Raw genomic sequence first — 52,795 nt, forward strand, 5'->3', positions numbered from 1 at the left:
ACCTCTGCCGGTGCATGATGTCAAGCCAGCACAGGTGCTCCGGGCTTCTTTCAGGCACACCTCCAGGGGGGCGATGAATCGCCGCGCTGGACTTGTTCCAAGCCATTGTCGAGGCGCGAATTATTCACGCTAACCTCTGATTATCGTGTTAATAGAGGAGCTGGAGCCTGTTTGCCCCTATATGTCCAGGCATGGTCTCTGATCCGGCACAACGTGCTGCCGGAACATCGTTCTTGCTGGCGCCGCAGCCATGCAAGACCTGCCGGGAGGGGGCTGCCATCGCATAACGGCCCCTTCCGGAGCGGCAGCCGAAGCATATCAGAAGAAGGAAATCAGGCTTGCGGCGTTGGAGGAACCGGAGGATGCCACATACCTGTCGAGGAGCTTGGAGAGTTTGCCTGCGTCCCTGAAGTCCGAAATCGGCATCCTCTTCTCAAGCTGGGCCTTCTGCTGGTCAACATTCAGCCTGCCGAAGCTGTCAGGGAGGCCGAAGGCCTTCTGCACGACCTCTGCCAGGTTCCTGTCGGCGATGACGTTGTACCAGCTGGAAACCTGTGGAAGCATGCGCTTCGCGTAGATGGCCTTGCGAAGGCTGTCGGAGGTTTCTCCGACGGATTCCTCGAATCGCGACTGGGTGTATCTGGCAACGATGCTTTCCACGAGCTCGCTCTTGCCGATGTTGGGGCCGCCCTGCCCTGCAACATGCAGGCGCCCCTTGGTCGAGGACACTAGGTAAGCGCGCGCCGTGCTGTCAGGATCGGCCTCGAAGCGCAACGCGCCCTCGCCACGCCCCCTGGCATCGGTCAGAACGATCTTCAGCCCGATGAGGCGGGCGGTGATGTCCTCGCGGCCGCCATCGGCCTTCCGGAAGCTGGCCTGGATCTTCTCGGCGATCTCCTGCCGGCTATCGAGCCCCTCGAGGCTGACATCCTCGATGGCGACACCGCCGATGCTTCCGCTCACCGCCCGCAGGCTGCGGCCCGGCATCACCCCCTCGATGTGCAAGGTGACGCTGGACGGCACGGCGGGAATTTCCGGAATGACGATGCCGCCATAGTTCAGATCCTTGGAGATCTGGCGGTACCGGTGATCGGTCATGCGGCCGGCGGTGGAGTTCGCGTCATCGGGGTTGCTTTCGAGCACCTTCCGCATCAGCGCGTCGTAGCCGACCTGGCTGTCCAGGCCATAGGCCTTGAAGACCATGCTCTGGAGCCGGCGATCCGCCAGCAGATCCTTCGCGGTCATCTTGGTCGGCAACTTCTCCCGCAGATAGGCGAGGTCGCGCTGCAGCGAGGCGTCCCTGCTGAAGGCCTTGAAGTCAGAGGGCGCCTTGCCTTGCAGAAGCTTCCAGCCGGCAATACCGGAGGGGATGCCTACCGTGACAGTGTTGATCGTCATGGCTCTACGCTGCGCCTCGCATGGGGATAGCGCCTCAGCCCGCCTTGTGAGGTGCGGACGGCCGCGAGGCCGCGTCGCGGCGGAAGCGTTGCGGCGGCTCCACCTCCAGCAGCGCCGACTCGTAGAGGACAAGCTCGCGCAGCGCCGCCAGGGCGCGGTAGGTGTTGCCCTGCCGCATCTGGTGCTCCGCTTCCTCCAGCAGGTCGCGATGCTCGGCCTTCAGGAAAACATCCTTGAGGCGGTCCACCTTCTCCAGGAAGATGTCGAGGCTGCCCAGGGAGGAATGCGAGTTCAGCAGGACGTTCTGCGCGGCGAAATAGGCGCGGCGCACGGGCGTGCTCGCATCCTCGGGCAACAGCACATCCTTCTCGCGGACGATCTGCGCCCGGGTCTCGACCATCAGATAGGCGCGCCGGTCCCCGTTGGTGACAACGGCGCCGTTGATGAACAATCTCTCGCCCGGGGCCAGCTTGAGGATCAGGGACATCAGCCGGGCTCCAAAGCGGTATCCGGGGCGGTATCCGGGGCCGGGTTCAAGCCGGCCATGACGGCACGGTTGACATCGCAAAGCGCCTGCGGGCTGCGGCGGTCGCGCAGCACGCGGTCGCTCTCGGCCAGCACCCAGTGCGTGAGGGAAAGCAGGCGCGCCTTCATGCCGTCATCCCAGCCATTGTCCTGGCTGGCCAGATCGACGGCGAAGGTCGTCCACACCATGCGGTTCTCGTGGATCGCGCCAGGCAGTGCCGCGGGCCCCGCGCCGGGCCGGTTGGCCTCTTCCAGGAGCGACGTGGCACGTGCCAGCACGCGGTACTCGATGTCACGCGGGTTCTCGGTGCCGCGGATCACCGCGCCGTAAGCCGTGGCCGCGCCTTGCGGACGGTGCAACGGTGCGGGCGGCAGATGGTCTCGCGCAGAGGTCAGCATCGGATTCTTCCTCGGTCACGCGCAGGAGATGCGCCGGCGGTGGCTGGCGGAAGATGCCGCTCGCGCCACGCGGCGGCCTTCATCCACGGTTCCGCCCGGCGCCTTCGAAGGCGGGCGGAGCGAGGCTTGCGCCGCGCTCCTTTCCTGTTAGCGGAAGAGCGACAGGATGCTCTGCGGCGCCTGGTTGGCGATGGAGAGCGCCTGCGTGCCGAGCTGTTCCTGCACCTGCAGCGCCTGCAGGCGGGCCGCCTCCTCGGACATGTCGGCATCGACCATGGCGCCGAGGCCGGTGGTCAGCGTGTCGACCAGCTTGTCCAGGAACTCCTTCTGCATGTCGATGCGGTTGCCTGCCGTGCCGAAGGAAGCGGCCGCGTTCTCGATCGCCGTGCTGGCATCGGCGATCTTGTCCATCAGGACCTGGAAGTCGGTCTTGGAGGAGTTGAAGGACAGCACGTTGTCGGTGGCGCCGCTCGCCGTCAGGACCGACAGCATGCCGCTGTCCGAGACAGCCACATCGAAGGCGTTACCCGCGTCCGCCGTGTTGAGGAAGTGGTCGGTGTTCCACTCCAGGTCGCCGTCTATCGCGCCGCTGGCGTTGGCGCCCGTGCCCAGGAACAGCGCCTTCTGGATGTATTCGGCGATCTGCTTGCCGCTGACATTGGGCGCCATCACATCGGCCGCGGCCAGCGCGATGACATAGGTCTTCGGCTCCGCGGTGGTCTGCGAGCCCTCGTCGATCTTCTGGCCGGTCTTGTAGTCGCCGCCCACCACCTTCAGCTTGTAGGTGACGATCTTGTCCTCATCGGCCACGGCGGTCTGCACCTTGAGGACGAACTCGTCCTCCATCTGCAGCGGGCCATCGGCGAAGGTGACATCCAGGCGGCGGACGCCGCCCGCACGCGTGGAGGTGGGATCGCCCAGCGGATCGGTCCCCCCCGAGCCGGAGGCCGCGGCATAGGTCACCAGATCCGCGGTGCCGAGCGTGCCGGCGTTATCCACCGCGCCCAGGCGGATCGCGGAGTCGCGGTCCTTGGCGCTCAGCGTCATCGTGGTGAGGTCGCCGGTGACGCGGTCGGCGCGCAGCTTGCCGCTGAAGGTCGCATCGCCGTTCAGGTACTCGACCAGCTCCTCGACCGTGCCGACATCCTTGGTGAACTTCACCTGCAGGTCGCGGCTGGTGTTGGTCTCGTCGACATACTTGAAGGTGAGGGTGTTGCCGGCATTGATGTCGAGCGCGCTTGCCAGCGTCACGGTGGTCTTGCTGACGCCGTCGTTCAGCGCGGAGAAGGTCTGGTCGGCGCGCGAGAGCACCGTCAGGTCCTTCAGGCTGGACAGCTCGGAGCCCTCGGCGATCGTCAGGTTCTTTGCCGCGATGTTGCTGAAGACGGCCGTGGCGTTGCCGCCCACCTGGTTCACCGAGGTCAGCACGCGCTGGCCGGCATCGCTGTTCACCAGGTTCACGCCCTTGAAGGCGGCGCTCTGGGCGGTGCTGTCGATCTGCGCCAGCAGCTCGTCGATGTCGGCCTGCACCTGCGCCTTGTCCACCGCCGGGTTGGCGGCGGAGCTGACCTTGGTGCGGATCTCCTTCACCAGATCGGCGATGGTGGTCGCCGCCGCTTCGGCGGTGGAGAGGATGGAGGAGGAGACCGAGAGGTTCTCGCTCACCTGCTTGTAGTTGGCGATATCCGACCGCATGGAGGTGGCCACGGCCCAGGTGGCCGCGTTGTCCTTCGCCGTCGAAACCTTCAGGCCCGTGGAGATGCGGTTTTGCGTCTCCAGCAGGTTCTTCTGAGTCGCCTTGAGCGACTGCAGCGCCGTCATCGCGCCATTGTTGGTGAGGATCGAGCTGACCATGATTGCGCCCTTGCAAGGGTTCCGGTTTTGGGAGCGCCTTCTGACGCGGCTATCGCGGCAATGCGGCCCATCTGGGTGGCAGCGACAGCCATTTTTAGCATTCGCTGGATCAGCGTTGCAAGGCTGATTTGTGCCTCTGGATGTCCAGGAAGATTCCGAAAAAGCGTGACAATATCAGAGGCTTTATGGGCTGATCTTGGCGATTGCGCGACACGTCCTGGAAGGATTTCGCCTTTTATCTGCGGCGGTTCCCGGCAAAGCCAGGCTTCAATGGCGCCACCGTTTTCAGCGGCGGGCGGGATGGGAGCAGGGGCTTCGGCATCCTCTCGCGCATCGTGGCGCTTCGCCCCACGGCAGGCGCGTGGTCTGATCCGGAGAAGGCGGCGCCCCCGATCAGCCATCTCCTGCAAGTCCGCCCCCGGCATCCCGGCATCCCGGCAGGAGGCGGGGGGGCGAGGGGGGATCACGCCGTGCGATCGAGGCTGGCAGCCAGGGTGTGGCGCAGGCGCTTGCGGCGCGGCCCGCCGCCGGGCCCGTAGACGGCGGGGTTTGCGGCTTCGGAAAGGTCCTGGCGCAGCCGTTGCTGGATGCTTTCCAGGGCGCCGATCACGGAGCCCAGCACCAGCGCGTTTTCCTCCGCCGCGCGCATCATCATGCCAACCGCCGATCTTTCCTCGGGCGTCGCGGGCAGGCCGGCGGCGGCCAGGGCGGACAGGGCCTGCCGCTTCTCCTCGATCAGCCGGTGCAACTCCGGCAGCGCCACCTGCCGCGCCGCATGCGCTTCCCGCTCCAGCGCCTGCCGCAGCCGCGCGGCCGCCTGCAACAGCGCGCTCACCGGCCCGGCCCCGGCGCCGCGCGGCTGCCGATCTCGCGCAGGATCGCATCCCCCAGCCCCAAACCCCCCTGGCCCACCAGGGCATTTCCCAGGGCTTCATCCATGAAGCTGTCGAAAGCCTGCGCGCCGGTGCCGCGGCCGCCCAGGCCCTCCCGCGCGCTGGGCCGCGCCGCGCGCAGCAGCTCCGCGGCAAAGCTGCCCTCCAGCTTCTGCGCCAGGCGGCGCAGCTGTGCCGTGCCTGCCCCGCCTGCGGATGTCGGTGCCACAAGCTCCATCGCGAACGAGCCTCCTGCCCATGATTGGCGCGCCAGCGGCACCATCGGACACGACGTTAGCAGCCCATCAGCAAATTTTCGCATAAAACGGCGCGACATCCGGCCTCCAGAAGGGACGGCTCCTGATCTCCAGAAGGAGCCAACCCGTGCTGCGCAAGGCGTGGCCAGAGAGGAAGCGTCGCCATGGAAGAGGAGGAGGCCCCCGGCCCGCCGGATGAGCCCAAGCGGCGCCACCAGCTCCGCCGGCGTGCCCTGGCGGTGGAGTTGCGTGGGGAGTTCGACCGGCGCCTGCTGGCCGGCGAGGAGGTGGGCAGCCTGGCGCGCGCCTTCGGCATCGAGCCCTGGTATGCCCAGCGCCGGGCCAAGCGCGTGCTGAGCCGGGTGCAGAAGGGAGGGGAGGTTTCCCCCTTCCTGTCGTCCTTCCACGAGGTGGAGGACGACATGACGCCGATGCAATATGCCTGCTGCCTGTTGGGCGGCCGGGTCCGGCCGCTGCGCAACGGCTATTACGTCCTGGATGGCTTCCAGGCCGGGCCCAAGGAAGTGACGCGCGCGGCCAACCGCGTGCTGCGCGAGAAGGGGCTGGCGGAGATTCCGTATCCCGGCCTCACCCCCCTGTACCGGTAGCGGAAAGGGCTGGCTGCCGCAGGGACAGCCAGCCGCCTCATGCTGCCGGCCTCAGGCCACCGGCCTGGTGGACAGCAACTGCTCGGGCGTGGCGCGCAGCTCGGTTTCCAGCTCCACCAGCCCCGGCACGCCCTCCTGGGCCAGTTCCTCCACCGCCTCGGCGGCCGCCTGGGTCGCCTGGGCCAGGGAGTGCAGCGCCGCCTCCGCCTCGGCGACCAGCGCGGCGGTGCTGACGGCGGCCGTGGCCAGCACCGTGGCCTCCGCCGCTGCCACGGCTGGCGCCACCGGCAGGGCTTCCGTTCCGCCCGCCCCGGCCATGTCCAGGCCGGACGGCGGCGCGGCGGGAGCGGGCTCCGGTTCGCGCTGCCTGTGCATGCCGCTGACCCGGGCGCCGCGCTCGATGCTGATCTCGTCATAGATCAGCTCCGCATCGACCATGGCGGTGCGCACGATCTCGATCTCGCGGGCGGTCACGCTGCCGCGCAGGGCGCCACAGCTGCGCACCCGCTCCGCCGTGACGCTGCCTTCCACAAGGCCGCCCACCTCGATCAGCAGGATGGGCGCGTGCACGCTGCCGCGCAGCACGCCTTCGACGCGGACCACGCCGCGGCTGCGCAGGCATCCCTCCATCTCGCTGTCGGCCGCCACCAGCATGATGCCGGGGGTATGGCCCGCCGCCGCCGGGCCGGGCCTGGCACGCTCCATCCTCGGCTCCAGCCGCTCCACCATGGCGCGTGCGCTGCCAGCGGGCATGCCGTCCTCGGCGGCGGTTTCCGCGGGCGCCGAAAGGTCGATCCGCTCATAGGTGATGCGCGGCTCCCCGCCGCTGGGCTTGCCGAAGAAGCTCATGTCCAGTCCCGTTCTAGGAGGCCCGGCACAGGTTCACCGTACCGCTCAGGCTTTCTACGATTTTCGCGCAAGAACTTCAACATTTTTCGCAAAGCATGGCGACAAACAGCTCAGCCCTGGCCTGACAGGCGCGCCCCGGCCATGAGCAGCACCTCATCCAGATGCCGCCCCCCGCAAAGGGCACCCGCCAGCGCCGTCAGCCGCAGCGCCTCGGTTGTCAGGCCGGGGCGGCCGATCCGGCGGCCGATCTCGCCCACCGCCCGCTGCATGCCGGCCAGCTCCGGCAGGCCAGGCAACAGGAGCGAAGCCGCCCCTTTCCGCGGCGCCGGCATCAGGCCGCCTGCGGGCCTCAGCGTGAGACCGCCAGGCAGGTGCAGCCGGCCGGCGAGGCGGTCCGCCTGGGCCTCGCGGCAGGTCCTCAGCGCCTCGGCCGGCGCCGCCGTGGTCAGCATCAGCCCGATGGCAAGCCCCATGTCCTCGCTCACCTGGCCGCCCCAGGCGATGGCCTGCGCGCAACTGGCCTCATCCAGGATGCACAGCCCGTCGGGGGCGATCCTGGCGAAGGGATCATCGAGCGCGGGCAGGTAGAAGTCCCGGAACATCTCCAGCGCCGCGAACAGGGCCGCCTGCTCGGCGAGCATGGCCCCCAGATCGTCCAGCGCCGCCAGCCGCCGCCGGCGCAGGGCCGCCAGCTCCGCGGCATCCAGCAGGCCCAGGGGCCAGGCGCAGGCGGGGTCCTCCAGCAGAGGGGCCAGCCGCAGCAGCGGCGCCAGTTGCGTGCCGCCCTCGTCGCGGGGCAGGGTGCCCTGGTCGATCGCCCAGCGCCGCAGCGCCTCGGCGGCGGTTCCAAGGAAGCGCTTGCTGCCGATGCGGACCGTGCAGGCCCGTTTGGCCTCGGCCGCCTGGGCCGCCCAGCCTTGTGCGGCGTCGCGGTCGAGGAAGGCGCCGTGCCGGAAGGCGGCGTCCCCCTGCCCGATCACCACTTGCCAGCTTCCATCCCCCTGGGGACGAAGACACGTTGCCATGCCTTGTTCTCTCGATTTCGTGATCAAGAGACCCTGGCACGGCCTGAAAGGCAAGCGCAGGCATTGCCGCTGTGCCAGAAAGCACGATGGAGCCCCAAAGGGCATGGCTCCGCCGTGTCATCCATTGTATTTCGCAGGATTGTGCAAGCTGTCACACAACCCTGCCGGGCCGCCCTGCGAACGGCCCCGCCAGCCAGGGGCTGGCCACCGCCACCCGGCTGGACGCCGGGATTGCCGAGCCTTGCCTGGCTTCAGGCGGGCACCAGCGCCTCGGCCGCCACCTCCACCCCCTTGGCGGGCGGTGCGGAAGGAGGGGAGGAAGCGCGCAGGAGCGCCACCAGATCCTCCGGCAGGCGCGCCTCGATCACGACCGTGGCGCCATCGATCTCCACCATCGCGCCGGAAAGCAGGCGGGTTTCCATCTCCACGCCTCGCGGCGCGGGATCGACGAGGCGGAGGGTTTCGCGCGCGCGGGCCAGGGCGGCGCCGCGCAGGGCTTCCAGCACCTCCGAGCGGCTGAGGCGAATGCTGTGGTTGACGAAGAAGGGGGCGGATCCGGTCATCGGGAGGGATTCTCCTTCCTGTGAGCCCATGAGATCGGGCGGTCGGCCAGCATGCCCCCGCTCGGGCCGCAACCTGTTTCCGCGAAGCGTTCTCGCTGGCGGCAGGAGGTGGCGAGGCAGGGCATCGGCACGGTTTCTAGCACGGCACCCAGGGCGCCACCATTTCCAAGATTCGAGAAATTCGTAAATGCTTTCAATACAATAATTTCAATGCATCTGCGGGCGCAGCGGCCAGGGAGATGATTTCCATGCGGGATGGCGATGAGGAAAACGGAAAGCTAAGATTTTTTGCGTATGGATTAACGGGCGAAAAAAGGCTAGATGCGACCAGGGACATGGAACCCCCTGTCCGGCGGGACCAGGCCGGCCAGTTGCAGCCAGGGAGAAAGGGCAGGATGGCACGGGCAGGCGGAACAGCGCGAAAGGTGGCAAGGCCGGCGGCGCCGCAGGCCGGCCGGATCGTCCAGCTCCAGGGCCAGGGCGCCGATAGCCCCAGCTTCTCCATCGAGCTGGTGACGCCGCAGGGCGCGGCCGAGCTGCTGCACCGCAGGCGCCCGAGCGCGGGCGACAACCCCAACGCCATCAACGCCTATGCCGAGGCGATGCGGGAAGGCCGCTGGATCCTCAACGGCATGCCCATCATCCTTTCCCGCGCCGGGGTGCTGCTGGACGGGGTGCAGCGGCTGCGCGCCTGCATCAAGGCCGGCGTGCCCTTCCTGACCGTGCTGGCGCAGAACATCCCCGACGACGTGCTGCACACCATCGACCAGCAGCGGCGCCGATCCTTCGCCGGCGTACTGGAGGCGCGCGGCGTGCCGCATGCCCACGCCCTGCAATCGGCCCTCGTCAAGCTGATCCGCTACGATGACGGCAAGATGCTGCGCGGCGCCGGCACCGCCTCCTGGTCGCGCATGGACCGGGTGCTGCGCGCCAATCCCGATCTCGAGCAGGCGGTGAAGATGTCGCTGGAGAGCGAGGCGAGCATCCTCTCCGAGGCGGTGCGCACGCCGCTGCTGTTCATGGGCTTCCGCGTCGACAAGGCGGCGACCCGCCGCTTCCTCGATGCCGTCGCCTGGCCCGAGAAGCACTCGCCCCTGGAGCCCGGCGCCCGCATCCGCGACCTGATCGACGTCACGCGCGGCGACCCGGCCACCCGCCTGAAGCCGGTCATGCTGTTCGCGCTCTGCATCAAGGCGCTGAACGCCACGATCAGCGGCCGGCACGCGCGCAGCTACACCTGGATCGACCGCACCGCCAACCCGACCAAGGGCGAGGATTTCCCCCGCCTCGAAGGCTATGCCGGGCTGCACGACCCCGGCCATGGCAGCGACACCGAGGAGGCCACGCGCATCCTGCGTGCGGCGGTGGAGCGGCTGTCCGGGGAGGAGAATGTCTATCCGCTGGCGGTCGAGACGATCTCGCCGCGGATGGCGGAGGAATACCTCGCCCACAACACGCGCAACCGCAAGATCGTGGCCGCCCACGTGGATGCCATCGCGCGCGACATCCGCGCCGGCAACTGGATGATGAACGCGCAGCCCATCTGCTTCAGCCGCTCGGGCCGCCTGCTGAACGGGCAGCACCGGCTTTCCGCCGTGATCCAGGCGGGCGAGGCGATCGAGGTGCCGGTGATGCGCGGCCTGCCCGAGGAGGCCTACGACACCTACGACATCCACGCCAAGAAGGGCCCGCAGCTCGGTGCCGCCTTCGAGAATTTCGGCGACCGTCCGCTGGTCGCCGCCGCCGCCGTGCTGCTCTGGAAGCGCGAGCTGAAGCCCGCCGGCACCCGCAACGCCAAGCCGACGCCGGCCGAGGTGATGCGGATCGTCGAGCAGCATCCGCGCCTGCTGGAGATGCGCACCTTCGGCCGCAAGATGATCGAGTTCGGCCGCGGCTCCGTGCTGGCCTATGCCGCCTACTGCATCGAGCGCGACGACCCCGAGCTGGGCCGCGTCTTCCTGGAGCGCTTCGAGAGCGGCGCCGACCTGCCGCGCGGGCACCTGATCCTGGAGCTGCGCAAGCGCATGCAGATCCTGCGGCGCGAGCGGACCAGCCAGGAGGAGCAGCTGCGCGAGGTGCTCGCCGCCTGGGCGCGCTTCCGCGAGAAGCCGGACCTGGACCGGCTGAACGCCCCAGGCTGAGGGGCGAGGCTGAAGGGGGAGGCTGAGCGGCCCCGGCGCCGCCATCAGCGGCGGCGCTGAAGCTCCGCGTCCTCCAGCCGCAGCTCCGCCTGGCGGGCCAGGGCGCGCGCGGCGGCCTGCCGCTTCTGCTCCAGGCTGATCTCGAGCCGCTTGATGGTGGCGAAATCCTCGCGCAGCGCGTCGCGGATGGCCTCCTCCGCGGCCAGCCTGTCCGCCGCCACCCGCTCCAGTTCCCGCGCCTTCCGCCGCGCCGCGCCGATCCAGGCCGACCACCGTGCCATGGCCTCGGGGTCGCCCTGCGCGGCTTCCGCCTCGGCGGTCACCAGCGCGCCGAAGCCATCCCGCCGGGACGCCGCCGCCTCCCGCTCCCGCTCCGCCTCCGCCAGACGGACGCGCCGGCCATCGGCCTCCTGCCGCGCCAGGCGCAGCAACAGCGGCAGCCCCCCCATCGCACCGCGCATCATCAACCCTCTTGGCCCGCATCCGGCCCTGTTCTAGTATGTATCCGTTTTTCGCAAAATGATCGAGATGCCGATGACACGCTGGAAGCTGGCGGCGCTGGTGGGAATGGCTGCGGCCGGGCTGGCCACGATCCTGGGCGGCGGAAGTCTCGGCGAGGTGGCGCGCCCGGCGGCGGCCGCCATGCCGGGTGGCGGGGCGGTGACGGGCTCGGCCTTTCTGGTGGCGCCCGGCCTGCTGGTCACCAATGTGCATGTGGTGCTGCACTGCCGCGCGCAGGGGCGGCCGGTGCAGGTGGCGGGCCTGGCCGGGCCCTGGCGGGTGCTGGCGGAAGAGGGCAGCTCGGACCTGGTGCTTCTGTCGGGGCCGCCAAGCGGCGAGGCCTTCCTGTCGCTTTCCACCGCCCAGCGCCTGCCGCGCGACATGCCGGTGCTGGCGCTCGGCTATCCGGCGCGCGCGGCGCGCGCCGGCCAGATGGAGGCCGCGCCGGGGCGCATCCGCCGGGCGGCGCTGACCGTGCATGATCCGGAGGGCGGCCATGCGCCCAGCTTCGTCATGACCGACCGGCAGGGGCGGGAGGTGGAAGCCCGCTGGGAAGACGGCATCCGCTATTTCGGCTCCGAGAAGGCCGGCCGGCTGCGCTGGCGGCTGGAGATCGACGCCGCCACGGGGGGCGGCAATTCCGGCGGCCCGGTTCTGGACGCGGCGGGCAATGTGGTGGGCGTGGTCTATGCCGGCGGCCAGGGCTCGACCGCGGCCGTGCCCTTGGCTGATCTGCGGGAGCTGCTGGCGCGGGCCGGGGTGGCGCCCCGCCTGCGCACGCCGGCGGGCCTGGCGGCACCGGACTGGAGCGCCGTGCGCGCCCGGGCGGCGCCCGCGGTGCGGCGCCTGTTCTGCTGAGCGGTCAGGCGGCGGCGGGCGCCTGCCGCTCCTGGGGCCGCCCCGGGGCCGCCGCCGCCAGGATGCCGCCGCAGGGCCGCAGGGCCCGGATGGCGGCGGCAAGCGTGGCCTCGCCTTCCGCCTCCAGCGCCGCCAGCACATCCCGCAGCGCCGCGTCCAGCGACAGACAGGCCGTGCCGCCTTCCAGGCGGGCCAGCAGCGTGGCGGGAGAGGCGGCATCCGGCGAGGTGTGCAGCCACAAGGTCTGCTCGCGCTCCCGCATGGCATGCGGCGCATGCGCGGCATTGCCGCCAGCGCGGCACTCCAGGCGGTAGAACATGCCGTTGCCGGCGGGGCGCCCGCTTTGCCCGGGGGCGCCCGCCAGCGGTTCCCAGGGCCCGCTGCCCAGCAGGGCCAGCAGAACGGGCTTGCGCTCCTCGGGGAAGGGGCCCTCAAGGATGGCCCGGCTCATGGCGGCCAGGCCGATCGCGCGCATCTGCGCGCCGATGCGCAGCAGATGTGAACGCAGCGCCCGCGCCTCGGCGGAGGCGGGGCCTTCCAGCGGCGAGGCAAGGCCCGGATCCGGGTGGTCCGACAGGAGCAGCCCGACATCATGGCTGACCCGCTGCAGCCAGAGCCGGTCCATCGCCTGGTTGGCGGCATTCAGCAGAAGGCCCAGTCCGAATGCCATCGGGAAACTCCGTTCCAGGGCGAGCCGGGCCGCCGGAGCCGCCCGCAACCTTTCTGGCTTTCTCTCGCCGGTTGTCGCTGAGGACCATTATTGCGGCACCGCGGTTAACAAATCGCTGAACCTCTTTCCGGTGTCTTCAGAAGGACAAGCTGCCGTGAATGTCCTCAACGCCCCGCGCGACGCCACGTTCTCCTGACCAGGCCGGCACGGCCCAGGCAGCAAAATCTTTCGTGGAGCAAGTCAAGGATGAGAGCCGCAGTGCTTGTGACAGTTCTGCCCGCCCTGATGGCGATGGCGGGCCCGACCCTGGCACAGCCCCGGCAGCTTCCGGTCCTAGACACACGGGAGTTCGATGCAGGGACCTTCGACGTCAGGGCCTTCGACCCGCTCGGCATGCCGGAACGGCGCGCCTTCCTGCTGGCGGAGGGAGGGGAGAACCGGGCTTCGGACCTGCCGCCCCCGCAGGACTACGCCGCCGCGCAGACGGGGCAGGCACCGCTTTCCGCCGCCTCTGGCGGGGCGGCGCGGATGGCGCCGGAGCGCGGCCTTTTCACCGATGGCTGGAGCCGGAACGGCTTCGGGACACAACGCTGAGTCATTCTCTATTTTGAGACACATCTCCTATTTTGGATTCCCGCTCCGCTCCCTTTAATCCACCCGGGGCACCGACCGTGCCGCGAAAGCCGCACCCACGCAGCCGGGCAAGGATGATGAGCAACCATGGACACAGGTTTTGGCAGGGGCTTCGTGGTGATCCACGCGGCTCTGGGCCTTTATGTCGGGCGCACCCCGAGCCTTTCCTACTGGTCGAAGCTGAACGCCGCCGGCCGCGACGCGGTGGCCACGTTTCCCTCGGAGGCGATGGCGCGCTGGCATGTCGAGGTCTGGGAAGGCGGATGGCCGGAGGATGAGCGCCATGCCGGGCTTTCCCTGTGTGCCGTCGCCATCGACCGCCCCGGCGGCTGGGCCAGCGTGGCGGCGCTGCGCGCGGCGGGGCTGGATGCGCATCTGGGGGAGCTCGCGCATCCGGCCTGGAGGAGACAGGCGGGGCATTGCTGAGGCGCGGCCCCTGCGGGGCCGCGCCCGGTTCAGATGAACTGCAACTCCGCATGCAGGGCGCCGCTCGCCTTCAGGGCCATCAGCACCGAGATCAGGTCGCGCGGCGCCAGCCCCAGCGCGTTCAGCCCATCCACCAGGTCCTTGAGGGTGGTGGCGCGCGGCAGGGTGGCGAGGCGGCGGCCACGCTGGTCGTCCACCTCCACCTGGGTGCGCGGAACCACCACCGTCTCCCCGTTGGAGAAGGGGCCGGGCTGGCTGACCATGGGGCTTTCCGTCACGCGGATCACCAGGTTGCCATGGGTGATGGCGACCGGCTCGACGCGCACCTGGGCGCCCACCACGATGGTACCCGTCCGCTCGTCGATCACCACGCGCGCCGGCGTCTCGGGCCGGACCTGCAGCGCCTCCATCTGCGCCACCAGCGAAGGCAGCCGGTCACGATAGCCGGGCGGCACGCGCATCTCCACCGTGCCGAGGTCGAGCGCCGCGGCGCTGCCGGCGCCGAAGCGGCCGTTCAATGCCTCCTCGATGCGCACGGCCGTGGTGAAGTCGGGCGCGCGGAGGGCCAGGCGCAGGCTCTCCAGGCTGCGCAGGTCGACCGGCACCTCGCGCTCCACCAGCCCGCCCCCGGGCACGCGGCCCTGGGTGGTCACGCCGCTGCTGATGCTCTGCGCCTGGCCGGCCGCCTGGAAGCCGCCCACCACCACCGGCCCCTGCGCCACGGCATAGACCTCGCCATCGGCGCCCATCAGCGGCGTCACCACCAGCGTGCCGCCATTGAGGCTCTTGGAATCGCCCAGGGACGAGACCTGCACGTCGATCGGCGTGCCCTGCCGCGCGAAGGGCGGCAGGGTGGCGGTGACGATGACGGCGGCGGTGTTGCGGGTCTGCACCCGGGCATCGGCCACGTTGATGCCCATGCGCTCCAGCATCGCCGCCAGGCTCTGCTGCGTGAAGGGCGTGTTGCGCAGCTGGTCGCCCGTGCCCTGCAGGCCGATCACCAGCCCGTAGCCCAGCAGTTGGTTGCCGCGCACCCCCTCGATGGTGACGACATCCTTCAGCCGCACCTGCGCCCAGGCAGGCGCCGCCAGGAGCAGCCCCAGCGGCGCCAGCAGAAGGGCGAGGCGCCAAAGCGGGCGCATGGATGCGCCCCTTCAGTGCTGGTAGCGCAGGCCGGCGGCGACCAGCGCCTCCGGCGGCATGGTCCGCGGCTCCAGCCCGAGAAGCGCGCGCAGGTCGGCGCGCGCCTTGTCGGCCTTGGCGCGGTGCAGGGCGCGCTGCCCGGCATCCAGCTCCGCCGTGGCGCCGAGGATGAGGATGGCCTGCCAGAGCCGGAGCGCCGCCTCGCGGGCCGCAGGCGTGGCCAGCATGAAGCCCTCGGCGCAGCGCTCCACCGGGCAGCCCAGGCCGCTGGCGATGGCGGCATAGGCCGCGATGTCCTCCTCCTCCAGGGCGAGGGGAACAAAGGAGGGGATGGACGAGGCGGCGGTGAGGGGCTGCATGCCGGGTTCTCCGTCAGGGTCTTGAAGGATGGTCAGAGGTAGTTGACGAGGCTCAGCTCCGAGAGCCGGGCCGTGATCGCGTAGGTGGCCTCGAGCTGGATCCGCAGCGTGCCGATCCGGTCGGAGACGGTGTAGTAGTCCGTGCCTTCCAGATCGTTGATCTGGGCCGTCGCCGCGGCGATGGCGCGGTCCTGGATCGCCGCGACATTGCTGAGGCGCTGCTGCTTGCTGCCCAGCACGCCGGCCAGGACCGTGAGCTGCGCGCGGGCGCCGCGCATCAGCTCGCCCGCCTCGTCCAGCAGCGCCGCCCTGGCGTCCTCGTCGAGCTCTGCGGCGGGAGCGTCCAGCAGGGACAGCAGCGAGAGCGACTTGAAGGCGTCGCGGAAGCTCTGGTTGTCGGCGCGCACGTTGTATTCGAGCGTCTCGCCCGCGCCGATGCGGACCCTGCTCGGCGCGTCGGATTCCGCGTCCGTGCTGCCCGCCATGTCGGTCCTGCTGGCCGAGCGGTAGACCAAGCCGTAGAACGAGCTTCCATCCGCCGCGCGCTGCACATTGGCAAACATCGCGTCGAAGCTGCCGATCAGGCCGGCGGCGCCGGCGGCATCCAGCGCGCCGGAGGCGGCCGCCAGATCCTTCTGGTCCTGCGCCCAGCCCAGAAGCGCCGTGGCCGGGGCGATGGGGGGCTGGGCGTTGTCGGTGCCGCCGAACAGGTTCTGGCCGTCCCAGTGGGTGTTCAGCAGGTCCGTCATGCTGCCCAGGATCTCGCGGGCGTTGCTGGCGATGATGGCGAAGCCGTTGCCCTTGAGCACATCGGTCTTCAGGATCTCCGGGCTCATCTGGTCCATCAGCGCGCCGACCGAGTCCAGCGCCGTCTGCGTGGCCTTCAGCCGCTCGCCGGCGAGGCTGGTGGCGTTCTTGAGGGCCTCGCCCTGCTGGATGTCGTCATACAGCCTGTAGAGAAGCGCGGCGCCGACGCCGAGCTCCCGCGCCGGATCGGCCTTGCGGCCGGAGGACATCTCGGCGGTGAGGCGCGCCAGATCGGTCTCGAGGCCGCGGATATGGGCCTGGCGCGCGATGGAGACGCCCGCCGCGGCAACACGCTCAAACATGGTCATGGCCCTTTCCCGGCATCAGCGGATCTGCTCGAGCTGTTCCAGCATGCGCGCCGCCGCCTGGATGACCTGGACGGAGGCCGCATAGGTCTGCTGCACGACAAGGAGGCGCTGCATCTCCTCGTCGATGTTGACGGCGGTCTTGTTGGTCAGGTCCTCGCGGGCCTGCAGGGCGAGCCGCCCCCGCGCCTCGGCGCGGTCGCTCCAGATGGCGCGCTCGCCCTGCATCAGGCCGATGCTCTGGGACGCGGCCTGGGACAGGCTCATGGAGGAGGGAAGCCCGGTGGCGCCGCCATAGGCCCGCGCCTTCTCCAGCGCGTCCAGGGCGCGCAGGATCACCGTGTTGTCGGCCGCCTGCCCTTCCAGCATGGCCGGCGTGGCATGCATGCCGGCGCGCAGCGCCGAGAGCGCGCCGCCCTGCTCCGGGTCTGCCGCGGGGTTGATGGCGATCTTGCGGGAAAGCCCCAGAAAGGGAGCGCCCGCATCCCAATCCGCCTCGCCCGTCACGGCGAACAGGCCGGCCTGCTGGCCGCTCAGCGTCGTGTCCGCCTCCTGGAAGGACTGGATGAGCCGTGCCGCCACCTGGTCGATCATGTCGGTGAAGCGGGGCAGCGTGACATCGCGCAGCTGCAGGGAGGCGGCGATGCTGCCGCTGTCCGACATCCTCAGCGCCTGGCCTTCCACCGTGACGGCGGAAAGGGCCGCGGGATGGCGGGATTCGGCCGGCATGGTCGGCGTGTGGGTGAAGGACAGGGGGTGGATGACGGTGCTGTCGTAGAGGGTCGTCCCGCCATCGGTCATCAGCAGCAGATGGCCGGGGCCGTTGTCGAAGACGCGCAGGGGCAGGCGGCCGGAGATGTCGGCCAGCAGCGTGTCGCGGCGGTCCTCGAACTCGGCCGTGGAGGCGCCACGGGCGCTGGCGACCGCCATCTGGCGGTCCATCTCGGCCAGGCTGCCGAGGGCGGCGTTCACCGCCTCCACATCCTGCGCGACCGACAGGTCGGCCTTGGCGCGCGCCTCCGAGATGGCGCTGTCCATGGCGTGGAAGGCCTCGACCAGATCCTGCGCCGCGGCCAGCGCCTGGGCCTGCGCCACCGCGTTGTCGGGCGCCGAGGAGAGGGTGGTCATGGCCTCCTTGAAGCTGCCCAGCTTCGAGGACAGCGAGCGCTCGTCGGAAGGCTGCCCCACCGTGGCGTTGTAGGCCTCGAGCATCTCCCGCATGCGGCCGGCATAGGCTTCCATGCCATCGGCCATGCGCGAGGCGGCGGCGAGGGCGGCATCGCCGGCGCGCTGCGTGGCGCCGGCCATGACGCCGGAGCCCACCCCGGCCACCAGCTGCTCGCTGCGCGGCATGTCGCGCCGCACATAGCCCGGCGTGTTCGCATTGGCGATGTTGTTCGCCAGGATCATCGACTGCCGCTGCTCGGCGGCCAGCGAGGAGAGCGCGTTGGACAGGGCGGCGCTAATGGTCATGGCTGGACCCTCATGCGGTGCGTGGCAGACCGGTGACGGGACGGCGGCGCGCCGTTACCGCTTCAGGTTCGCCGCCTCCTCCATCATCTGGTCCGCCGTGCGCACCACCGAGGCGTTGGAGCTGTAGGCGCGCTGGGTCTCGATCAGGTTGGTCAGCTCGGTGCCGATATCGACATTCGAGGATTCGAGCGCCCCGCCCGAGGTGGTGCCGGCGGCGCCGGAGCCGGGATCGAGCAGGCGGACCGAGCCCGCGTCGAGCGACATCTCATAGGCGTCGCCCCGCACCGGGTTCAGCCCGTTGGCGTTGGGGAACACGGCCAGCTTGAGGTTGTAGATCGGCCGCGACTTGCCGTTCGAGAAGGTGGCGATGACCTGCCCCTCATCCGAGACGGAGACGCGCTCCAGCAGCCCGAAGGCCGAGCCGTCCTTCTCGATCTTGGTCGGCACGTAGTTGCCGCTGAGCTGCGTCATGCCCTCGAAGCTGCCGAGATTGCCCAGGGTGATCGGCAGCTCCCGGCCGGCGAGGCCGCTGCCGGAGGGGATGCCCACCTTGACCGTCAGCGTGCCGTTGGCCGTGTTGTAGTCGCCAAGCGCCGCGCCGGGGGCGCTGGTGCCGCGCAGCTGCGGGTCGTCCAGCACGCCGGCGAGGCCCGGCGCGTAGGGCGTGCCGTCATTCGGGTCGGGGTTGTTGGCGCCGTCGAAGACATTGGCGATGGTGCCCGCCTTGTCGCCCTCCTTCCAGAACTCCAGCCCGACCAGGCCGACGCGCTTGCTCTTGTCGTAGGGGTCGGTGCTGGCGATGTCGCCCGAGGCGCTGTCGAAGATCTCCAGCTGCCAGGTGCTCGTCGCGGCGCCGGCCGCCGTGGCGGGAAGCGTCGGCGTGAAGCGGTAGGTCAGGGTCTGCGCGCCGCCCGTGTCGTCGTAGTAGTCGACATTGGTGACGAACATGTTGTCCAGCTCGCCCGGCGAGGTGGTGTGCTCGGTCCGCTGCTTCGGCAGGTTGACCCAGAAGCGCATCTCGGTGGTCGGCGCCGAGGCGACGCTGATGTTGTTGACGTTGACCGTGCTCAGGCTCTCGACGTTGTTGTCGCCGGCGACGCCGACCGGGTTGCCGTCCGAGCCCAGCTTGACGCCCTGCAGGTAGTAGCCGGCCGAGTTCACCAGGTTGCCCATCGCATCGGGGCGGAAGGAGCCGGCGCGGGTGGCCAGGTACTTGCCGCCGCTGCCCGCCTCCTCGTTGACGACCAGGAAGCCGTTGCCGTTCACCGCGATGTCGGTGTCGGTGCCGGTGGCCTGCACCTGGCCCACCTTGCTGATCTCCACGCGGTTCTTGGCGGCGGTGCCGGCCATGGCGTAGGCGCCGCCGCTGGAGCCTTCCAGCACCAGGCTCTCGAACTGCGTGTCGACCCGCTTGTAGCCGACGGTCGAGCTGTTGGCGATGTTGTTGGAGATGCCCGAGAGCTTGGTGGCTTGCGCGTTCAGGCCGGAGGTGCTGGTACGCAGGGCGTTGATGGCCGTCATCGGCGGTCCCTCACAGAGCGGCGAGATGTGGATGATGGCCGGCGCGGGCCGGCCGGACGGTATCGGGACCGGCGCCGGCTTCTGCCGGCAGGCCGGGGGCGTTGCGGCACTTCACCGCCGCGTCTCGGGCGCGTTGCGCCGCGCCGCGGCGGCGCGCGTCTCGGCCGCCACGTCGGAGCGCAGCACCGTCACGGAGATCCGCCGGTTGCGCGGATCGTTCGGCGCCTCGGGCACGAGCGGCTCGACCGAGGCCTTGCCCTCGATGCGGAACATCCGGGCGGGCGCGACGCCGCTGCGCTCCAGCGCGCGGCGCGCGCCGTTGGCGCGGTCGGTCGACAATTCCCAGTTGCCATGGCTCCCGCGCGAGAAGGGCAGCGCATCGGTATGGCCCGCCACCACCACCTCGTTCGGCACGGTGGCCAGCACGCTGCCCACCACCTCCAGGATGCGCGCGAGGCGCGGCGTGGGATCGCTGGCGCCGGGCAGGAACATGGGTGCGCCGTCGCGGTCGAAGATCTGCAGGCGCAGGCCTTCCGGCGTCAGTTCGAGCTGCACGTTCTGCGCCAGCTCGCGCATCGCCTCGCTCCGCATCACGCGCTCCAGCTCGGCTTTCATGGCCTCGAAGCGCTGGCGCTCGATCGGGTCGCGCAGGATGGGCGCCTCCTCGGCGGTGCTCGCCGCCTCGCTCGCCTCGTTCTCCTGCCGCAGGCCGCCATCCTCGGTGCGCGTCAGGGAGTCGCGCTGGTCGTCGCCCGCCACCAGCACGGAGCGGCCGCCATCGAGGGCGCCGTTGCCGGAAGGCAGGTCGAGGATGCTGGAGGCGGTGAAGAACTGGGCGATGCCCTCGCGCTGGGATTCCGTGGTGCTGGAGAGCAGCCACATCACCAGGAAGAACGCCATCATGGCCGTCACGAAGTCGGCATAGGCGATCTTCCACTGGCCGCCATGCTCGTCGTCATGCTCGCCATGGTGCCGCTTGACGATGATCGGGCGTTTCAGGTGGTCGTCAGCGCTCATGCGACAGGATGGCCCGTTCCGTGGCGGAGATCATGTTTAGCCTGTTCGTTTTTCGCATTTCAAGTGCCATGCCCCTGATCCGCGTGCCGCACCGTCAGGCTGCCTTGCAGGCGCAGCGCTGCAAGCACGGCATGAAAAGCCTCCTGGAGATCGGCGCAAGAATTTCGCGCAAGCGGACGCTCCGTTTCCATCACCGCGTCAAGGCGCTCCTCCTCCAGGCGGGCCCGCCACTCGATCCGCCCCGTGGCGGGAAGGTGGAGCCGCACGGCCAGAGCGTGCCGGTCGGGCCGCAGGGCACGGCCCGCCCGGTCGGGGCGCCAGAACACCGACATCCAGAGCAGCTCGCCTTCCGGCCCCAGCAGCGGCACGCTCCGCCCGCTCCAGAGCGAGGGATCGCCGAGCATGGCGGGCGGCGCGGGCGCCGCCTCCAGCAGGGCGGCCAGCGCCCCCGCCTCAAGCCCGTGCGCCTGCGCCAGCGCCTCCAGGGCGGCGGCGCCGAGCCAGCGCACCGGCTCGGGGCGCAGCAGGGCCAGCGCCAGGGGCAGGGCCAGGCCGCCGCCGCCGCCCGGCAGCAGCGGCTCCGCCCCGGCCTCCCGCCACGCTCCGGCCCGCAGAACAGGGTCGTCCGGGGAAGCGGCCTCCGCCGCGCCGCGGCCCAGCGGCGGCACGGCGCTGAGGGCCCGGGCCGCCGCGGCATAGCCGGCACCAGCCTCGCGCCCGGCCGGCGCCAGGGCAGGAAGGGCCGGAACGGGCGGAATGGGGCCCGGGCCGCCCCCGCCCTCATCCGCCGCCATGCGCCTCGCCCCCCATGCCCCTCCCAGCTCCCGCCTCAGCCCTCGCCCACCTCGTCCTCGTCGAGGATGAAGATGCGGCCCTCATCGGCTAGGCGCTTGGCGATGATGATGAGGTCGGCCTGCGCGTCCTCGACCGTCTTGCGCCGCTGGGCGGGCATGCTCTCGATCTCGTCGCGCATCATGGTGGCGGCGCGTTCCGACATGCTGCCCAGGAACAGCTCGCGCAGCTCGGGGCTGGCGGCGGTGAGCGCGATCTGCAGCTTGTCGGCCGGGCATTCCTGCACCAGCGTGGCGAAGGTGCTGCGGTCGACGCGGATCAGGTCGTCGAAGGTGAACATGATGCGCTTGATGCGGCCGGCCGCCATCGGCTCGCGCGCCTCGATCTGGCGCATCAGGTGCTCGACCAGGCCCTTGTCGGCGCGGTTCATGATCTCGGCCACGATCTGCGAGCTGTCGCGCTCGTAGGAGCGGCTGAGATTGGTGATGAACTCCTTCTGCAGCGTCTGCTCGATGTCCTGCAGCACGCCCTTCTGGATGCTGTCCATCCGCACCATGCGCAGCACGATCTCGTCGATGGAGGATTTCGGCAGCAGGGTCAGCACGCGCGCCGCGTGCTGGGCGGGCAGCTTGGCCAGGATCACGGCCGAGGTCTGCGCCAGCTCGGTGCGCAGGTAGGTAGCCAGCACCTCGGGCGAGATGTTGGCCAGCTTCTCCCACATGGTCTTGCCCTCGGGACCGCGGATCTCGTCCATGATCTCGCTGACCTTGTCGTTGGGCAGCATCCGGCGCAGCAGGCGCTCGGTGGTCTCGGCCGTGCCGATCACGGTGCCGGTGCGCCCGACCTCGTTGCGGAACCGGCCGATGACCCGCTCCACCTGGTCGATGTCCACCTTGCCGAGATTGGCCATGGCGCGGCTGACGCGGCGGATCTCGTGATCCTCCAGCTTGTCGAACAGCACCTGGATGCGGTTCTCGTCGAGCGCCATGAACAGCACCGCCACATCGGCGAGCGGATCGGATCTGAGGTCGGCGGGACGCACGGCGCGGCGTGCTTCGGGGGCTTTCATCGGTCGGTGCTCCGCGGGTCGGGGCGCAGGCGGAAGAGGGGCAGCAGCAGGGCCGCCAGGACCGGCGCCAGCTCGGGCGGCAGGCTCGCGCCGCGCTCCAGCCGCGCCAGGCTCTCGGGCAGGTCGGCCTCGGGCGGCAGCGCCACGCCCTGGCTCTCGGCGATGGCGCGCACGCGGCCGGCCAGGAGCCGCGGCTCGGCCGCGCCTTCCTGGGGCGCGCCTTCCTGGGCGGCCACGCGGCGCAGCGCGGCGGCCAGGGCGCGGCGGCGCCGGGGGCGGCGTGCCACGGGGATGCTCATGCGGTGAAGCTCCGCGCCAGTGCGCCGGCCACCAGCGACCAGCCATCGATCAGCACGAAGAAGATCAGCTTGAACGGCAGGCTGACCACCGAAGGGGGCAGCATCATCATGCCCATGCCCATCAGCACGGAGCTGATGGCGATGTCGATGGCCAGGAACGGCAGGAACAGCAGGAAGCCGATCTGGAAGGCCTTGTTCAGCTCGGAGATGACGAAGGCGGCGGTCAGGATGTGCAGCGGCACCGCGGTGCGCGCGCCCTCGCCCGCCGCGGCCGCCTCCGGCCGGGGCGGGCTCCACTTGGCGATGTCGATGAACAGCGCCAGGTCGCGCTCCCGCACATTGGCCTCCATGAAGCCCCGGAAGGGCAGGATGGCGCGCTCCGCCGCCTGCTCCTCGCTGATGGAGCCCTCGATCAGCGGGCGTGCCGCCTCGTTCCAGCTCCGCTCCAGCACCGGCGCCATGACAAAGGCGGACAGGAACAGCGCCAGGCTCACGATCACCGTGTTGGGGGGCGATTGCTGCAGGCCGAGCGCCGTGCGCAGCATGGAGAGCACCACGACGATGCGGGTGAAGGAGGTGGCCACCACCAGCAGGCCGGGCGCCATCGCCAGCAGCGTGGTGATGGCGATCAGCGCCACCACATTGGTGGTCAGGCTCTGCCCGCCGCTGGCCACGGCCTGGCCGCCGGACGGGCCGAGGCTGAGCGAGACGCTCTGGCCCAGCGCGGGCGCGGCCAGCACCAGCAGGAGCGCCACGCAAAGCCCGCTCCAGCGGAAGGAGGGGCGCCGCGGCGCCGCCAGGGGCGGCATCCCGCGGAAGGGGGGAAGCGGCATTCTGCGCGCTTTCAGGACAGGGGCTTCAGCTGGACGAGGAGACGATCTCGGTGATCGAGATCGACAGCCGCCCGTCATCGGTGATCTGGATCTCGCCGCGGGCGATCAGCCGCTCATTGGCCATCAGGTCGATCGGCTCGCCGACCTTCTTGTCGAACTCGATCACCGAGCCGCGGCTGAGGTTGAACAGCGCGGCCATCGGCAGGCGCTTGTTGCCGAGCACCACCTGGACATTCACGGGGATGTCCATGATGCGGGGCTTGCGCTCGGCGAGGAACGGGTTCTCGGTGGGGGCGCTCTCGCTCACTGCTGTGTCTCCTGTGGCATGTCATCCGCCGGCGTGTCGCCCAGAACGGCCAGCACCCGCGCCATCAGCGCCGCCGGGTCGTAGAGGAGGCCGCCATCGGCCCAGCGGGCCTCGGCCCTGCCCTGCGGCATCCGCTCATCGGGCAGCAGCCGCAGGCGGGCGGGCATCCGGCCTTCCGGAAAGCCATCCTGGCGCGCCGCATCCAGCGTCGCCGGATGGGCGTGCAGGGTGATGCCGTCCGCCTCGCGCTCGGCCAGCGCGGCGGCCAGCAGCGCCGCCACCTCGCCGCCCGCGGCGCGCGCCAGCAGAACCGGAAAGACGGCCTCCAGCGCCGCGGCGACCAGGCCGCGCAGATGGGCATCCTGCCGGAGGCGCTCCTCGTCGCGCTGGCGGAGCAGCGCCTCCAGCGCCGCGGCCGCCGCCGCGGCGCCCCGCTGCGCATGCAGGGCAAGGGCCGCCTGCATGTCCTGCTCCAGCCGTGCGCGGCCCGCGGCCTCGCCCTCGCCGCGGCCGCGGGCCAGGCCTTCCTCGAGCCCGCGCTGCCGGCCCGCCTCATGCGCCTGGGCGCGGATGCGCTCCTCGGCGGCGAGCCGGGCCGCGGCCGTTCCGTCCTCGTCGGCCAGCAGGGCGTACAGGGAGGGCGGCTGGAAGGGGCGCGCCATCATGCCGGCGTGCCCTCCTCGATCCAGGACCGCACCACCGCCAGCGCCTCGTCGGGCCGATGGTCGATGATCTCGTTCAGCGCGTTCAGCGAGGACAGCCGGATCTGGATGTCCTGGCCCACGGTCGCGATGGCATCGTCCATCGTTTCCACGGCGGCGGCCTCGGCGGCCGCGGCGGCGGCTGCCGCGGCGGCGGCGGCCGCGGCCTGGATCCGCCGCCGCCGGCGGTGGAGAAGAAGCCCGCCCGCTGAAGCCAGCAGGAGACCGCCCCCCAGAAGGGCAAGCCGCGTCCCGTTCAGGACGATGCCGTCCGCCTCGGACGAGGCGAGGGTGCCCAGCCCTTCATCCGGCAGGAAGCGCAGCGTGTCGACGGTCACCAGGTCGCCGCGCTGCTGGCTGAAGCCCACGGCCGAGCGCACCAGCGCCGCCAGCCGGTCCAGCTCCTCCTTCGGGCGGGGCTGCGCATTGCCGTCCGCGTCCGGCGCGCCATCGACCACCACGGCCACGCTGATGCGCCGCACCGCGCCCGGCTCGCGCACCGTCTCCTCCACCTTCGAGGAGATCTCGAAGTTCACCGTCTCGTTGGTGCGCTGGCTGGAGGAGGTGCTGCGGCTGGCGTTCTGGTTCGCCTGCTGGTTCGGCAGGTTCTGGCCCACCGTCACCGGCGCCTGGCCGCGGCCATCCTCGCTGGTTTCCTGCTCGTTCTGGCTTTGCCGGCCGCGTTCCACCTGCCCCATGGGGTCGAAGGTTTCCTGCCGCGCCACCATGCGGGAGCCGTCGATCTCGACCGAGGCCACGGCCCGCACCCTGCCACGGCCGACGATCGGCTCCAGCAGGTCGAGAACCGATTTTCGCAAATTCGCCTCATGCGCCTGGCGGATCTCGCTGACGCGGCCGGCCGCGGCGCCCAGGCCGCCATCGGCGGCGAGCACCACGCCCGCCGGGTCCACCACCGACACGTCCTCCTGCCGCAGCCGCGGCACCGCGCCCGCCACCAGCAGCCGGATGGCCGCCGCCTGCGCCGCGCCCAGGCGCTGATTGCCCGTGGTGGTGACGGTGACGGAGGCGGTGGGCGGCGGCGCGTCGCGCGAGAAGCTCTCGCGCTCGGGCAGCACGATGTGCACCCGCGCGGCGCGTATGCCTTGCATGGTGATGATGGTGCGGGCCAGCTCCCCTTCCAGCGCGCGCAGCCTCTGGATGCGCTGCATGAAGGAGGTCATCTGCATCGGGCTGGCCTGGTCCAGCAGCTCGTAGCCGGCGCCGGCCTGGCGCGGCAGGCCATCGGCGGCGAGCTGCATGCGCAGCCGCGCCACCTGCTCGGCCGGCACGAGGATGGAGCCGTCCGCCCGCGCCTCGACCGGAACCTTCAGCTCCTCGAGCCGCGCCGTGATGCGCCCGGCCTCGGCCGGCTCCAGCCCGGCATAGAGAAGCCCGTTCGGCGTGCCGGCGGAGCGGGCGACCATCACCACCGCCAGCAGCGCCGCCAGGGCCACCGCCACCATGGCGCCGATTTTCGCAGGGCCCAGCCGCCCCAGGCTGCTTCCCAGCCCACCCAGATCGAAACCAGGCCCCAGGGTCTTTACTTGCTGCATCGACCTTCTATCGCCCCATGCTGGCTGCGGATGCGTCAGCACCGTTCTTCACGGCCCCGCCACGTCCCTCGACCCTGCCTTATCCCGCCGCCATATCGCCTCAGACGTTTTTAGCATGGCATGCGAGAACGCGTCGGTTTATATCTGCGGCCACTCCGCTTGTCGCGCGAAAAATCGCAATCGCCGGGAGATCCGCCGCCCATGTCTTCGACACCCGCGGACAAATCCGCGAAAAACCAGGAAAATCCCCTCCGTGGAAAGGGCCGCAGAAGGCTTCTCCCGGCGCTGCTGCTGTTGCCGGCGCTGCTGGGCGGCGGGGCCGCCGGCGCCTGGTTCCTGCTGCCCGGCCTTTCCGGCCAGGTCACGGCCCTGCTGGGCGGCCCGCCCGCCGAGGAGGCCGGGGCGGAGGCCGCCCTCCCCGCGTCTGGCAGGGCAGGCTTCGTCGAGTTCCCGGAGATGACCCTTTCCCTGCCGAATGGCGGCCGCCCCCGCCAGCTTCGCCTGAAGCTGGCGGTGGAGGTGGCGGGCGATCCGGCGCTGGTGCAGCCCGACCTGCTGAGCCCGCGGATCTATGACAGCCTCATCCTCTACCTGCGCACCCTGCGCGACGGCGAGATGGAGGGCGCGCTGGCGATGGACCGCCTGCGCGGCGACCTGCACCGGCGCCTGGAGCTGGTGCTGGGCCCCGGGCGGATCCGCGACGTCCTGATCACCGGCTTCGTGGTGGCCTGAGCATGAGCGGCTCCGACATCCCTTCCGAGGGCGGCCAGGACCCGGCCGTCGACCCGATGGCCGACTGGGGCGCCGCCGGCGTCGCCATGGGGCAGGGCGACATCGACAGCCTGTTCGGCGGGCCGGAAGGGCCGGCCGAGCCGGAAGCGCCACGGCGCGGCCTCGAGGCGCTGGTCGGCGGCGCGGTCAGCTACGAGAAGCTGCCGATGCTCGACATCGCGGTGGATCGGCTGGCGCGGCTGATGACCAGCTCCAGCCGCAAGTTCACCGCCGACAACGCCGATGTGGTCATCGACCGCGCCCGCCCCGTGCGCGTCGGCGCCTTTCTCGACACCATCACCCTGCCGGCGCTGATCGGCATCATCCGCATCGAGGAATGGGACGGCTATTGCCTGGCCGCGCTCGACTCCCGGCTGATCGGCTCGCTGGTGGACATCCTGCTGGGCGGGCGCCGCAACGCGCTGCAGCCGATCGAGGGGCGGCCCTACACGGCCATCGAGCGCACCTTCGTCGAGAAGTTCGTCTCGGTGGTCACCCACGATCTCAGCAAGGCCTTCGAGGCGGTCTCGCCCGCCAGTTTCCGGCTGGAGCGCTTCGAGATCACGCCGAGCTACGCGCTGATCACCAAGCCCACCGCCGCGGCGCTCACCTTCCGCGCCGAGATCACCATGGAAGGCCGCGGCGGCTACATCGACTTCCTGCTGCCCTACGCCTCGCTGGAGCCGGTGCGCGACCTGCTGAGCCAGGAGGTGCTCGGCAAGAAGCAGGGCGGCGACACGATCTGGCGCAGCCACCTGGCGGAGGAGCTGCCCCGCGCCTCGGTCGGGCTGACCGCCGTGATCGAGCAGCGCACCGTGCCCTTCTCCGAGATCGCCGCCTGGCAGCCCGGCTCCGTCCTCGTGCTGGACCGCCGGCAGGAGGACCCGATCGACGTGCATTGCGAGGGGCTGATGGTCTGCCGCGCGGTGATCGCCACCAAGGACGACCGGGTGGTGCTGCGCGTGGAGGAGTGCGTGATCGAGAAGGGCTGGCCCGGCGACGCGCCGGCCGCCCAGGACGGGTGAGGAGAAACCCCCATGACGCTGACACAGATCCTCGACGCTTCCGCGCTTGCGGTGCTGGCCGCGCAGGGGGGATGGATCGTCCTGCTCTACCGCCGCATGGGCCGCCTGCGGGCCGCGCTGGAAGGCGCGGGCGCGGTGATCGCGCAGCTCGACGACGCCTCGCGCCGGCTGGACGCCTCGGCGGGCGGCATCGTGCAGAAGGTGCGCGACGGCATCGCCGAGGTGGACAGCAAGATCACCGCCTGCCGCCGCCTCTCGCAGGAGCTGTCCACCGCCTCGCGCAATGCCGAGGATGTGGCCCTGCGGCTCGACCAGGCGCTGCGGCAGAACCGCAAGTTGCAGGCCGCGCGCGCCGCCGCGCCGCCACGCGAGCTGGTGGAGCCGCTCGGCCTGGCGGAGCGGCTTTCCGCCAAGCCGCAGCCTTCCCTGCCAGCCTCCCTGCCCCCCTTCCTGGCGCCGCCCCTGCCGGCCCTCGACCTTCCCCTCGAGCCGCTGGCCGGGCCGCCGCTGGAGCAGGTCCTGGCGGCGGAGCTGCTCTTCGCCGAGCCCGCGCCGGAGCCCGGCCCCCCCGCGCCGGCGCCACGCACCATCCGCGTGAAGCTCGACTGAACGCCAGGACAACCGCACCATGACCCTGCACCCGCTCGATCCCGCCCTGTCCCGGCCTGGCTTGTCCTTGCCTGGCCCGCCCTTGCCTGGCCCGCCCTTGCATGGCCTGCTCGGGCCGCGCCTGGGCCTGCCGCTGATGGCGCTGGGCCTCGTGGCGCTGCTGCCGGGGCGGCTTTCCGGCCTGATGGAGGAGCCGGGCTGGGCCGCGCTGGCTGGCGCCGTCCCGGCCTTTTCCCGCGCCGCCGAGCCGCCCGGCCCCTTGCCCGGGCCGCCGGTTGCGCTGCGGGAGGGGGTGATCGCCACCCCCACCGTTTCCCCGGTGCTGGCGGCGCCGGTGCGCGCCAACCCGCTGGGCGAGGAGCGGCCGGGCGAGGCGCGGCTGATGGCCGAGGTGATGCGCCGGCAGGCCGAGATCGACCGGCGCGAGCGTGGCCTGGAGGCGCGCGAGGCGCGGCTTCAGGCGGCCGAGGGCATGGCGCGCGCGCAGATCGCCGAGCTGTCGCGGCTGCGCATGGAGATCGAGCAGCTGGTGGTGCGCGAAAGCGCCGCGGCCGAGGCGGACATGGAGGCGCTGGTGGCCCTGTATGTGAACATGCGCCCGCAACAGGCCGCCAAGGTGCTGGAGCGGCTGGAGGCGCCGCGGGCGGCCATCATCCTGCTCAGGATCCCCGAGCGGCAGGCGGGGCCGATCATGGCGCAGATGGAGCCGCCGGCGGCGCTGGCGGTGACCCAGGAGATCGCCGGGCGGCGGGAAGCCTTCCGCGCCCTGCCCGCGCCCTGAGAGCCGGCCTGGGGCGGGTGGCCGCTGCCGCCGGCCTGCCTCCGGCCGGCGGCAGCGGGCTCAGCGCCCGGCTGTCGGGACAGGGCTGCCCTGGGCCAGCATGGCCCTGGCCGCCTGGGCGGAGATGGCCTTGCAGCCGGTGGGCTGGTAGAGCGCGTATCCGCCTTCCGCCAGCGCCATGATCCGCTGGCGCGAGGCGGGCAGCAGGAACTCGAAGTCCCCTTCCAGCAACGCGGCGGCCGCCTGCGCCTCCGGCGGCAGGTGCAGGCCCCGCCCGGCCATGTGGCGCAGGAGGGCCAGCAGCGCATCCAGCGTGGCGGCGTGGGCCAGCGGCGCGTGCTTCGCGGCCGCGCCGCCGGGGCGTAGGGCCAGCGACCAGCCAGGCTCCCCGCCCTGCCCCTCGGCCAGTTCCAGGCACCACGAGCCTTGCCATGCCTGCCACAGACGGGGGGTGGCCTGCACGAAGCGCAGCACCGCCCCAGGCGCGGCCGGGTGGGCGGGCGCGGGGTCGAGCCGGATGCCGAGCGTGGCGAAGCGGGAACGGGGCCCCTGGTTGCGCCACCACATCCAGCCCGCCACGCCCGCCATCAGGGCCAGGGAGGCCAGCGGCACGGGATCGGCGGCGCGGGCCAGTTCCGGCATGCCGCCAAGGCTCGCGCCGAGGCCAGCGGCACCCAGCGCGGCCAGCGCGGAAAGGGGGAGACGGCGGAACAGGGAGGAAGGGGTCATGGCGGTGTCTCCGCGGCGGAAGGGCAGCGCGCCACCATCGTCCATCTTCAACAATTTTTCGCAAAACCTGCCGGGGTTGTGCGCATTCTTAGGAGAGATGACCTGGAACGCGCAGGAGGGGCAGGCGGGAACCCGGCTTGTGAAGTTGTGCGAAAAATGCATAATGCGAAAATCGCCGGAAACGAGCCACGCTGCCGCGGAGACCCATCATGCCGGAACCGACCATCCCCTTTCCCGAGGCGCCCTTCTGGGAGGATGCCGTGGGCGCCATGCTGGTGCGCGCCGCCGCCCAGGGCCGGCGGGATGGCATGGACCAGATGATCCGCCAGGAGGCCGATCCCACCGGCCCGGCCACCCCCGCCGCCGATGCTGTGCTGCCGCCGGAATTGCGGCCCATGCTGCGGATCGCGCTGCGGCAATGCTACATCGCCGGCCGCCTGCACGGGGCCGAGGTGCGGCGCGAGAACGACCGCCGCCTCGCCCGCCAGGAGCCGCCCCTCGGCGCCCTGCCGGGCTGAGCCCGGCCGGCGCGGCGGCCTGCCCCGCCTTCAGGGGCGGGTGCCGGTGGCATAGGCCCTGCGCGCGCCCGCCGCCGCGTCGGCGCCTTGTGCCGCGCCAGAGTCGCGCAGCGCCTCCAGCACTCCGGCCGGAAGGCTCTGCCCCTCCTCCCCGCCCCGCATCGCGCCGATGCGGTTCATGCGGGTGAACACCTCCACCAGGGCGGAAACCATCGCCTGCTCCTGGGTGTGCGCCACCCGGGCCGGCGCGCCGCTGCCCCACCAGCGCGGCTCCTCGCTGGCCTGGGGCGTGCCGGACTTGACCGGCTGGCCGAGGGCGGCCGCATCCAGGGCGACGGGACCGCTCGGCGTGTCAAGACCGAGCTGCGCATAGGTCTGGCCCACGCGCTCCCGCAGGCGGTCCATCACCTGCTGGACGGAAAGGGGCGCCCCGTTGGCGCCGCGAAAGATGGCCGGGTTGGCGCGCGCCGCATCGGGCAGCACCTGGCTGGCGGCCATGCCCGGATCGTTCCGGCCGGCGCGCAGCATGTCCGTGGCGCCGCGCACGCCGAGGAAGTGCCCCAGATAGAGCTCCGTCGCGTCCGGCTTGCGGCCCAGCACGGGCGAGAGGCTGTCCGAGATGTCCTTCAGGTGCTCGGCGCCCATGCGGGCGGAAAGCTCCGGGTCGTCGCGCAGCGCCAGGATGCGGCCGCGCAGCGCGGGATCGGCGATGGTGTAGCGGCCGCCCGTGCGGCTGATGGCGGCCGCCTCATTGGCCAGGCCGTGCGCGGCGCCATGCTCCCGCACCACGCCGAGCCAGGTCTGGTCGATGAACTGGAACAGGCCGCGCGCCGAGGATGTGGCCGCCTGCGCCTCGGGGCGGAAGCCGCTTTCCATCGCCGCCTTGGCGGCCAGCACCTCGAAGCCCATCCCCGTGGCCTTGGCGGCGCTGCGCAGGGCGCCGGTTACCTGGCTGTCCACCGTGTAGCGGCCCAGCTTCTCGGCCGGCGGGCGGGCGGTGGCCGTCTGGCCGGCCTTGTCCAGCGCGGTGCCGAGGACGACGGGAAGGGGCATGGCGAACCTCCTGTTTGCGAAAAATGATCGTAGCACGGGAGGATGCGAAATGATAAGAGCCTTGCAGCGGCCAGTTCCTGGCCCGACCGTCGCAACATGCGGGGCCGCCCAGTCGATGATCCAGATCGCCGGAATTCTCGGAGTTTTCGTTGCCGTCTTTGGCGGTTACCTGATCGCAGGCGGCAAGATGGGGGTGATCCTGCATGCTGTCGGGCCGGAGATGATGATCATCGGCGGCAGCGGCTTCATGACGCTGCTGATCGGCGGCGACGGCGCCCTGGTGGCCAAGACGGTGAAGTCGTTCGGGACCGTCTTCAAGGGACCGCGCTGGAACCGGAAGGATTTCAGCGACGTGCTGTGCCTGCTCTACCTGCTCCTGCGCACGCACCAGAAGGAGGGCGCGGCGAAGCTCGAGAAGCACATCGAGAAGCCCGAGGCCTCGCCGATCTTCACCCGCTACGCGCGGCTGACGCAGGACCCGGCACTGCGCGGCCTGGTCTGCGACACGATGCGGACCATCACCCTCAACAACAAGGATCCGCACCGCGTCGGCGAGATGATGGAAACCACCATCGAGAAGCGCCACAACGAGAATCTGAAGCCCGCCAAGGCCATCCAGACCATGGCCGACGCCTTTCCCGCCCTCGGGATCGTGGCGGCGGTGCTGGGCGTCATCAAGGCCATGGGCGCCATCAGCGAGAGCCCCGAGGTGCTGGGTCGGATGATCGGCGCGGCGCTGGTGGGCACCTTTCTCGGCGTCTTCCTGTCCTACGGCCTGATCGGGCCGATGGCCGCCCGCCTGAAGGCGATCTTCGAGGAGGAAAGGCGGATGCTCGAGGTCACGCGGGTGGTGATCACCAGCTATCTGGAGAATCTCTCCCCCCAGATCTGCGTCGAGGTCGGCCGCCAGGCGGTGCCTTCCCGGCACCAGCCGAGCTTCGACCAGATGGAGGAGCAGCTGCGCGAGGCCGGCCGGGTGAAGACCGACGGCGAGGGCGGCGGGGAGTAAGCGCGGATGCGCCGTTCCCTGCTGCTGGCCAGCCTGGTCCTGCCGCCGCTGCTCGCCCAGCCGGCCGTGGCGCAGATGCCGCCCCCGCCGCCCGCCATGCCGGCCGCCGTGCCTGGCGCGGCGCCGGGTGCCATGCCCGATGCCGCCCCCGATGCCGCGCCTGGGGTGCGCGTCCGCAGCGGCCAGCACCCGGACCGCGGGCGCGTGGTGCTGCATCTGGGCAGCATTCCGCCGCACAGCCTGCGGCGCGTGGGGCAGGACCACGAGATCCGCCTGCGTGGCCTGCACCGCCTGGACATCTCCGCGCTGCGCCGCCTGCGCGAGGTGAAGGGTGCAGAGGTGCGGCAGGAGGCGGGCGAGACGGTGCTGCTGCTGCGCGCCGCCTGCGACTGCGTGGCCGAAAGCGGGGTGGTGGAGGGCATGCTGTTCGTCGATCTGCGGCCGGCGAGCAGCGCGCCTCCTCCCGCCCCGGCCCCGGCCCCCGCGCAGGTTCCGGCCGCCGCGCGGGAGGCCGGGCAACTCGCCGCCGCCCGCCGCCGCCTGCTCGATGACGCGGTGCGGCTCGGGCTGATGAACCCCGGCCAGGCCGAGGCCATGCTGCGTGGCGCCCCGGCGGTCGCGGCGTTGCCCTTCCCCCCCGCGTCTCCCGCTCCGGTGTCTCCCGCTCAGGCGTCTCCCGCTCCGGCCTCGCCTCCGGCCCCCGCCCTTTCCGCCCGCCCGCCGGCCGATGACCTGGTGTCGCTGCGCGAAAGCATGCTGGGCCGCCTGGCCTTGCTGAACGGGCCGCCGGCCGCCCCCGCGCCCTCTGCTTCCACGCCCTCCGCCTCCACGCCGCCGCGCATGGGCGGGTCCGCCCCGCTGCCCAATCCGAGCTTCGCGGCACCGGCCGGCACGCCCCCCCGCCCCGCCTGCCTGGAGCCCGCCTTCAGCCTGCGGGACTGGGCGGGCGAGGCGGGCTTCGTCGAGCAGCTGGCGGCCCGGCGCGGCGCCCTCGCCCTGGCCGACCACGGGGCCGCCGAAACCGCCGCCCTGGCCGAGCTCTATGCTTTCCACGAGCTGAACCGGGAAGCGCTCGCCGTGCTCTCCGCCCCGCTGCTGGAGCAGCCCGGCGGCGCCTTGCGCGAGCGGCTGGAGCGCGTCCGCGACGTGGCGCGCCTGCTGGGGCGGGAGCCGATCAGCCCGGCCTCGCCCCTGCTGGCCGAGGCCGCGGAGTGCGCCCGCCCCGATCTGCCGCTCTGGCGCGCCCTCGTGGCGGCGGTGGGCGGCGATGCCGCGGCGCTCGCAAGGCTGGCCCCCCAGGCCCGCGCGGCGCTGCGCGATGTGCCGCCCGATCTGCGCCTCGCCTTCGCGGTGATCATGGCCGAGGCGGCGGAGGAGGACGCCGAGACCCTGCGCACCCTTCTCGCCGCCATCCGGACCGCGCCGGAGGAGCAGCGCCCGGACCAGCAGGCCCGGCGCGGCCTGCTGATGGCCAGGATGGCCCGCCTGGAAGGCAACCGTGCCGAGGAGGCGCTGCACCTGGAGCGTGCCGCCCGCGCCGGCCGCAGCGTGCCGGCCCTGCAGGCCCGCATGCGCCTGGCGGCCCTGAGCCTTTCGCGCCCCGGCGCGGAAGGGCAGCGCGCCGAGGCGCAGCTGATGGATTTCGCGCGCGCCTACCGCTTCGACCCGCTGGGCGAGGAGGCGGCCATTCTCTATGCGCAGCACCTGCTGGAGCGGGGCGAGCTTGCCGCCGCCCTCGCCGTGGCCGAAGGCGCGAGCCAGACCAACCGGCGCTCGGGCATGGAGAGCCGGGGCGCCCGGCTGGCGGCGCAGGCGCTGCGCCTGCTGCTGGTCGATGCCCAGGGCCTCGAGCTGCCGCCCGCGGGCGAGCGGCTGGCGCTCTACTGGCAGTATGAGGGCTATGCCACGCCCGGCGAGCGGGGCGACGACATCCGCCAGGGCGCGCTGCGGCTGATGCTGGAGGAGGGGCTGGCCGACGCGGCGCTGGATGTCAGCCGCCAGCTGACGCCGGCCAGCGCCGGCCGGCCCGAGGCGGCCTTGCTGGTCGCGCGGGCGGAGGCGATGGCCCCGCAGGGCGACCCGCAGCGGGCCATGGCCCTGCTGCGCGCGCTGCCGGAAAGCCCCGGCACCCGCCGCGCCGCCGCCATGGCGCTGGGCCGCATGGGCAGGCCGCTGGAGGCGGCGCAGGCGCTGGAGGCGCTGCAGGCGCTGCCCGACCGCCTGGCGCGCACCGCATGGCTGTTCCAGGCGCAGGCCTGGCCCGGGGCGGCCGATGCCTATGCCGAGCTGCTGCGCGACCCGGCCCTGGATGCCGACAGGCGGGCCGAGGCGACGGCCAGGCTGGCCAGCGCCGCCGCGCTGGCGGGGCAGCGCCCTGGCGTGGCGCCGGAGCTGCTGGCGCCGGAGGCGGGTGCGGCGGCGCTCCTGCAGCTGAGTGGCGACACGGCCGGCGCGGCGCGTGGCGTGGCCGCCGCGCGCTCCGCCATCGCACGCAGCCGGCAGATCGAGGGCCTGCTGCCCGAGACCGCGAGGAACTGAGATGGACAGTCCCAGCACCGTCAGCCTTTCAGGCCAGATCGCGCTGCGCCAGCAGCTCGATGTCACCGCCAACAATCTGGCCAACGCCAACACCACGGCCTTCCGGGGCGACCGCACCCTGTTCCAGAGCCATGTCAGCCGGCTGGCCGTCCCGGGGCGCGAGATCGCCTTCGTGCAGGACCGCGCGACCTATGTCGACGCCAGGCAGGGCGCGATCGCCGCCACGGGCAACCCGCTCGACGTGGCCATCGAGGGCGAGGCCTACCTGGCGGTCGAGCGGCAGGGCGGGAGCCGCGGCTACACGCGCGACGGGCGGCTGAAGGTGGGGCCTGACAACACACTGATGGACAGCGCCGGGCGCCCGCTCCTGGACGAGGGGGGGGCGCGCATCCTGCTGCCCGAGCGCGCCGCCGCCGTCGAGATCCGCGCCGATGGCACCATCCTGGCCACCATCGATGGCCGGGTGGAGCAGGCGGGGCGCATCGGGCTGTTCCGGGCGGGCGACATGCGCGGCGTGCGCAAGGGGGGCGATGGCCTGCTCGAGCTGCCCGCCGCCGAGGTGCGGCCGGTGCCCCCCGGCACGCCCGGCATCCGCCTGGCGCAGGGCGCGCTGGAGGCTTCCACGGTGCAGCCGGTGGTGGAGCTGTCCAACCTGACCATGGTCCAGCGCAGCTACGAGGCCATGCAGCGCATCGTCTCGGACGACGATGCGCGCCTGCGCCGGATGATCGAGGCGCTGGGGCGCCCGAACTGACCCGCACCCCGCCGGGCAACCCCGTTCCGGCCTGAGCCGATCTTGGAAGGATACGCACCATGCGCGCCATGAGCATCGCCGCCACCGGCATGCAGGCCCAGCAGACCAATGTCGAGGTCATCGCCAACAACATCGCGAATGTCTCGACCACCGCCTTCACGCGCCGCAAGGCCGAGTTCCAGGACCTGATCTACCAGTCCTCGGAGCGGGTGGGCTCGGCCTCCTCCGAGGCCGGCACGCTGCTGCCGGTCGGCACGCAGGTGGGCCTCGGCGTGCGCAGCTCGGCGGTCAACCGCATCACCCTGCAGGGCACCCTGTCGGACACCGGCAACCGCTACGACCTGGCCCTGGAAGGGCGCGGCTATTTCGGCGTGACGCTGCCCGACGGCACCACCGCCTATACCCGCGACGGCAGCTTCAAGCTGTCCCAGGAAGGGCAGCTGGTGACCAGCGAGGGCTACCCGATCGAGCCCAACATCAACATCCCCGCCGATGCGCGGGACGTGACGGTGAACCAGGCGGGCGAGGTGATCGTCACCCAGGCCAACGGCCAGCAGCAGAATGCCGGGCGCCTGAACCTCTACCTCTTTCCCAACGAGGCGGGGCTCGAGGCCACGGGCGGCAACAAGTTCCTGGAAACGGAAGCCTCCGGCCAGCCCAATGGCGGCCTGCCTTCCGACCCGGGCTATGCGAAGATCCGCCAGGGGTACCTGGAGGCCTCGAACGTCAACGTGGTCCAGGAGATCACCCAGCTCATCGCCGCCCAGCGCGCCTATGAGATGAACTCCAAGGTGATCGAGGCCACCGACCAGATGCTGCAGACCGTCAACAGCGTGCGGTGATGGAGGAGAGCATGCGCCTCGCCCCGGCTGCGCCGCCCCTGCTGGCGGCCGCCCTGCTGCTTTCCCTCCCGGCCTGGGGGCGGGAGGTCTGGCACGCCACCCGGGCCCTGCAGCCGGGCGACGTGCTGCGGCCGCAGGACGTGGAGGCGGTGGTGCCGCGCCGCGACGGCCCCGCCTTCATCGATGCCGAGCGCGACATCATCGGCCAGGAGGTGCGGCGGCGCATCCGCGCCAACGCCCCCATCCCCGAGCGCGACATCGGCGAGCGCGTGGCGGTGCGGGCCGCGCAGATGGTGCGCGTGTTCTGGAAAAGCGCGGGAGTGACGCTGGAGATGGAGGGCCGCGCCATGGAGGCGGGGGCGGTGGGCGAGGAGATCCGCGTCCACAACGCCGGCAGCGGCCGCACCATCCGCGCCCTGGTGGTGGCCGACGGCACCGCGGAAGTGCGGGGCCGGCCGTGATGCGCCGGCGCCTTTCCGCCTTTCCCGCGAGGCTGCTGCTGGCCGGCTGGCTGGGCCTGGCGCTGGCCGGCTGCGACAGCTTCGGCCACATCCAGCAGCCGCCGCCCATCTCCGCCCCCGGTGCCCTGGCCGGCATCCCCGCCCTGACCGGCAGCGACGACCCGATCGAGGTTTCCACCCGGCCCCGCCTGGAAGGCACCGGGCCCACCATGATGGGCTCGCTGTGGCGCCCCGGCAGCCGCACCTTCTTCCGCGACCAGCGTGCCCGCGCCGTGGGGGACCTGCTGACCGTCGAGATCGAGATCGACGACAGCGCGCAGTTCGACAACCGGCTGGAGCTGGAGCGCGAAAGCAGGCAGACGCTCAACGTGCCCTCCCTGTTCGGCTTGCAGGGCATCCTGGGCAAGGCCTTCGGCGGGGCGGTCGATCCGGCGCTGGAGCTGGGCGGCGGCAGCACCAGCAACGGCACCGGCCGCGTCCGCCGCACGGAGAAGATCCGCCTGCAGGTGGCCGCCACGGTGGTGCGCGTGCTGCCGAGCGGCAATCTGGAGATCGCCGGCTCGCAGGAGATCCGCGTGAACAACGAGCTGCGCGAGCTGCAGCTGCGCGGCCTGATCCGCCCGGAGGACATCCGGCCCAGCAACCGCATCGCCTCGGAGAAGATCGCCGAGGCGCGCATCGCCTATGGCGGGCGGGGCGTGGCGAGCGACCTGCAGCGGCCGCGCTGGGGGCAGCAGATCATCGAGCGCGTGATCCCCTACTGAGGCGGGCGGGCGGAGAGGCGGTCGGATGACAGGGCCTCCCGCAAAGCCTCCGCCGTCGGCAGGTCGAGGCCGGAGGCGAGCAGCGCCGGCCCGCCTTCCCCGCCATCCAGGAACAGGCAGGCCTCGGCGGCGTGCTGCTGGGCCGCGATCCGCGCCGCCAGGCCGTGGATGCCGGAGGCGCCCCGCGCATAAGGGCCTGCTTCGGGGCGGGCGACGCGCAGCGCGGCGCTGGCCGGCCAGGGCAGGAACCGGCCCTCCCGCTCCACGCCCCCGGGCCGCAGCCGGAAGCGCTGCACCCGCCGCGCCCTCCGGCCCCGCAGCAGCGCCCAGGCGGCCAGGCCCGCAATGCCCAGCCCGCCCGCCGCCGCCAGCAGGGAAACGCCGTCATGGCGGGACGGGCTCAGCAGCACCCCCAGCGCCGGCAGGCCGAACAGCCCGGCCAGCAGCAGGGCCGCCGCCCGGAAGGCCAGCGGCGGCCGGGCGGGATGCACCGTGTACAGCACCTCCTCCCCATCCACGCGGCGCTGGAAGGCGCCGGAGGCTCGCGGGGCGGCAGGCGCATCCACGGCGCGGGAAAGGATGGGCATGCGGGGCTCCGGGCGGGTGCGGCGCCGCAGGATAGGCGCGCCCCGCCCGCCGGGCCACGCTCAAGTCAGTGGATGCGCCCCGGATGGGTGAAGATCTCGCAACAGGCGCCGCGCGCCAGGGCGACCAGGGTGATGCCGCATTGCTCCGCCACCCGGATGGCGAGCGCCGTGGGGGCGGACACCGCCACCAGCAGGGGCGCGCCGATCATGGCGGCCTTCTGCACCATCTCCACCGAGACGCGGCTGGTCAGCAGCAGCGCCCCCCCCGCCGCCAGGCCCTGCCCCCCTCTCCGCTCCTGGCGCGCCAGGGCGCCGGCCAGCTTGTCCAGGGCATTGTGGCGGCCGACATCCTCGCGCAGAAGGACAAGCCCTTCCCCGCTCCGCCAGAAGCCCGCGGCGTGGGCCGCCCGCGTTTCCCGGTGCAGGGCCTGCGCGGCGGACAGCGCCTCCATGCCGGCCTCGATCTCGGAAGCGGGAAGACGCGTCGGGTCGGCCACCGCAGGCAGGCTGCGCGACGCCGCCTCCAGGCTCTCGATGCCGCACAGCCCGCAGCCCAGCGGACCCGCCAGGCGGCGGCGGCGGCTGGCCAGCGCCGCCGCGCGATGCTCCGCCAGTTCCATCCGCAGCTCGATGCCGGCGGGCCGCGGCACGACGTCGAGCGACAGCATCTCCGCAGGCTCGCCGATCAGTCCTTCCGTCAGGCTGAAGCCGAGGCCCAGCTCCTCGAGCGCCATGGGGCTGGCCATCATCACGGCGTGGGTGGAGCGGCCATAGGTGAGCGCCACGGCGGTTTCCTCCGCCACGGTCCGGAAGCCCGCCTCCGCCCGGTCGCCCTGCCGCGCCAGGCGGGGCAGGACGAGGCTGGGCCGGGCCGACGCGTCCTGCATCATCATGGCGTGTTCCTCCCGCTGCGCCGACAAGGAAGACGCGTGGCGGCGGCGGCGGTTTCGCGGGAACCTCCCGTGCCACCCCGCGTTGGAGACGAAACCGCACGACGTTGCACGCGCGACATTGCACAGGGAGGCGAGACATGCCGCAGGATGCCGTGAAGATTGAGCCCTACAAGGGCCCGGCGGGCGGCTGGGGCTCGGCGCAATCCCTGCTGCAATCCATCCGGCGCGACGGCGCGGCGCAGGACGTGCTGCGGCTGCTGCCGCAGCAGAACAAGAAGGACGGCTTCGCCTGCGTCAGCTGCGCCTGGGCCAAGCCGGCCGAGCCGCACCCCTTCGAGTTCTGTGAGAACGGCGCCAAGGCCACCACCTGGGAGCTGACGGACCGCCGCGCCACGCCGGAGTTCTTCGCCCGGCACACCGTGGCGGAGCTGCGGCGCTGGAACGACCACGACCTCGAATACAGCGGCCGGCTGACCGAGCCGCTGCGCTACGACCCGGAAACGGACCGCTATGTCGCCACCTCCTGGCCCGAGGCCTTTCGCGCCATCGGCGCCGAGCTGAGGGGGCTGAGCCCGGAGGAGGTCATCTTCTACGCCTCCGGCCGCGCCTCGCTGGAGACGAGCTACATGTACCAGCTCTTCGCCCGGCTCCATGGCAGCAACCACCTGCCCGACAGCTCCAACATGTGCCACGAGACGACCAGCGTCGCCCTGCCGCAAAGCCTCGGCGTGCCGGTGGGCACGGTGCTGCTCGAGGATTTCGAGCACACCGACTGCATCCTCTCCTTTGGCCAGAACACCGGCACGAACAGCCCGCGCATGCTGCACCCGCTGCAGAAGGCGGCGAAGCGCAACGTGCCCATCATCGTCTTCAACCCGCTGCGCGAGCGCGGGCTGGAGCGTTTCGTCAATCCGCAGAACCCGGTGGAGATGGCCGGCAACGCCCTGGCCGGCCAGGACACGCGGCTGGACAGCCAGTACCACCAGCTCAAGGCCGGCGGCGACGGCGCGGCCATCATGGGGCTCTGCAAGGCGGTCATCGCCGCGGACGACAAGGCGCGCGCGGCCGGCCGGCGGCCCGTCATCGACCATGACTTCATCGCGCAGCACACGCATGGCTTCGAGAGCTTCGCCGAGAGCGCGCGGGCCATCGGGTGGTCCCTGATCGAGCAGCGCTCGGGCTTGTCGCGCGCGGCGCTGGAGGGCGCGGCAAACGTCTATTGCAACGCCCGCGCCGTCATCGCCAAGTTCGGCATGGGGCTGACGCAGCACCGCGACGGCGTGGAGACCGTGCGGCTGCTGATCAACCTGCTGCTCCTGCGCGGCAATATCGGCCGGCGCGGCGCCGGCATCCTGCCGGTGCGCGGCCATTCCAACGTGCAGGGCCAGCGCACCGTCGGCATCTCCGAGAAGCCGAAGCTCGTGCCGCTCGACCGGCTGGCGGAGCAGTACGGCTTCGAGCCGCCGCGCTGGGAGGGGTGGAGCACGGTGGATGCCTGCCAGGCCGTCATCGATGGCAAGGCGCGCGGCTTCATCGGCCTGGGCGGCAACTTCACCCGCGCCGTGCCGGACACGGAGCGCGTGGAGGCGGCCTGGCCCGGCCTGCAGCTGACCGTGCATGTGGCGACCAAGCTCAACCGCAGCCACCTGCTGCCGGGAAAGGTCAGCTACCTGCTGCCCTGCCTCGGGCGGCTCGAGATCGACCGGCAGGCCGGCGGCCCGCAGGCGGTGTCCATCGAGGACAGCACGGCCTGCATCCATGGCTCGCGCGGCAAGCGCGAGCCGGCGAGCCCGCATCTCCTGTCCGAGCCCCGCATCGTGGCCGAGATGGCCAAGGCCACCCTGCCCGCCAATCCGCGCCTCGACTGGGATGGCTGGGTGGCCGATTACGGCCGGGTGCGCGACGCGATCGAGGCGACCTACCCGAAGGACTTCAAGGATTTCAACAAGCGGCTCTTCGAGCCCGGCGGCTTCCCCCGCCCGCTCGGCGCGCGCGACCGGATCTGGGCCACCGACACCGGCAAGGCCAATTTCGTGACGCCCGGCACCGTCTCCAAGGCGCAGGACCCGCAGCCGGCGGACGTGCTGCAGCTCATCACCCTGCGCAGCAACGACCAGTTCAACACCACCGTCTATGGCTACCATGACCGCTTCCGGGGCGTGCAGGGCACCCGCATGGTGCTGTTCATGAACCGCGCCGACATGAAGCGGCTGGACCTCAAGGAGGGCGAACTGGTTTCGCTGGCCTGCGCCATCGAGGATGGCGTGACGCGGCGCCTGGGCGGCTTCCGCGTGACGCCCTATGGCGTGCCGGAAGGCTGCTGCGCCGCCTATTACCCCGAATGCAACCCGCTGATCCCGCTCAGCCACCACGCGGAAGGCAGCAAGGTGCCGGCGGCCAAGGCCGTGCCCATCCGCATTGACCGGGCCGCCGCGCCCCGCCCCTTCGGCGCGGTCTGACGCGCGGCTGAGGCCGCATGACCTCCAGCGCGGCCCTCAGCGTGGCTGGAGGATCGGTTCGAGCCGGGCGAAGGCCTCCGCCGCCGTGCTGCGCTCGTCAATGCCCTGGCCCAGCAGCGCCTCCAGCGCCGGGTGGCGGTCGATGGCGGCGTCCACCTCGGGGTCGCTGCCGCCGCGATAGGCGCCGAGGCGGATCATCTCCGCCATATCCGCATGGCAGGCCAGCAGGCGGCGGGCCTGGGCGAGCAGCGCGTTCTCCGCGGGTGTGTGGCAGCGGGGCAGCGAGCGGCTGACGGAGCGCAGGATGTCGATCGCCGGCCAGCGCCCCCGCTCGCCGATGCGGCGGTCCAGCACGATATGCCCGTCGAGGATGCCGCGCACGGCGTCCGCGATCGGCTCGTCATGGTCGTCGCCATCGACCAGCACGGTGAACACGGCGGTGATGTCGCCCTCTCCCTCCATCCCTGGCCCCGCGCGCTCCAGCAGGGCCGGCAGCTCGGTGAAGACGGAGGGGGTGAAGGAGCGCGCCGTCGCCGGCTCGCCCGCCGCCAGGCCGATCTCACGCTGCGCCTGCGCCAGGCGCGTGATGGAATCGAGCAGCAGGAAGACCTGCCTGCCGGCGGCGCGGAAATGCTCGGCCACCGCCAGCGTGGCCTGCGCGGCGCGCCGCCGCGCCAGGGCCGGCTGGTCCGAGGTGGAGACCACCACCACGGAGCGGCGCCGCCCCGCCTCGCCCAGCGCGTGGTCCAGGAACTCGCGCACCTCCCGCCCTCGCTCGCCAACCAGGCCCACGACGATGACATCGGCCTCCACGAAGCGGGCCAGCATCCCCATCAGCGTCGACTTCCCGACACCGGAGGCCGCGAAGACGCCCATGCGCTGGCCGCGGCAGAGGGGGGTGAAGATGTCGAGCGCGCGCAACCCCGTTTCCAGCCGCCCCCCCACCAGGCGGCGGCGCATGGCGGGAGGCGGCGGCTGGCGCAGCCGGACGCCCTGCCGGCCCTGCGGCAGGGCGCCCAGCCCGTCCAGCGGCCGGCCCAGGCTGTCGATCACCCGGCCCATCCAGGCCTCGCAGGGGTAGAGCTCCAGCGGCTCCTCCAGCCAGAGCCGCGCCCCGGGTCCCAGCCCCTCCGTGCCGCCCTCCGGCACCGCGATGGCCGTCCGGTCCTGGAAGGCCACGATCTCCCCGTGCAGGGCCTCACGGCCGGCGCGCTGCACACGGACGCGGTCGCCGACCGCCAGCGTCTCGCCCAGCCCCGTGGCCGAGAGTGCCGCGCCCCGCACGGCGGAGAGCGTGCCGAAGCGCTGCCAGCGCGGCAGCCGGGCCAGCTGCGCCGCCACGTCGCCCAGAGGTGAGACCACCGAAAGCCCCTTCCGCGAAAAATTCCTGGTTCCCGCCCCGGCCCATGCCGGGCGCGGCAAGTTTCCGGGAAAGAGTTATGCGAAAAATCTCGACAAGAGCAAGAGGCTGACGCTATTCGTCGGGCTCACGGCAAGAGGCGCTGCGATCCCATGCTCGACGGCATCGACGTCTTCCGCATCACCGGCGCCCGCATGCGGCATCTGGCGGAGCGGCAGAACATCCTGGCGCAGAACATCGCCAATGCCGACACGCCCCTCTACCGGGCGCGGGACGTGAAGCCCTTCCAGTTCAACAGCGCCCTGCTGCGCAGCCAGCCCGGCGCGCCCGCGCTGCAGCTGGCCTCGACCCGGCCCGGCCATATGGGCCGCGCCCGCGAGGGCGTGGCGGTCACCGCCGACCGCGCCGAGGGCTACAGCGAGGATCCGGACGGCAACACCGTCAATCTGGAGGAACAGATGGTCAAGCAGGCCGACGTGGCGAAAGCCTACGACCTGGCCACCCTGGTCTACCGGCGCGGCACCGCCCTGCTGCGCACCGCCGCCGGAGGCCGCTGATGATCCGCCTCAACCCCGTCTCCGGCGCCGGGCCGCTGACCCAGGCCATGGCCACCGCCGCCTCGGGCATGAGCACCCAGGCGCTGCGCATGCGCGTGGCGGCCGAGAACATCGCCAACGCCACCTCCACCGCCAGCGTGGCCGGCGGCGACCCCTACCGGCGCAAGCTCCTGACCTTCGGCCGGATGGTGGACCGCAGCACCGGCGCCGAGCTGGTGCGGATGGACAGCATCCGCGGTGACCAGCGCGACTTCCGCACCCGCTTCGACCCGGCCCATCCGGCGGCAGACGAGACCGGCTACGTCAAGCTGCCGAACGTCGACCCGCTGATCGAGCAGGCGGACCTGCGCGGCGCCGGGCGCAGCTACGAGGCCTCCATCAGCGTGATGCAGCAGGCCCGCGCGCTCTACGGCAAGACACTCGACATCCTGAGGGCGTAAACGCCATGACCACTCCCCTCGCGGCGATCCCGCCCGTCTCCGCCGCCCTCCGCGCCTATGGCGCCACCGGCGCGCCCGCATCCGATTTCGGCAGCATGGTGGGCGACGCGGCGCGCGCCTCGCTCGCCACGCTGCGCAAGGCCGAGGCCACCGCCGCGCGCGGCGTCGCCGGCACGGCGGATGTGCAGGAGGTGGTGCAGGCCGCCGCCGCCGCCGAGCTGACGGTGCAGACCCTGACGCAGCTGCGCGACAAGGTGGTCGGCGCCTACACGGACGTGCTGCGCATGGCGGTGTGAGCGCCGCCATGCCTCCTTCCGCCCGCCCGCTCGCCCGCCTGCCAGAATGGCCGGAGCCGCACGATGAATGAAGGCGATGTCGTCGAGGTGCTGCGCAGCGGCTTCTACGCCACCATGCTGGTGGCGGGGCCGCCCCTGCTGGCCGCCCTGTTCACGGGCGTCGCCGTTTCCGTGCTGCAGGCGCTGACGCAGATCCAGGAGATGACGCTCTCCTACGTGCCGAAGATCGTGGTGACGCTGGTGGCGACCATGCTGTCCCTGCCCTTCGGCTTCGCCGCGCTGCGCTCCTATACCGAGGAGATCGCGCAAATGATCGTCGGGCTCTGATCCATGGCGGTGCTGCGCAGGCTGCGGGACAGCCTTGGCCACCAGGACATGCTGTTCGCCGCGGCCATGGTGCTGCTGCTGGCGGTGCTGGTGCTGCCGATGCCGAGCTGGCTGGTCGATCTCGGCCTGGCCACCTCCATCACCCTGTCCGTGCTGATCCTGATGGTCGCCATCTGGATCGAGCGGCCGCTCGACTTCTCGGTCTTCCCCACCGTGCTGCTGGTGGCCACGCTGCTGCGGCTGGCGCTGAACCTGGCCACCACGCGGCTGATCCTGGCCGACGGGCATCGCGGTCTTGAGGCGGCGGGCAGCGTCATCCACGGCTTCGCCGTGTTCGTGGTGGGCGGCGACTTCGTCATCGGCGTCATCGTCTTCACCATCCTGATCATCGTCAACTTCATCGTCGTGACCAAGGGCGCCGGGCGCATCGCCGAGGTCGCGGCGCGCTTCAACCTCGACGCCATGCCCGGCAAGCAGATGGCGATCGACGCCGACCTTTCCGCCGGCACCATCGACGATGCCGAGGCCAAGCGCCGGCGCAAGGAGCTGGAAGACGAGAACTCCTTCTTCGGCGCCATGGACGGCGCCTCCAAATTCGTCCGCGGCGATGCCGTGGCGGCCATCATCATCACCATCATCAACGTGCTGGGCGGCATCGTCGTTGGCACGCTGCGGCACGGCATGCCGCTCCAGGGCGCGGCCGGAACCTATGTGACGCTGGCGGTGGGCGACGGGATCGTCAGCCAGATCCCGGGGCTGATCGTCTCGGTGGGCGCCGGCATGCTGGTCTCCAAGGGCAGCGTGCGCGGCTCGACCGACAAGGCCTTCATCGCCCAGCTCGGCGCCCAGCCCAAGCCGCTCTACCTGGCGGCGGGCCTGTCCGGCCTGTTCGCCGTGCTGCCTGGCCTGCCCTTCCTGCCCTTCGTGGCGCTCGGGCTGGTGGCGGCGGGGGGCGGCTGGCTGGCGCAGAGCAGCCTGCGCCGCGCTGCCGCCGCGGCCGGGAACGGCCCCGCGGCAGCCGAGGCGGCGCCGCGCGAGGAAAGCCTGTCCGAGCTGATCCGCGTCGATGACGTGCGGCTCGAGCTCGGCATGGGCCTGGTCTCGCTGACCGCCGGGCGGCAGGGCGGGCTGTCCGACAAGATCAAGAAGCTGCGCCGCGCCTTCGGGCTGGAATACGGCTTCGTGCTGCCCGCCGTGCGCATCAAGGACAACATGGATCTCGCATCCGGCGAATACTCCATCCAGGTGCAGGGCGTGGAGGTGGCGCGCGAGACGCTGATGCTGGGCCGCCTGCTGGCCTTCGCCCCCGGCGGGCAGGAGGTCACCATCCCCGGCATCGACACGCAGGAACCCTCCTTCCACATCCGCGCGCGCTGGATCGAGCCGGCGCTGCGCGAGGCGGCGATGGCGCAGGGCCTCACGGTGGTGGATGTGGAGACGGTGCTGACCACCCACATGTCCGAGGTGCTGAAGGGCTACATGTCCCAGCTCCAGGGCTATGCCGCCACGCAGAAGCTGCTGGACGGCCTGGAGAAGGAACACCAGCGCCTGGTGGCCGACCTGATCCCCGTCACCCTGCCGCTGGCCACGGTGCAGAAGGTGCTCGCCACCCTGCTCCTGGAGCGCATCTCGATCCGCAACCTGCCGCTGATCCTGGAGGCGCTGCACGAGGGGGCGGGCTTCACCCGCAACGTTTCGCTGCTGACCGAGCATGTCCGCCAGCGCCTCTCGCTGCAGATCTGCCGCGGGCTGGCGCAGGATGACGGCTACATCACCGCCCTGCTGCTCTCGCCGGAATGGGAAAGGGAGGTGGGCGGCGCCATTGTCGAGGAAGGCGACCAGCGCAGCTTCGCCATGGCGCCCTCCAAGGTGCAGGAGCTGGTCGGCGCCACGCGCGCCCGCATCGCCGAGGCCGCCGCCAAGGGGGACTGGCCCGCGGTTCTGACGTCCGCAGCCGCCCGCCCCTTCGTGCGGCACCTGGTGGAGCGCATCAACCCCACCATCGCCGTCATCTCCCACGCCGAGGTGCACCAGCGGGCCAAGCTCCGCACCGTGGGCCAGATCTGAGCCGGCGCGCATGGAAGCGGCGCTGACGCTGGAGCAGTGGCTGGGCGCCGAGCTTTACCGCCTGCTGCTGGTGTTCTGCCGGGTCTCCACCGCCTTCATGCTGCTGCCCGGCCTCGGCGAGGCGCAGGTCTCGGTGCGGGTCCGCGTCCCGGCGGGGCTGCTGGTGGCCTATTGCATCGCCCCGCTGGCGGGGCCGGCGCCGGCCATGCCCGGCATCTGGGCCGCCGCCGCCGCCGTGGCGCTGGAGGTGGCGAGCGGCGCCTTTCTCGGCACCCTGTCGCGCCTGCTGCTTTCGGCGGTGCAGGTGGCGGGGCAGATCATCGGGCAGAGCATCGGCATCAGCAACGCCTTCGTCTTCGGCGTGGGCCCGGACAGCTCCGCCGTGCTGGGCGCCACCCTCTACGCCGCCTGCCTGGTGGCGCTGTTCGCGGTGGACGGGCACCATCTGGGCCTGCGCGCCCTGGCCGACAGCTATGCGCTCGTGCCGCTCGGCATGCCGCTGCCAAGCGCCGCCGCGGCCCGCTCCGCGAGCGAGGGCATGGCGGCCGCGTTCCGCCTGGCCATGCAGCTTTCCATGCCGTTCCTGATCCTGTCGGTCCTGTTCAACGTGGCGCTGGCCGGCATCAACCGCGCCCTGCCGGCCATGCCGGTCTTCATGATCGGGGCGCCGGCGCTGCTCATGGTGGGGCTGCACCTGCTGGAAGTGACGGCGCCCTCGCTGGTGTCCGAGATCATCGCCGCCTATGGCGCCGCCATCGCGCTGAGGCCCTGAGCGCCATGGCGGAGGAAAGCGGCCAGGAGAAAACCCTCGAAGCCTCCCACCGCAAGCTGCAGCAGGCGCGCGAGCGGGGCGACCTGCCCATGTCGCGGGAAGGGTCGAGCTTCGGCATCTATGCGGCGATGCTGCTCCTGCTGTGGCTGGCGGGAAGCATGGTGGGGGGGCGCGTGGGCGATCTGCTGCTGCCGCTGGTCGAGCAGCCCGAGGCCTTCCTGCTGCTGAACGAGGAAGGCCTCCGGCAGGCGGGCGCCTCGCTGGCCCAGGCGCTGGCGCTGGCCCTGCTGCCGGTGTTCGGCCTTCTCGTGGCGGGCAGCCTGCTGCCCCACCTCCTCCAGAACACCGTGGTTCTCGCGCCCGAGCGGCTGCGGGTGAAGCTCTCCAACATCTCGCCCCTGGCCGGGATGCGGCGGATCTTCGGCCTCAAGGCGTTGTTCGAGTTCGGCAAGAACCTGCTGAAGGCCCTGGCCGTGGCGGCCGCCTGCTGGCTCGTCGGCGTGCCGCTCTACGAGCAGAGCGCGGCGCTGGCCGGCCTTGATCCGGCGGCCTTCCCCACCCTGGCCGGCGAGGCCCTCGCCACCATCCTCTTCGCCGTCACCGCCGTCTCGCTGGTGGTGGCGGCGATCGACATCAGCTTCCAGCGCTTCGAGTACCACCGCCGGCAGCGCATGACGATCCAGGAGATGCGGGAGGAGCTGCGCTCGACGGATGGCGACCCGCATGTGAAGGCCGCGCAGAAGAAGAGGAGGCGGCAGGTTTCCCAGCGCCAGATGCTGGCGGACGTGCCCCGCTCCACCGTGGTCATCACCAACCCCACCCACTTCGCGGTGGCCCTGCGCTACGAGCGGGGCCAGGATGACGCGCCGGTCTGCCTGGCCAAGGGCACCGACCGGCTGGCCCTGCGGATCCGCGAGCAGGCGCGGGCCGCGGGCGTTCCGGTGATGGAGGACCGGCCGCTGGCGCGCGCGCTGCACGCCTCGGTGGAGGTGGGGCAGATCATCCCGCCTGACCATTTCGAGGCGGTGGCCAAGGTCATCGGCATCGTCTGGGCGCAGAAGGGGCTGCGGCCCGCCTCCCCCAGGCAGGGCCAGGGAAGCCGGGATCAGACGTCGCAAAAATGAGATTAGTCTGTTGACCTGGGATTTTGCGGGTGCGAAACAGGGAGCCGTCCAATGCACGAGGTCGTGGATGTCCCCTTATTCTCGCCGCTCCCTGATGGGCGGGCTGGTGGCCGCGGCGCTGGTCCCGGCCGTGCTGGCGCCCCCCCGTTCCGCCCGGGCCGCCGAAGCGGCCAAGAAGGAATTCGAATACGTCACGCTGGGCGACTTCACGGTGAACCTGCCGGCACAGAACCGGCGCATGTCCTATGTCGTCGTCTCGGTCACGCTGGAGACGCAGGCGGCCCAGAGCCAGAACTTCCGGGATCTTTCGCCCCGGCTGAAGCAGGCGGTGCTGCAGCGCCTGATGGCCATGTCGGAACGCCAGGAGCTGCGCCCGGGGCACACCGACCCCGCCCGGCTGCGCGATAAGCTGTTCGACAGCCTCGCGCGCATTCAGGAGGAAGGGCTCAAGGACGTGGTGATCACCCGCCTCATCCACAGCTGAGGACCGGCGGCGGTTGAGGACTGGCGGCCGCTGGGGCTGGCGGCCTGGGATTGGCGGCCTGGGGTTGGCGGCCCTGCCCGGGCACAGGGCCGCACAGGCCGCCTCAGACGCCGAGGCGCGCGATGTCCGCGGCGCTGACGACGCCGCCATGGTCCAGCACCAGGTTCGTCTGGCCCTGGCTGTCGCGCCGGACCTCCGTGATCTTGCCCTTGCTGGTCACGGTGCCGGCCACCTGGCGGACGCCCTCGGCGTTCTCCCCCACCACGCGGACGGCGTAGCCCCCCGCCGCCAGGGCCACGCCGTTGCCGTCCCTGCCGTCGAAGGTCAGGGCCGTGCTGCCCGCCCCGGCGCTGATCCGCCGCACCACCTCGCCCGCGCCGTTCAGGATCTCGAGGCGCGTATTGGCCAGGTTCGTGGCCGGGATCTCGACCGTCACCGGCACGCTGGCGCCGGCTCCGGGCAGCACCAGGCGCGTCATCTCCGTCTGCACCGTCCTGCCGAGCAGTGCGGCGTTCTCCGCCAGGCTCTCGCCGCCCGCCAGCGAGGTGGCGATGCCTTGCAGCAGGCTGTTCGTCTTTGTCTGCTGCTCGACCTGCGAGAACTGCGCGAGCTGTGCCACGAACTGGGTCGGGTCGGTCGGCTCCAGCGGGTTCTGGAACTTCATCTGCGCCGTCAGCAGCGTCAGGAAGCGGTCGAAATCCGTGCTGGAGGAGCTGAGCCGGGCGGTGGGCGCGGGGGTGCCGCTGGCCGCGCCGGCGCTGGCTGTCGCGGTCACGTTGGAAACACTGGCCATGCTGTGCACTCCGGATGGCGTGGGGGCGTCAGGCGACGATGTCGATCAGGCTGTCGGAGGGGACGCGGCGGGAAGCCTCGGCGGCGGGGGGGCCTTCCTCCTCGCCGGCAGCGGCGGCCATGGCCGGGGCCGGCTCGGGCTCGCGCGCTTCCCGCTCCGCCCAGGACAGGGAGCCGTGCTGCAGGTCGAGGCCATTGCCGCCCAGTTGCAGCCCGGCCTGCTCCATCTGCTGCATCAGGCTATGGCGCTCCTGGCGCAGCGCCTCGAAGGTTTCGGCGCGCTCGGCCAGCATCACCACCTGCACCGTGCCCTCGCGGAAGGTGAGGCGCAGCTCGACCCGCCCGAGCTCCGGCGGCCGGAGATCGACCGCGATGGTGTCCACGCCCTGTTCGGCCGCCTCCCGGACACGCAGCACGATCTGCGGCGCCGCCTCGGCCGCCAGGCGGGGATGCGCCCCGGCCTGGACCAGCGCCCTTGGCGCGGCGGGATCCGGAGCCACGAGCGCCGGCGCCGGCAGGCCGCCGCCCGCGGCGAGAAGAACAGGCTCCGGACGCGCCGCCGCCTCGGGTGTGGAGGAAAGACGTGGGTCCGGCACCGGAACGCGGCGATGCGGCAGCTCTCCCTCCACCTTTGTCGGGCCGTGAAGCGGCGCCATGCCTTCCTCCGGCGGCGCCAGCCGGAGTGGGTCGATGCTGTCCGCCACAATGGCCGGCAAGGCCACGGCTTCAGGAGGGGGAGCGGCTCCGGCTGCCGCGGGCGGCGCTGCCGGCGTGGCGAGCCCCGGCGGGCCGGCCTCCCCGGACGGGCGGCGAGGCTGCGGCCGCGCGGTGTTCGCAAGCGGAGCGGGCCTGGCTTCCCCCGTGGCGGGCAGGATCGGCGCGGCCGCCGGAGGCTCCGCCCCGATGGTCGGCAGGGCGCTGGCGCCGACGTCCGGGAACAGGGCAAGGGCCGGTGAAGGTCCGTCCGTCACCGGGCGCGGAGCGGAAGCGGCCGGCATGGCCGCTGTGCCGGGCACGATGGCCAGCGCGGCCCTGACGGGCTCCGCCGATGCGCCGGGCTGGGCATCGGCCTCGGCATCGACATTGGCATCAGCATCAGCATCAGCATTGGCACCGAGGGACGCATCTGGCGCCGCGGCCTCATCCGGAAGGGGTGCCGCATCCGCCGCAGCAGGCACCAGCGATGGGGCGGGCGCTTCGCCCGGAGGGGGTATCGCGGCCGCTTCGGGCGGCGTCTCGGCCGACCATTCCGCGAGGCCGGGGCCGCCAGCCGGCACAGGGGCGGGCGCCAGGGCGAGCGCAGGAGCGGGCGCAGGGGCGGGCAGGGCCGGCCCGCAGGGCGGCAATGGCGTGGCAAGATCGGGAAGCGGGTCAGCGTCCGCCTGTGGCGGCGCCATGGCCATGCTTTGCCGCAGGGCCAGCAAATGGCCCGCTTCCTCGGCGGCCGCGGCCAGGGCCTCCCAGGGCATCGCCTGGTCCTGCAGGGCGGGTGCGTCCGTGCCTGGCCGGTTCGCTGGCGGAACAGGGGCGGCCAGGGCGGCGGGGGCGAAGGCCGGGGCGGTGCCCTGCCCCGCCAGCAGCACCGCGAAGGCCGCCGGATCGACAGCCGGCACCATCGCGGCCGGCATGCCCTTGCCGGGGCGCCCGGCCGGTGTCGGCGCGGCTTGCAGGAGGGGCTCGCCACCCGGAGGAATGGCCATGGAATTCTTCCTGTCCTGCGCCTCTGTCGGGCTCCGGCGTCGCGGAGCGCGGGAGGCGCGGTAAAACGTCCGCGGAGGCTCAGCCGAACAGGTCGTCCACCGCGCTCTGGCCAAGCCCGCCCTGTGCCGCCGTGCTTGGGCCATTCAGCAGGTGGGCATCGGGGCGTGAGGGGGCGGCCCTCAACAGGGTGCCGCCTTCCTCCGGGCCGATGCCGAGCAGGGCGACCAGCGCGGCGACCCGCGCCTCGACCTGCCGCAGGGTCGAGAGCACCTTGCGCACGCGCTGGCCGGTCAGGTCCTGGAAGGCGCAGGCCAGCACGATCGCGGTCGCGGCCTCGTCCACTTCCGCCAGGTCCGCCGTGGTGTCGGCGGAGGTGCCGGCATGCAGGCGCGCGGCCGCGGCCTGCGCGCGCTCGGCCTGGCGCAGGATCTCGAGCGCGGCGCCCTCGGTGTCGCCGATCACCGCGTCCAGCGTGTCGCCCAGCTCGCCCGACGGTGGCGAGAGGCCCACCACCTCGGCCCGCGTCTCGGCCAGCAGCTTCGACATGGCCTGCATCTCGCCGAAGGCCTGCCGCAGCCTCTCATCGGCGCCATCCTCACCGATCCCGTCTTCACCGGCCCCGTCCAGCCTCCTGCCGTCGAGCCCCAGCAGCCGCTCGACCTCCGAGGAGATGGCCGCCGCCTGCCCGGCGATGCGGGCCAGGCCGGACTGGAGCGTTGGCGTCGCCCGCACCTTGGGGTGCTCAGCCAACCACGGAAGCGATTTTCGCCTTCAGCGTTTCCGCCGTGAAAGGCTTCACGATGTACTGCGAGGCCCCCGCCTGTTTGGCGGCGATGACGTTCTCCGTCTTGCTCTCCGCCGTCACCATGATGAACGGCATCCTCGACAGGTTCGCGTCCCCCCGCACCTCCTTGAGCAGCTCAAGGCCCGTCATCGGCTCCATGTTCCAGTCGGAGATGACGAGGTCGTAGCGGGAGACCTTGATCTTCTCCAGCGCCTCGGCGCCGTTGCCGGCTTCCTCGACATCCTTGAAGCCGATCTGGTCCAGGAGATTTCGCACGATACGCCGCATCGTGGGATAGTCGTCGACCACCAGAATCTTCACGCGCCGGTCCCCCTTATGCGTCTCGCCGGCATCATCGCATTCTAGACGTTTTTCGCAAGACCTATTGGTGGCGTCCCGCCGGTTTCCCGCGCGCTCATGCCTCGAGCGCCATCTCCGCCACGGCGGGGGCGAGGCCATACCAGGCCGCATTGCCTTCGCCGCAGCCCGCCGGGTCGAAGCGCTGCGCCAAGCCCCAGGCCGGCACGGCGCACTGCACGG

At 71.7% G+C, this 52,795-nt stretch carries 59 protein-coding genes (1 of these 59 cut by a window edge); 25 read left to right on the top strand and 34 right to left on the bottom strand.

Going from position 1 to position 52,795, the window contains the following annotated elements:
- Positions 1-318 precede the first annotated feature (318 nt).
- The 6 genes from CR162_RS16935 to CR162_RS16960 form a co-directional block, all read right to left on the bottom strand.
- A complete protein-coding gene (locus CR162_RS16935) occupies positions 319-1,398 on the bottom strand; it encodes a DUF1217 domain-containing protein (protein ID WP_099096722.1) in 1,080 nt (359 codons plus the stop codon).
- 34 nt (positions 1,399-1,432) lie between these two features.
- Positions 1,433-1,885: a flagellar biosynthesis repressor FlbT gene (locus CR162_RS16940; RefSeq protein ID WP_099096723.1), complete on the bottom strand. Its 453-nt coding sequence runs from the start codon at positions 1,883-1,885 to the stop codon at positions 1,433-1,435.
- Entirely contained in the window at positions 1,885-2,322 is a 438-nt protein-coding gene (flaF, locus tag CR162_RS16945) for a flagellar biosynthesis regulator FlaF (protein WP_099096724.1), read from the bottom strand. Before flaF ends, CR162_RS16940 begins: the two co-directional genes overlap by 1 nt.
- 147 nt (positions 2,323-2,469) lie before the next feature.
- Positions 2,470-4,176, bottom strand: a complete 1,707-nt coding sequence (locus tag CR162_RS16950) for a flagellin N-terminal helical domain-containing protein (protein ID WP_099096725.1) — start codon at positions 4,174-4,176, stop codon at positions 2,470-2,472.
- 463 nt (positions 4,177-4,639) lie between these two features.
- Positions 4,640-5,011, bottom strand: a complete 372-nt coding sequence (locus CR162_RS22120; RefSeq protein ID WP_141563198.1) for a hypothetical protein — start codon at positions 5,009-5,011, stop codon at positions 4,640-4,642.
- The gene (locus CR162_RS16960) at positions 5,008-5,385 is read right to left on the bottom strand and encodes a rod-binding protein (RefSeq protein WP_141563199.1); all 378 of its coding nucleotides are present in this window, start codon (positions 5,383-5,385) and stop codon (positions 5,008-5,010) included. The genes CR162_RS22120 and CR162_RS16960 overlap by 4 nt, the downstream gene beginning before the upstream one ends.
- Before the next feature lie 84 nt (positions 5,386-5,469).
- On the opposite strand from CR162_RS16960, the gene CR162_RS16965 reads away from it, so the two are divergent.
- Entirely contained in the window at positions 5,470-5,913 is a 444-nt protein-coding gene (locus CR162_RS16965; protein ID WP_099096727.1) for a hypothetical protein, read from the top strand.
- A gap of 51 nt (positions 5,914-5,964) precedes the next feature.
- Here CR162_RS16965 and CR162_RS16970 read toward each other — a convergent pair whose 3' ends face one another.
- The 3 genes from CR162_RS16970 to CR162_RS16980 all read right to left on the bottom strand — a co-directional run bounded on the left by CR162_RS16970 (position 5,965) and on the right by CR162_RS16980 (position 8,350).
- The gene (locus CR162_RS16970; protein ID WP_099096728.1) at positions 5,965-6,762 is read right to left on the bottom strand and encodes a bactofilin family protein; all 798 of its coding nucleotides are present in this window, start codon (positions 6,760-6,762) and stop codon (positions 5,965-5,967) included.
- A gap of 110 nt (positions 6,763-6,872) precedes the next feature.
- Positions 6,873-7,745: a hypothetical protein gene (locus tag CR162_RS16975; protein ID WP_099096729.1), complete on the bottom strand. Its 873-nt coding sequence runs from the start codon at positions 7,743-7,745 to the stop codon at positions 6,873-6,875.
- 293 nt (positions 7,746-8,038) lie between these two features.
- The gene (locus tag CR162_RS16980; protein WP_176559896.1) at positions 8,039-8,350 is read right to left on the bottom strand and encodes a methionyl-tRNA synthetase; all 312 of its coding nucleotides are present in this window, start codon (positions 8,348-8,350) and stop codon (positions 8,039-8,041) included.
- A gap of 425 nt (positions 8,351-8,775) precedes the next feature.
- Here CR162_RS16980 and CR162_RS16985 point away from each other — a divergent pair, with 425 nt between their 5' ends.
- The gene (locus CR162_RS16985) at positions 8,776-10,491 is read left to right on the top strand and encodes a hypothetical protein (protein ID WP_245870454.1); all 1,716 of its coding nucleotides are present in this window, start codon (positions 8,776-8,778) and stop codon (positions 10,489-10,491) included.
- Positions 10,492-10,535: 44 nt separating this feature from the next.
- Here the strand turns inward: CR162_RS16985 and CR162_RS16990 are convergent, their stop codons facing one another.
- Positions 10,536-10,955 carry a hypothetical protein gene (locus CR162_RS16990; protein ID WP_141563200.1) on the bottom strand — a complete coding sequence of 140 codons (420 nt, stop codon included), beginning with the start codon at positions 10,953-10,955 and terminating at the stop codon, positions 10,536-10,538.
- Positions 10,956-11,025: 70 nt separating this feature from the next.
- On the opposite strand from CR162_RS16990, the gene CR162_RS16995 reads away from it, so the two are divergent.
- Positions 11,026-11,850, top strand: coding sequence for a S1 family peptidase (locus CR162_RS16995; protein ID WP_176559897.1), 825 nt, complete (start codon positions 11,026-11,028; stop codon positions 11,848-11,850).
- Positions 11,851-11,854: 4 nt separating this feature from the next.
- On the opposite strand, the gene CR162_RS17000 is transcribed toward CR162_RS16995, so the two are convergent.
- Positions 11,855-12,520, bottom strand: a complete 666-nt coding sequence (locus CR162_RS17000; protein WP_099096733.1) for a hypothetical protein — start codon at positions 12,518-12,520, stop codon at positions 11,855-11,857.
- 258 nt (positions 12,521-12,778) lie between these two features.
- Between CR162_RS17000 and CR162_RS17005 the strand changes: the two genes are divergently transcribed.
- Positions 12,779-13,114 carry a hypothetical protein gene (locus tag CR162_RS17005; protein WP_099096734.1) on the top strand — a complete coding sequence of 112 codons (336 nt, stop codon included), beginning with the start codon at positions 12,779-12,781 and terminating at the stop codon, positions 13,112-13,114.
- A gap of 126 nt (positions 13,115-13,240) precedes the next feature.
- The gene (locus CR162_RS17010; RefSeq protein WP_099096735.1) at positions 13,241-13,579 is read left to right on the top strand and encodes a hypothetical protein; all 339 of its coding nucleotides are present in this window, start codon (positions 13,241-13,243) and stop codon (positions 13,577-13,579) included.
- Between the two features lie 29 nt (positions 13,580-13,608).
- Here the strand turns inward: CR162_RS17010 and CR162_RS17015 are convergent, their stop codons facing one another.
- The 13 genes from CR162_RS17015 to fliF form a co-directional block, all read right to left on the bottom strand.
- A complete protein-coding gene (locus CR162_RS17015; protein WP_099096736.1) occupies positions 13,609-14,721 on the bottom strand; it encodes a flagellar basal body P-ring protein FlgI in 1,113 nt (370 codons plus the stop codon).
- A 12-nt stretch (positions 14,722-14,733) separates the two neighbouring features.
- Positions 14,734-15,081: a polysaccharide deacetylase gene (locus CR162_RS17020; RefSeq protein ID WP_099096737.1), complete on the bottom strand. Its 348-nt coding sequence runs from the start codon at positions 15,079-15,081 to the stop codon at positions 14,734-14,736.
- Between the two features lie 32 nt (positions 15,082-15,113).
- Positions 15,114-16,196, bottom strand: a complete 1,083-nt coding sequence (locus CR162_RS17025) for a flagellin N-terminal helical domain-containing protein (protein WP_099096738.1) — start codon at positions 16,194-16,196, stop codon at positions 15,114-15,116.
- Between the two features lie 15 nt (positions 16,197-16,211).
- Positions 16,212-17,666 (bottom strand): flagellar hook-associated protein FlgK, encoded by a 1,455-nt coding sequence (gene flgK / locus CR162_RS17030; RefSeq protein ID WP_099096739.1) that lies wholly within the window; start codon positions 17,664-17,666, stop codon positions 16,212-16,214.
- Positions 17,667-17,720: 54 nt separating this feature from the next.
- A complete protein-coding gene (locus CR162_RS17035) occupies positions 17,721-19,187 on the bottom strand; it encodes a flagellar hook protein FlgE (RefSeq protein ID WP_099096740.1) in 1,467 nt (488 codons plus the stop codon).
- A gap of 111 nt (positions 19,188-19,298) precedes the next feature.
- Positions 19,299-20,204, bottom strand: coding sequence for a flagellar motor protein MotB (locus CR162_RS17040; RefSeq protein WP_099096741.1), 906 nt, complete (start codon positions 20,202-20,204; stop codon positions 19,299-19,301).
- Positions 20,205-20,263: 59 nt separating this feature from the next.
- Positions 20,264-20,998 carry a hypothetical protein gene (locus CR162_RS17045; protein ID WP_099096742.1) on the bottom strand — a complete coding sequence of 245 codons (735 nt, stop codon included), beginning with the start codon at positions 20,996-20,998 and terminating at the stop codon, positions 20,264-20,266.
- Positions 20,999-21,033: 35 nt separating this feature from the next.
- Positions 21,034-22,065: a flagellar motor switch protein FliG gene (locus CR162_RS17050; protein ID WP_099096743.1), complete on the bottom strand. Its 1,032-nt coding sequence runs from the start codon at positions 22,063-22,065 to the stop codon at positions 21,034-21,036.
- Positions 22,062-22,364: a hypothetical protein gene (locus CR162_RS17055; protein WP_099096744.1), complete on the bottom strand. Its 303-nt coding sequence runs from the start codon at positions 22,362-22,364 to the stop codon at positions 22,062-22,064. The genes CR162_RS17050 and CR162_RS17055 overlap by 4 nt, the downstream gene beginning before the upstream one ends.
- Positions 22,361-23,173 (bottom strand): flagellar type III secretion system pore protein FliP, encoded by an 813-nt coding sequence (gene fliP / locus CR162_RS17060; RefSeq protein WP_099096788.1) that lies wholly within the window; start codon positions 23,171-23,173, stop codon positions 22,361-22,363. Before fliP ends, CR162_RS17055 begins: the two co-directional genes overlap by 4 nt.
- Before the next feature lie 49 nt (positions 23,174-23,222).
- The gene (locus CR162_RS17065) at positions 23,223-23,504 is read right to left on the bottom strand and encodes a FliM/FliN family flagellar motor switch protein (RefSeq protein ID WP_007005989.1); all 282 of its coding nucleotides are present in this window, start codon (positions 23,502-23,504) and stop codon (positions 23,223-23,225) included.
- Complete coding sequence (locus CR162_RS17070; protein ID WP_099096745.1) at positions 23,501-24,169, bottom strand: FliH/SctL family protein; 669 nt, start codon at positions 24,167-24,169, stop codon at positions 23,501-23,503. The genes CR162_RS17065 and CR162_RS17070 overlap by 4 nt, the downstream gene beginning before the upstream one ends.
- Positions 24,166-25,758 carry a flagellar basal-body MS-ring/collar protein FliF gene (gene fliF, locus CR162_RS17075; RefSeq protein ID WP_099096746.1) on the bottom strand — a complete coding sequence of 531 codons (1,593 nt, stop codon included), beginning with the start codon at positions 25,756-25,758 and terminating at the stop codon, positions 24,166-24,168. Before fliF ends, CR162_RS17070 begins: the two co-directional genes overlap by 4 nt.
- A 294-nt stretch (positions 25,759-26,052) precedes the next feature.
- On the opposite strand from fliF, the gene CR162_RS17080 reads away from it, so the two are divergent.
- Genes CR162_RS17080 through CR162_RS17095 form a run of 4 tightly spaced genes read left to right on the top strand, consistent with a single transcriptional unit; the run spans position 26,053 to position 28,944 of the window.
- Positions 26,053-26,490 carry a flagellar basal body-associated FliL family protein gene (locus CR162_RS17080; RefSeq protein ID WP_245870457.1) on the top strand — a complete coding sequence of 146 codons (438 nt, stop codon included), beginning with the start codon at positions 26,053-26,055 and terminating at the stop codon, positions 26,488-26,490.
- A gap of 2 nt (positions 26,491-26,492) precedes the next feature.
- The gene (locus CR162_RS17085) at positions 26,493-27,554 is read left to right on the top strand and encodes a FliM/FliN family flagellar motor switch protein (RefSeq protein WP_099096748.1); all 1,062 of its coding nucleotides are present in this window, start codon (positions 26,493-26,495) and stop codon (positions 27,552-27,554) included.
- 12 nt (positions 27,555-27,566) lie between these two features.
- Entirely contained in the window at positions 27,567-28,163 is a 597-nt protein-coding gene (locus CR162_RS17090; protein ID WP_099096749.1) for a hypothetical protein, read from the top strand.
- 19 nt (positions 28,164-28,182) lie between these two features.
- Positions 28,183-28,944: a MotE family protein gene (locus tag CR162_RS17095; RefSeq protein WP_141563201.1), complete on the top strand. Its 762-nt coding sequence runs from the start codon at positions 28,183-28,185 to the stop codon at positions 28,942-28,944.
- A gap of 60 nt (positions 28,945-29,004) precedes the next feature.
- On the opposite strand, the gene CR162_RS17100 is transcribed toward CR162_RS17095, so the two are convergent.
- Entirely contained in the window at positions 29,005-29,673 is a 669-nt protein-coding gene (locus CR162_RS17100; RefSeq protein ID WP_141563202.1) for a hypothetical protein, read from the bottom strand.
- A 209-nt stretch (positions 29,674-29,882) separates the two neighbouring features.
- On the opposite strand from CR162_RS17100, the gene CR162_RS17105 reads away from it, so the two are divergent.
- Positions 29,883-30,191 carry a hypothetical protein gene (locus tag CR162_RS17105; RefSeq protein WP_099096752.1) on the top strand — a complete coding sequence of 103 codons (309 nt, stop codon included), beginning with the start codon at positions 29,883-29,885 and terminating at the stop codon, positions 30,189-30,191.
- 30 nt (positions 30,192-30,221) lie between these two features.
- Here CR162_RS17105 and CR162_RS17110 read toward each other — a convergent pair whose 3' ends face one another.
- A complete protein-coding gene (locus CR162_RS17110; RefSeq protein ID WP_099096753.1) occupies positions 30,222-31,244 on the bottom strand; it encodes a lysozyme family protein in 1,023 nt (340 codons plus the stop codon).
- Positions 31,245-31,359: 115 nt separating this feature from the next.
- On the opposite strand from CR162_RS17110, the gene motA reads away from it, so the two are divergent.
- The 6 genes from motA to CR162_RS17140 are packed head-to-tail and all read left to right on the top strand — an operon-like array spanning position 31,360 to position 37,612.
- A complete protein-coding gene (motA, locus tag CR162_RS17115; RefSeq protein WP_099096754.1) occupies positions 31,360-32,253 on the top strand; it encodes a flagellar motor stator protein MotA in 894 nt (297 codons plus the stop codon).
- A gap of 6 nt (positions 32,254-32,259) precedes the next feature.
- Positions 32,260-34,791, top strand: a complete 2,532-nt coding sequence (locus CR162_RS17120) for a hypothetical protein (protein ID WP_099096755.1) — start codon at positions 32,260-32,262, stop codon at positions 34,789-34,791.
- A gap of 1 nt (position 34,792) precedes the next feature.
- Positions 34,793-35,545, top strand: a complete 753-nt coding sequence (locus CR162_RS17125) for a flagellar hook basal-body protein (protein ID WP_099096756.1) — start codon at positions 34,793-34,795, stop codon at positions 35,543-35,545.
- 59 nt (positions 35,546-35,604) lie between these two features.
- Positions 35,605-36,387, top strand: coding sequence for a flagellar basal-body rod protein FlgG (gene flgG, locus CR162_RS17130; protein ID WP_099096757.1), 783 nt, complete (start codon positions 35,605-35,607; stop codon positions 36,385-36,387).
- An 11-nt stretch (positions 36,388-36,398) separates the two neighbouring features.
- Positions 36,399-36,848: a flagellar basal body P-ring formation chaperone FlgA gene (flgA, locus tag CR162_RS17135; RefSeq protein ID WP_176559898.1), complete on the top strand. Its 450-nt coding sequence runs from the start codon at positions 36,399-36,401 to the stop codon at positions 36,846-36,848.
- Positions 36,848-37,612: a flagellar basal body L-ring protein FlgH gene (locus tag CR162_RS17140; RefSeq protein ID WP_099096759.1), complete on the top strand. Its 765-nt coding sequence runs from the start codon at positions 36,848-36,850 to the stop codon at positions 37,610-37,612. The genes flgA and CR162_RS17140 overlap by 1 nt, the downstream gene beginning before the upstream one ends.
- On the opposite strand, the gene CR162_RS17145 is transcribed toward CR162_RS17140, so the two are convergent.
- Together CR162_RS17145 and fdhD are read right to left on the bottom strand one after the other, a co-directional pair.
- Positions 37,606-38,199, bottom strand: coding sequence for a hypothetical protein (locus tag CR162_RS17145; protein ID WP_099096760.1), 594 nt, complete (start codon positions 38,197-38,199; stop codon positions 37,606-37,608). The genes CR162_RS17140 and CR162_RS17145 overlap by 7 nt on opposite strands.
- Before the next feature lie 65 nt (positions 38,200-38,264).
- Positions 38,265-39,092, bottom strand: coding sequence for a formate dehydrogenase accessory sulfurtransferase FdhD (gene fdhD / locus CR162_RS17150; RefSeq protein WP_245870460.1), 828 nt, complete (start codon positions 39,090-39,092; stop codon positions 38,265-38,267).
- 137 nt (positions 39,093-39,229) lie between these two features.
- On the opposite strand from fdhD, the gene CR162_RS17155 reads away from it, so the two are divergent.
- A complete protein-coding gene (locus CR162_RS17155; RefSeq protein WP_099096761.1) occupies positions 39,230-41,551 on the top strand; it encodes an FdhF/YdeP family oxidoreductase in 2,322 nt (773 codons plus the stop codon).
- Between the two features lie 36 nt (positions 41,552-41,587).
- On the opposite strand, the gene CR162_RS17160 is transcribed toward CR162_RS17155, so the two are convergent.
- Entirely contained in the window at positions 41,588-42,913 is a 1,326-nt protein-coding gene (locus CR162_RS17160; RefSeq protein ID WP_099096762.1) for a FliI/YscN family ATPase, read from the bottom strand.
- A gap of 150 nt (positions 42,914-43,063) precedes the next feature.
- Here CR162_RS17160 and CR162_RS17165 point away from each other — a divergent pair, with 150 nt between their 5' ends.
- From CR162_RS17165 to CR162_RS17200, 8 genes are all read left to right on the top strand, one after another.
- Entirely contained in the window at positions 43,064-43,468 is a 405-nt protein-coding gene (locus CR162_RS17165) for a flagellar basal body protein (RefSeq protein WP_099096763.1), read from the top strand.
- Positions 43,468-43,908, top strand: coding sequence for a flagellar basal body rod protein FlgC (gene flgC, locus CR162_RS17170; protein ID WP_099096764.1), 441 nt, complete (start codon positions 43,468-43,470; stop codon positions 43,906-43,908). Before CR162_RS17165 ends, flgC begins: the two co-directional genes overlap by 1 nt.
- A gap of 5 nt (positions 43,909-43,913) precedes the next feature.
- On the top strand, positions 43,914-44,204 hold the full coding sequence (locus CR162_RS17175; protein ID WP_099096765.1) for a flagellar hook-basal body complex protein FliE: 291 nt from the start codon (positions 43,914-43,916) through the stop codon (positions 44,202-44,204).
- A 63-nt stretch (positions 44,205-44,267) separates the two neighbouring features.
- Positions 44,268-44,531, top strand: coding sequence for a flagellar biosynthetic protein FliQ (locus CR162_RS17180; protein ID WP_099096766.1), 264 nt, complete (start codon positions 44,268-44,270; stop codon positions 44,529-44,531).
- Positions 44,532-44,534: 3 nt separating this feature from the next.
- Positions 44,535-46,598 (top strand): flagellar biosynthesis protein FlhA, encoded by a 2,064-nt coding sequence (gene flhA, locus CR162_RS17185; protein WP_099096767.1) that lies wholly within the window; start codon positions 44,535-44,537, stop codon positions 46,596-46,598.
- Positions 46,599-46,608: 10 nt separating this feature from the next.
- A complete protein-coding gene (locus CR162_RS17190) occupies positions 46,609-47,370 on the top strand; it encodes a flagellar biosynthetic protein FliR (RefSeq protein ID WP_099096768.1) in 762 nt (253 codons plus the stop codon).
- A gap of 5 nt (positions 47,371-47,375) precedes the next feature.
- Positions 47,376-48,494 carry an EscU/YscU/HrcU family type III secretion system export apparatus switch protein gene (locus tag CR162_RS17195; RefSeq protein WP_099096769.1) on the top strand — a complete coding sequence of 373 codons (1,119 nt, stop codon included), beginning with the start codon at positions 47,376-47,378 and terminating at the stop codon, positions 48,492-48,494.
- A 67-nt stretch (positions 48,495-48,561) separates the two neighbouring features.
- On the top strand, positions 48,562-48,978 hold the full coding sequence (locus CR162_RS17200; RefSeq protein ID WP_099096770.1) for a flagellar basal body-associated FliL family protein: 417 nt from the start codon (positions 48,562-48,564) through the stop codon (positions 48,976-48,978).
- A 103-nt stretch (positions 48,979-49,081) separates the two neighbouring features.
- Here CR162_RS17200 and CR162_RS17205 read toward each other — a convergent pair whose 3' ends face one another.
- From CR162_RS17205 to CR162_RS17225, 5 genes are all read right to left on the bottom strand, one after another.
- Positions 49,082-49,771 carry a flagellar hook assembly protein FlgD gene (locus CR162_RS17205; RefSeq protein WP_099096771.1) on the bottom strand — a complete coding sequence of 230 codons (690 nt, stop codon included), beginning with the start codon at positions 49,769-49,771 and terminating at the stop codon, positions 49,082-49,084.
- Between the two features lie 28 nt (positions 49,772-49,799).
- On the bottom strand, positions 49,800-51,470 hold the full coding sequence (locus CR162_RS23145) for a flagellar hook-length control protein FliK (RefSeq protein ID WP_099096772.1): 1,671 nt from the start codon (positions 51,468-51,470) through the stop codon (positions 49,800-49,802).
- Between the two features lie 79 nt (positions 51,471-51,549).
- Positions 51,550-52,221: a protein phosphatase CheZ gene (locus CR162_RS17215; RefSeq protein WP_245870461.1), complete on the bottom strand. Its 672-nt coding sequence runs from the start codon at positions 52,219-52,221 to the stop codon at positions 51,550-51,552.
- A complete protein-coding gene (locus CR162_RS17220) occupies positions 52,214-52,576 on the bottom strand; it encodes a response regulator (RefSeq protein ID WP_099096773.1) in 363 nt (120 codons plus the stop codon). Before CR162_RS17220 ends, CR162_RS17215 begins: the two co-directional genes overlap by 8 nt.
- Positions 52,577-52,670: 94 nt before the next feature.
- Positions 52,671-52,795, bottom strand: partial view of a hypothetical protein gene (locus CR162_RS17225; RefSeq protein WP_099096774.1) — the 3' portion only. Its footprint extends 1,126 nt past the window's final position; only the last 125 of its 1,251 coding nucleotides appear in the window; the start codon falls outside the window, past its right edge; the stop codon is at positions 52,671-52,673.

Source organism: Teichococcus rhizosphaerae, assembly GCF_002631185.1.
GTDB lineage: Bacteria > Pseudomonadota > Alphaproteobacteria > Acetobacterales > Acetobacteraceae > Pseudoroseomonas > Pseudoroseomonas rhizosphaerae.

What these genes read in the sequence shown, in the direction of transcription:
- CR162_RS17140 (WP_099096759.1), top strand. Translation starts at nt 36,848, where the DNA reads ATGCGCCGGCGCCTTTCCGCCTTTCCCGCGAGGCTGCTGCTGGCCGGC.
- CR162_RS17015 (WP_099096736.1), bottom strand. Translation starts at nt 14,721, where the DNA reads ATGCGCCCGCTTTGGCGCCTCGCCCTTCTGCTGGCGCCGCTGGGGCTG.
- CR162_RS17105 (WP_099096752.1), top strand. Translation starts at nt 29,883, where the DNA reads ATGCCGGAACCGACCATCCCCTTTCCCGAGGCGCCCTTCTGGGAGGAT.
- CR162_RS17085 (WP_099096748.1), top strand. Translation starts at nt 26,493, where the DNA reads ATGAGCGGCTCCGACATCCCTTCCGAGGGCGGCCAGGACCCGGCCGTC.
- CR162_RS16980 (WP_176559896.1), bottom strand. Translation starts at nt 8,350, where the DNA reads ATGACCGGATCCGCCCCCTTCTTCGTCAACCACAGCATTCGCCTCAGC.
- CR162_RS17190 (WP_099096768.1), top strand. Translation starts at nt 46,609, where the DNA reads ATGGAAGCGGCGCTGACGCTGGAGCAGTGGCTGGGCGCCGAGCTTTAC.
- CR162_RS16935 (WP_099096722.1), bottom strand. Translation starts at nt 1,398, where the DNA reads ATGACGATCAACACTGTCACGGTAGGCATCCCCTCCGGTATTGCCGGC.
- flhA (WP_099096767.1), top strand. Translation starts at nt 44,535, where the DNA reads ATGGCGGTGCTGCGCAGGCTGCGGGACAGCCTTGGCCACCAGGACATG.
- CR162_RS17100 (WP_141563202.1), bottom strand. Translation starts at nt 29,673, where the DNA reads ATGACCCCTTCCTCCCTGTTCCGCCGTCTCCCCCTTTCCGCGCTGGCC.
- CR162_RS17050 (WP_099096743.1), bottom strand. Translation starts at nt 22,065, where the DNA reads ATGAAAGCCCCCGAAGCACGCCGCGCCGTGCGTCCCGCCGACCTCAGA.
- CR162_RS16960 (WP_141563199.1), bottom strand. Translation starts at nt 5,385, where the DNA reads ATGTCGCGCCGTTTTATGCGAAAATTTGCTGATGGGCTGCTAACGTCG.
- CR162_RS16965 (WP_099096727.1), top strand. Translation starts at nt 5,470, where the DNA reads ATGGAAGAGGAGGAGGCCCCCGGCCCGCCGGATGAGCCCAAGCGGCGC.
- CR162_RS17070 (WP_099096745.1), bottom strand. Translation starts at nt 24,169, where the DNA reads ATGATGGCGCGCCCCTTCCAGCCGCCCTCCCTGTACGCCCTGCTGGCC.
- motA (WP_099096754.1), top strand. Translation starts at nt 31,360, where the DNA reads ATGATCCAGATCGCCGGAATTCTCGGAGTTTTCGTTGCCGTCTTTGGC.
- CR162_RS17175 (WP_099096765.1), top strand. Translation starts at nt 43,914, where the DNA reads ATGACCACTCCCCTCGCGGCGATCCCGCCCGTCTCCGCCGCCCTCCGC.
- CR162_RS17055 (WP_099096744.1), bottom strand. Translation starts at nt 22,364, where the DNA reads ATGAGCATCCCCGTGGCACGCCGCCCCCGGCGCCGCCGCGCCCTGGCC.
- CR162_RS17000 (WP_099096733.1), bottom strand. Translation starts at nt 12,520, where the DNA reads ATGGCATTCGGACTGGGCCTTCTGCTGAATGCCGCCAACCAGGCGATG.
- CR162_RS16940 (WP_099096723.1), bottom strand. Translation starts at nt 1,885, where the DNA reads ATGTCCCTGATCCTCAAGCTGGCCCCGGGCGAGAGATTGTTCATCAAC.
- CR162_RS17195 (WP_099096769.1), top strand. Translation starts at nt 47,376, where the DNA reads ATGGCGGAGGAAAGCGGCCAGGAGAAAACCCTCGAAGCCTCCCACCGC.
- CR162_RS17020 (WP_099096737.1), bottom strand. Translation starts at nt 15,081, where the DNA reads ATGCAGCCCCTCACCGCCGCCTCGTCCATCCCCTCCTTTGTTCCCCTC.
- CR162_RS17200 (WP_099096770.1), top strand. Translation starts at nt 48,562, where the DNA reads ATGTCCCCTTATTCTCGCCGCTCCCTGATGGGCGGGCTGGTGGCCGCG.
- CR162_RS16950 (WP_099096725.1), bottom strand. Translation starts at nt 4,176, where the DNA reads ATGGTCAGCTCGATCCTCACCAACAATGGCGCGATGACGGCGCTGCAG.
- CR162_RS17180 (WP_099096766.1), top strand. Translation starts at nt 44,268, where the DNA reads ATGAATGAAGGCGATGTCGTCGAGGTGCTGCGCAGCGGCTTCTACGCC.
- flaF (WP_099096724.1), bottom strand. Translation starts at nt 2,322, where the DNA reads ATGCTGACCTCTGCGCGAGACCATCTGCCGCCCGCACCGTTGCACCGT.
- CR162_RS17025 (WP_099096738.1), bottom strand. Translation starts at nt 16,196, where the DNA reads ATGACCATGTTTGAGCGTGTTGCCGCGGCGGGCGTCTCCATCGCGCGC.
- CR162_RS17120 (WP_099096755.1), top strand. Translation starts at nt 32,260, where the DNA reads ATGCGCCGTTCCCTGCTGCTGGCCAGCCTGGTCCTGCCGCCGCTGCTC.
- CR162_RS17045 (WP_099096742.1), bottom strand. Translation starts at nt 20,998, where the DNA reads ATGGCGGCGGATGAGGGCGGGGGCGGCCCGGGCCCCATTCCGCCCGTT.
- CR162_RS17010 (WP_099096735.1), top strand. Translation starts at nt 13,241, where the DNA reads ATGGACACAGGTTTTGGCAGGGGCTTCGTGGTGATCCACGCGGCTCTG.
- CR162_RS17095 (WP_141563201.1), top strand. Translation starts at nt 28,183, where the DNA reads ATGACCCTGCACCCGCTCGATCCCGCCCTGTCCCGGCCTGGCTTGTCC.
- flgG (WP_099096757.1), top strand. Translation starts at nt 35,605, where the DNA reads ATGCGCGCCATGAGCATCGCCGCCACCGGCATGCAGGCCCAGCAGACC.
- CR162_RS17090 (WP_099096749.1), top strand. Translation starts at nt 27,567, where the DNA reads ATGACGCTGACACAGATCCTCGACGCTTCCGCGCTTGCGGTGCTGGCC.
- flgC (WP_099096764.1), top strand. Translation starts at nt 43,468, where the DNA reads ATGATCCGCCTCAACCCCGTCTCCGGCGCCGGGCCGCTGACCCAGGCC.
- flgK (WP_099096739.1), bottom strand. Translation starts at nt 17,666, where the DNA reads ATGACCATTAGCGCCGCCCTGTCCAACGCGCTCTCCTCGCTGGCCGCC.
- CR162_RS16970 (WP_099096728.1), bottom strand. Translation starts at nt 6,762, where the DNA reads ATGAGCTTCTTCGGCAAGCCCAGCGGCGGGGAGCCGCGCATCACCTAT.
- CR162_RS17165 (WP_099096763.1), top strand. Translation starts at nt 43,064, where the DNA reads ATGCTCGACGGCATCGACGTCTTCCGCATCACCGGCGCCCGCATGCGG.
- CR162_RS17155 (WP_099096761.1), top strand. Translation starts at nt 39,230, where the DNA reads ATGCCGCAGGATGCCGTGAAGATTGAGCCCTACAAGGGCCCGGCGGGC.
- CR162_RS17035 (WP_099096740.1), bottom strand. Translation starts at nt 19,187, where the DNA reads ATGACGGCCATCAACGCCCTGCGTACCAGCACCTCCGGCCTGAACGCG.
- fliP (WP_099096788.1), bottom strand. Translation starts at nt 23,173, where the DNA reads ATGCCGCCCCTGGCGGCGCCGCGGCGCCCCTCCTTCCGCTGGAGCGGG.
- CR162_RS17110 (WP_099096753.1), bottom strand. Translation starts at nt 31,244, where the DNA reads ATGCCCCTTCCCGTCGTCCTCGGCACCGCGCTGGACAAGGCCGGCCAG.
- CR162_RS16990 (WP_141563200.1), bottom strand. Translation starts at nt 10,955, where the DNA reads ATGATGCGCGGTGCGATGGGGGGGCTGCCGCTGTTGCTGCGCCTGGCG.
- fliF (WP_099096746.1), bottom strand. Translation starts at nt 25,758, where the DNA reads ATGCAGCAAGTAAAGACCCTGGGGCCTGGTTTCGATCTGGGTGGGCTG.
- CR162_RS17040 (WP_099096741.1), bottom strand. Translation starts at nt 20,204, where the DNA reads ATGAGCGCTGACGACCACCTGAAACGCCCGATCATCGTCAAGCGGCAC.
- flgA (WP_176559898.1), top strand. Translation starts at nt 36,399, where the DNA reads ATGCGCCTCGCCCCGGCTGCGCCGCCCCTGCTGGCGGCCGCCCTGCTG.
- fdhD (WP_245870460.1), bottom strand. Translation starts at nt 39,092, where the DNA reads ATGATGATGCAGGACGCGTCGGCCCGGCCCAGCCTCGTCCTGCCCCGC.
- CR162_RS17125 (WP_099096756.1), top strand. Translation starts at nt 34,793, where the DNA reads ATGGACAGTCCCAGCACCGTCAGCCTTTCAGGCCAGATCGCGCTGCGC.
- CR162_RS17205 (WP_099096771.1), bottom strand. Translation starts at nt 49,771, where the DNA reads ATGGCCAGTGTTTCCAACGTGACCGCGACAGCCAGCGCCGGCGCGGCC.
- CR162_RS16995 (WP_176559897.1), top strand. Translation starts at nt 11,026, where the DNA reads ATGACACGCTGGAAGCTGGCGGCGCTGGTGGGAATGGCTGCGGCCGGG.
- CR162_RS17145 (WP_099096760.1), bottom strand. Translation starts at nt 38,199, where the DNA reads ATGCCCATCCTTTCCCGCGCCGTGGATGCGCCTGCCGCCCCGCGAGCC.
- CR162_RS23145 (WP_099096772.1), bottom strand. Translation starts at nt 51,470, where the DNA reads ATGGCCATTCCTCCGGGTGGCGAGCCCCTCCTGCAAGCCGCGCCGACA.